Origin of the sequence: Pseudomonas sp. FFUP_PS_473 (assembly GCF_002858665.1) — a bacterium.
GTDB classification, from domain to species: Bacteria; Pseudomonadota; Gammaproteobacteria; order Pseudomonadales; family Pseudomonadaceae; genus Aquipseudomonas; species Aquipseudomonas defluvii.
The window spans coordinates 1-55,875 of sequence record NZ_PJQQ01000021.1 but is presented as its reverse complement, the minus strand read 5'-3'; the positions used below and the strand labels follow the sequence as shown (position 1 = coordinate 55,875).

Below are 55,875 nucleotides of genomic sequence, written 5' to 3'. Positions count from 1 at the left end.
AAACGCACGATCCTGATCGTCGCCCTGGCAATCGTGTCTTATGTCATGGTTCTTAAGTGGAACCAGGACTACGGACAGGCAGCCTTGCCGACCCAGAACGCCGCCACCGCGCCGGCGTTGCCGGACACCGCGCGGGCCGCAAGCAATTCCGCCAGTGCCGATGTTCCGAGCGCCAACCCCGAGTCGAATTCGACCGAACTGGCCCCGGTTGCCATCAGCAAAGACCTGATTCGGGTCAAGACCGATGTTCTTGATCTGGCTATCGATCCCAATGGCGGTGATATCGCGCAGCTGATGCTGCCGAAATACCCGCGCCGTCAGGACCATCCCGATATTCCGTTCCAGCTGTTCGACAACGGCGGCGAGCGTGTTTACCTGGCACAGAGCGGTCTGACCGGTACCAACGGCCCGGATGCTCGTCCATCTGGTCGCCCGCTGTACGCTACCGAACAGAAAAGTTATCAACTGGCCGATGGTCAGGATCAACTGGTCGTCGACCTGAAGTTCAGCGACAACGGCGTCAACTACATCAAGCGCTTTACACTCAAGCGCGGTGAGTACGACCTGACGGTCAGCTACCTGATCGACAACCAGAGCGGTCAGGCCTGGAGCGGCAACCTGTTTGCCCAGCTCAAGCGCGATGCCAGCTCGGATCCGTCATCGAGCACTGCCACCGGTACTGCCACTTACCTGGGTGCAGCCCTGTGGACAAGTGCAGAACCGTACAAAAAAGTGTCGATGAAAGACATTGACAAGGGCAATCTGAAAGAAAATGTGTCTGGTGGTTGGGTAGCCTGGCTGCAGCACTACTTCGTGACGGCCTGGATTCCGAACAAGTCTGACAACAACATCGTTCAGACGCGCAAGGACAGCCAAGGCAACTACATCATCGGTTTCACTGGCCCGACACTGGAAGTCGCTGCAGGTGGTAAAGCCGAAACCAGCACCATGCTGTATGCCGGTCCGAAAATTCAGTCCAAGCTCAAGGAGTTGTCCCCAGGCCTTGAACTGACCGTCGACTACGGCATTCTCTGGTTCATTGCCCAGCCAATTTTCTGGCTGCTGCAACATATCCACAGCCTCCTGGGTAACTGGGGCTGGTCGATCATTGTCCTGACCATGCTGATCAAGGCACTGTTCTTCCCGCTGTCGGCTGCCAGCTATCGTTCGATGGCGCGCATGCGTGCCGTGGCACCCAAGCTTGCTTCGCTGAAAGAACAATTTGGCGATGACCGGCAGAAAATGTCGCAGGCCATGATGGAGCTGTACAAGAAAGAGAAGATCAACCCACTGGGCGGCTGCCTGCCGATCTTGGTGCAGATGCCAGTCTTCCTTTCGCTGTACTGGGTGTTGCTGGAAAGCGTGGAAATGCGCCAGGCACCTTGGATGTTCTGGATTACCGACCTGTCGATCAAGGATCCGTTCTTCATCCTGCCGATCATCATGGGCGCGACCATGTTCATTCAGCAGCGTCTGAACCCAACACCTCCGGATCCGATGCAGGCCAAGGTGATGAAGCTGATGCCAATCATCTTCACCTTCTTCTTCCTGTGGTTCCCTGCAGGTCTGGTGCTGTACTGGGTTGTGAACAACGTGCTGTCCATCACTCAGCAGTGGTACATCACCCGTAGCATCGAAGCGGCTAGCAAGAAAGCTGCTGCATAACGGGTTAGCCAGCTAACCTGTGGATAAACGCCCCCTCGTGGGGCGTTTTGCTATCTGTCGTTTTTGTCGTGAGGCCGTCGATCATGAATACTCCGCGTGAAACCATCGCTGCCATCGCCACCGCCCAAGGGCGCGGAGGGGTAGGGATTGTGCGTATCTCCGGCCCCTTGGCGAGCCAAGCCGGGTTGTTGATCGCTGGCCGGACACTAACCCCACGCTACGCGCATTACGGGCCGTTTCGCGGCGACGATGGCCAGGTCATCGACGAAGGGCTGGCGTTGTACTTCCCTGGACCGAATTCGTTTACCGGTGAAGACGTACTCGAACTCCAGGGGCACGGTGGCCCGGTGGTGCTGGATATGCTCTTGCAGCGTTGCCTGCAGTTGGGCTGCCGACTTGCTCGCCCTGGTGAATTCAGCGAGCGTGCTTTTCTCAACGACAAGCTTGACCTGGCGCAGGCTGAAGCAATTGCCGATCTAATCGAGGCCAGTTCTGCACAAGCGGCACGTAACGCCTTGCGTTCGTTGCAGGGTGAGTTTTCCCGACGTGTGGATAAACTCACCGAGAGGTTGATCAACCTGCGCATCTACGTGGAAGCAGCCATCGACTTCCCTGAAGAGGAAATCGACTTCCTTGCCGATGGCCATGTCTTGAGCATGCTTGATCAGGTACGTGCGGAATTATCCACAGTACTGCGCGAAGCCGGGCAGGGGGCCTTGCTGCGCGATGGCATGAACGTGGTTATTGCCGGGCGCCCCAACGCCGGCAAATCCAGCCTGTTGAACGTGCTCGCCGGTCGCGAGGCAGCCATCGTCACTGATATTGCCGGTACTACCCGGGACATTCTTCGTGAACATATCCACATCGATGGCATGCCGCTGCATGTCATCGATACCGCCGGTTTGCGTGACACCGACGACCATGTGGAAAAGATTGGTGTAGAACGCGCACTGAAAGCCATTGGCGAGGCCGACCGGGTATTGCTGGTGGTGGATAGCACCGCACCTGAAGCCAGCGATCCCTTTGCGCTCTGGCCAGAGTTCCTTGATCTGCGCCCGGATCCCGCCAAGGTCACCCTGATTCGCAACAAAGCAGACCTCAGTGGTGAGCCGATCACCATGACGCACAGCGATGATGGCCATGTCACCATTACCTTGAGTGCCAAGGATACGGACATGGGGCTTGATCTACTGCGCGAACACCTCAAGGCCTGCATGGGTTATGAACAGACCGCCGAGAGCAGCTTCAGCGCTCGCAGGCGCCACCTGGAAGCGCTCCGCCAGGCCAGCGACAACCTTGAACACGGTCGTGCACAGTTGACCCTGGCTGGCGCTGGTGAGCTTTTGGCTGAAGACCTGCGTCAGGCACAACAAGCTCTTGGTGAAATCACCGGTGCATTCAGCTCCGACGACTTGTTGGGCCGAATCTTCTCCAGCTTCTGCATCGGCAAGTAAGCACCTTATCCACAGTCGGCTCAGTTTCGAGCCGACTGCTGCGCGTCATCTCCCGCCTTTCTCTCCCGACACGAATGCATTCACAGGTCACGCCTGAGGGTTTTTCCTGCCCGCGTACTGGCTACCTGTGAATTAAGCCCTGTGGAAAACTCACCTTCAGCTCCGTTGATAACTGGCCTTCAAGGTTGGAGATAACCTGCGCTGTGGGTAACTAGCCATTTGATCCACAGGCTTAAAGCGCTTATCCAGAACGCTCAGACCCACTAGATCACAGGCTTATAAATCGCTGTACATTACGTATTTAAAGGCCTGTAGCACTTTATCCACAGAAAGGTGGCTACATAAGAATAAACATAAAAACAAAGCTTTAATAAATTTCTCTCTTTAATTTCTATTGCCTGCCACTCATCCACAGGCTGGTTAAATTTTGTGCAAAAGGTTCCTTTAGAGGGGGTGAAGTCCCTATACTTGTCGGCTATCCCTTATTTATTCGCGAAACAGGCACGAGGTGCGTGGTGGATTTCCCTTCCCGTTTTGAAGTGATCGTCATCGGCGGCGGCCATGCCGGTACCGAGGCTGCGCTTGCGTCAGCACGCATGGGTGTGAAAACCCTGCTGTTGACCCACAACGTGGAAACCCTCGGTCATATGAGTTGCAACCCGGCCATCGGTGGTATTGGCAAAAGCCACCTGGTCAAGGAAATCGATGCACTCGGTGGCGCAATGGCGCTGGCAACCGACAAGAGTGGTATCCAGTTCCGCGTTCTGAACAACCGCAAAGGTCCGGCAGTACGTGCCACCCGTGCACAGGCAGACCGTGCGATCTACAAGTCGGTAGTGCGCGAGATCCTTGAGAACCAACCCAACCTGTGGATATTCCAGCAGTCGTGCGACGACCTGATCGTCGAGCAGGACCAGGTGCGTGGTGTGGTCACTCAAATGGGCCTGCGTTTCTTCGCCGATGCAGTGGTACTGACCACCGGTACTTTCCTTGGTGGACTTATCCACATCGGTTTGCAGAACTACTCCGGTGGTCGTGCCGGTGATCCACCGTCGATTGCCCTGGCACATCGCCTGCGTGAATTGCCCTTACGGGTTGGTCGTCTGAAAACCGGCACTCCGCCGCGTATCGATGGCCGTTCTGTGGATTTCTCGGTGATGACCGAACAGGCGGGTGACACGCCCACCCCGGTGATGTCGTTCATGGGGTCGCAGCAGATGCACCCGCGCCAGGTCAGTTGCTGGATTACCCACACCAACGCACGCACCCATGAAATCATTGCGTCGAACCTTGATCGTTCGCCAATGTACTCCGGTGTCATCGAGGGTATTGGCCCGCGTTACTGCCCTTCGATCGAAGACAAGATTCACCGCTTTGCGGACAAGGAGAGCCATCAGGTCTTTATCGAACCTGAAGGCCTGACGACACACGAGCTGTATCCGAACGGGATATCCACATCCCTGCCATTCGACGTGCAACTGCAGATCGTTCGCTCGATCCGCGGCATGGAGAATGCGCACATCGTTCGTCCGGGTTATGCCATCGAGTACGATTACTTCGATCCGCGAGATCTCAAGTACAGCCTTGAAACCAAAGTGATTGGCGGCCTGTTCTTTGCTGGCCAGATCAACGGCACCACCGGCTACGAAGAAGCCGGTGCACAAGGATTGCTGGCCGGGACCAACGCCGCGTTGCGTGCACAGGGCCGTGAAAGCTGGTGCCCGCGCCGCGATGAAGCGTACATCGGTGTGTTGGTCGACGACCTGATCACCCTCGGTACTCAAGAGCCGTACCGCATGTTCACTTCTCGGGCCGAGTACCGGTTGATCCTGCGTGAAGACAACGCTGACCTGCGTCTGACCGAAAAAGGTCGCGAACTGGGCCTGGTCGACGACGCCCGTTGGGCGGCCTTTACCGCTAAACGCGAAGGTATCGAGCGCGAAGAACAACGTTTGAAAAGCACCTGGGTACGCCCTGGTACGGCGCAAGGCCAAGCCATTGCAGAGAAATTCGGTACGCCGCTGAGCCATGAGTACAACCTGCTCAACCTGCTCACCCGTCCGGAAATCGATTACGCCGGTTTGATCGAAGTGACCGGTAGCGAAGGCATTGATCCACAAGTTGCCGAGCAGGTCGAAATCAAGACCAAGTACGCCGGCTACATCGATCGCCAGCAGGAAGAAATTGCTCGTCTGCGTGCCAGCGAAGATACCCGTCTGCCCGAGGATATCGACTACACGAACATTTCCGGGCTTTCCAAGGAAATTCAGAGCAAACTCAGCCAGACTCGTCCGGAAACATTGGGTCAGGCTTCCCGTATCCCTGGCGTAACCCCGGCAGCAATTTCACTCTTGCTGATTCACCTGAAAAAACGCGGCGCAGGCCGTGAGTTGGAGCAAAGCGCTTGAGTTCCATGGTCACCCCTCAACATGCCGAAGAGTTGTCCACAGGCGCCCGCGAACTGGGCGTCGAGTTGAGTGCCAGCCAGCAGGAGCAACTGCTGGCGTACCTGGCACTGCTGATCAAGTGGAACAAGGCGTATAACCTGACCGCTGTGCGTAACCCGGACGAGATGGTTTCCCGTCATTTGCTCGACAGCCTGAGTGTAATGCCGTTTATCCACAGCGAGCGTTGGCTTGACGTCGGCAGCGGCGGTGGCATGCCCGGTATTCCATTGGCTATCCTGCATCCGGAAAAGCAGGTCACGGTGCTCGACAGCAATGGCAAGAAAACCCGCTTCCTGACTCAGGTAAAGCTGGAATTGAAACTGGATAACCTGCAAGTTATCCACAATCGGGTTGAGGCGTTCCAGCCGGAGCGCCCTTTCACCGGAATCATTTCGCGTGCTTTCAGCAGCATGGAAAACTTCACTAACTGGACGCGGCACCTGGGGGATACCCAGACGCAGTGGCTGGCAATGAAAGGGCTGCATCCAGCTGATGAGCTGGTAGCATTGCCGGCAGATTTCAAAGTGGATAGCGAGCAGGCCTTGACCGTACCGGGTTGCCAAGGCCAGCGCCATCTGCTGATACTGCGCCGCACGGCATGACTGGGAACACAAGCAAGAATGGCTAAGGTATTCGCAATCGCGAACCAGAAGGGTGGTGTGGGTAAGACCACCACCTGTATCAATCTCGCAGCATCGCTGGTGGCGACCAAGCGCCGCGTGCTGCTGATCGATCTCGATCCACAGGGCAACGCCACCATGGGCAGTGGTGTGGATAAACACGTCCTGGAACATTCGGTCTATGACCTGTTGATCGGTGAATGCGATCTGGCCCAGGCCATGCGCTTCTCCGAGCACGGTGGTTATCAACTGCTGCCGGCCAACCGTGACCTGACCGCCGCCGAGGTGGTGTTGCTGGAAATGCAGATGAAGGAGAGTCGTCTGCGTACCGCGCTGGCGCCGATCCGTGAAAGCTACGACTACATCCTCATCGATTGCCCGCCGTCGCTGTCGATGTTGACCCTCAACGCCTTGGTCGCGTCCGATGGCGTGATCATTCCGATGCAATGTGAATACTTTGCGCTGGAAGGTTTGAGTGACCTTGTGGATAACATCAAGCGGATTGCCGAGCGGCTTAATCCACAGCTGAAGATCGAAGGCTTGCTGCGGACCATGTACGACCCGCGCCTGAGCCTGATCAATGATGTATCGGCGCAGCTCAAGGAGCATTTCGGTGATCAGCTGTACGACACCGTGATCCCGCGCAACATTCGCCTGGCCGAGGCACCAAGCTTCGGCATGCCGGCGCTGGCCTATGACAAGCAATCGCGCGGTGCCTTGGCCTACCTGGCCCTGGCCGGTGAGATGGTGCGTCGCCAGCGTCGTCAATCTCGCACTGCACAAGCAACTTAAGGAATCCGTATGGCCGTTAAGAAACGAGGTCTCGGACGTGGGTTGGATGCACTGCTGAGTGGTCCGACTGTCAGCGCGCTCGAAGAGCAGGCTGTCAAGGTCGATCAGAAAGAACTGCAACACCTGCCGCTCGACCTGATCGAGCGCGGGAAGTACCAACCTCGCCGCGACATGGATCCGCAGGCGTTGGAGGAATTGGCGCACTCGATCCGTAGCCAGGGTGTCATGCAGCCGATCGTGGTTCGTCCGATCGCTGACAATCGCTACGAAATCATTGCGGGTGAGCGCCGCTGGCGCGCCAGTCAGCAGGCCGGCATGGATACTATTCCGGCAATGGTGCGTGATGTGCCCGATGAGGCGGCCATCGCGATGGCGCTGATCGAGAACATCCAGCGCGAGGACCTCAACCCGGTGGAAGAGGCGATTGCCCTGCAACGGCTGCAGCATGAGTTCCAGCTGACCCAGCAGCAGGTTGCCGATGCCGTGGGCAAGTCGCGGGTTACCGTGGCCAACCTGTTGCGCTTGATCACCCTGCCGGAAGTCATCAAGACCATGCTCTCCCATGGCGATCTGGAAATGGGCCATGCACGTGCATTGCTCGGATTGCCGGATGAGCAACAGGTTGATGGGGCGCGACATGTTGTCGCACGTGGATTGACGGTGCGCCAGACTGAAGCACTGGTCCGTCAGTGGCTCAATGGCAAGCCTGAACCGGTCGAACCGGCCAAGCCTGATCCGGACATCGCACGCCTTGAACAGCGGCTCGCAGAGCGGCTGGGCTCGGCTGTCCAGATCCGTCATGGGAACAAGGGCAAAGGCCAGTTGGTGATTCGTTATAACTCGCTGGATGAGTTGCAGGGCGTCCTTGCTCACATCCGCTGAAACAATTCCTGTTGTAGCGCACAGTCGGAAATCACTACCCAGCAGTTGAATAGGGGTTAAACCGCCCCTATACTCTGCGCGCATTTTGTCGGCACAAATTATGCCAAGTCAGAGTTGACGGGTTGGCCGACTTTTGAGGAGCAGTTGTGATGGAAACCCGCACGCCAAACCGCTTGCCTTTCCATCGCTGGGCGGTTTTTCCGGTACTGCTGGCTCAGTGTGTCGTGTTTCTGTTGGCAGCCTTGGCGTTGTGGCAGTGGCGCGGGGCAGTCGACGGATATTCAGGCCTCTGCGGAGGGCTGATTGCCTGGCTACCGAATGTGTACTTTGCTTGGAAGGCTTTTCGGTTTACCGGAGCCAGGGCAGCGCAGGCCATCGTCAAGTCGTTTTACGCTGGCGAGGCAGGCAAATTGATTTTGACGGCAGTGCTGTTCGCGCTGACGTTTGCAGGAGTGAAGCCATTGGCGCCATTAGCAGTATTCGGCGTCTTTCTGCTGACCCAGTTGGTCAGCTGGTTCGCGCCCCTGCTAGTGAAAACAAGACTTTCGAGACCTTAGGGCGTTTGAGGCAAACATGGCAGCAGAAACCGCTTCGGGCTATATCCAGCACCACTTGCAGAACTTGACCTACGGTCAACTACCAGACGGCGGTTGGGGTTTTGCCCATTCCGCAGCAGAAGCCAAAGCAATGGGCTTCTGGGCGTTCCACGTGGACACCCTGGGTTGGTCCTTTGCGCTGGGTCTGATCTTCATTCTCCTGTTCCGCATGGCGGCCCGGAAAGCAACTTCCGGTCAACCTGGCGGCCTGCAGAACTTCGTTGAAGTGCTGGTGGAGTTCGTCAACGGTTCGGTCAAGGACAGTTTCCACGGTCGTAGCCCGGTTATCGCACCGCTGGCGCTGACCATCTTCGTCTGGGTCTTCCTGATGAACGCCATCGACCTGGTACCGGTCGACTGGATTCCTCAACTGGCCATGCTGATTTCCGGCGACAAGCACATTCCTTTCCGTGCAGTCTCCACGACTGACCCGAACGCTACCCTGGCCATGGCCTTCTGCGTGTTCGCGTTGATCATTTTCTACAGCATCAAGGTCAAGGGCATCGGCGGTTTCCTCGGCGAACTGACCCTGCATCCGTTCGGCAGCAAGAACATCTTCGTTCAGATCCTGCTGATTCCGGTGAACTTCCTGCTGGAATTTGTGACCCTGATCGCCAAGCCAATCTCCCTGGCACTGCGTCTTTTCGGCAACATGTACGCCGGCGAGCTGGTGTTCATCCTGATTGCCGTGATGTTCGGTGCTGGTCTGCTCTGGCTCAGCGGCCTGGGCGTGGTGCTGCAGTGGGCGTGGGCGGTGTTCCACATCCTGATCATCACCCTGCAAGCGTTCATCTTCATGATGCTTACCATCGTCTACCTGTCGATGGCTCACGAAGATAACCATTAAGACCGCCTGGCGTGTCTGAAGACCCTTTCGCCGGTACGGGCAAGGGTCGCAAAAGGTCCGCAAGGGCAGCTGTACAAAACGATTTTGCTTTACCGCTTCAAACTAAAAAACCTAACCAATACGACGTAAAAGTCGGGAGGAAAGATGGAAACTGTAGTTGGTCTTACCGCTATTGCTGTTGCTCTGCTGATCGGCCTGGGTGCACTGGGTACCGCCATTGGTTTCGGCCTGCTGGGCGGCAAGTTCCTGGAAGGCGCTGCTCGCCAGCCAGAGATGGTTCCAATGCTGCAAGTTAAAATGTTCATCGTTGCCGGTCTGCTCGACGCCGTAACCATGATCGGTGTTGGTATCGCTCTGTTCTTCACCTTCGCTAATCCCTTCGTTGGTCAAATCGCCGGCTAATCACTCGAATTTTCGAGTGGTTTTGTGTGATGGACAAAGAACGAGCGAGGTGTTGGCGTGAACATTAATGCAACCCTGATTGGCCAGTCCGTTGCGTTCTTCATCTTTGTGCTGTTCTGCATGAAGTTCGTGTGGCCTCCGGTCATCGCGGCATTGCAAGAACGTCAGAAGAAGATCGCGGATGGACTGGACGCTGCCAGCCGAGCAGCTCGCGACCTGGAGCTGGCCCAAGATAAAGTGGGTCAGCAACTGCGCGAAGCGAAAGCTCAGGCAGCCGAAATCATTGAGCAAGCCAAGAAGCGCGGTGCTCAGATCGTCGAGGAAGCCCGTGATCAGGCCCGCGTCGAAGCTGACCGTGTGAAGGCTCAGGCTCAGGCCGAGATCGAACAGGAACTTAACGGTGTCAAAGACGCGCTGCGCGCCCAACTGGGTAGCCTGGCCGTTAACGGCGCTGAGAAGATCCTTGGTGCCACAATCGATCAAAACGCGCATGCGGAGCTGGTTAACAAACTGGCCGCTGAAATTTAAGCGAGGGCGATCATGGCAGAATTGACCACGTTGGCCCGACCTTACGCTAAGGCTGCCTTTGAGCATGCCCAGGCCCATCAGCAACTGGCCAATTGGTCAGCCATGCTCGGCCTGGCTGCTGCGGTGTCGCAAGACGGCACCATGCAGCGCCTGCTCAAGGCCCCGCGACTGACGAGCGCAGAAAAGGCCGCCACTTTTATTGAAGTGTGCGGTGACAAGTTTGATGCCCAGGCACAGAATTTCATTCATGTTGCCGCGGAAAACGACCGTCTCTTGCTGTTGCCGGAGATTTCGTCGCTGTTCGAGCTGTACAAGGCCGAGCAGGAAAAATCCGTGGACGTGGAAGTCACTAGTGCTTTTGCGTTGAACCAAGAACAGCAAGACAAACTCGCCAAGGTTCTCAGTGCACGGCTCAGCCGGGAAGTGCGACTGCACGCTGTGGAGGATACCTCCCTCATAGGTGGTGTCGTGATCCGCGCCGGCGACCTGGTAATCGATGGCTCGATTCGCGGCAAAATCGCGAAACTGGCCGAAGCATTGAAATCTTGAGTTTGAAGGGGCAGCAGAGCAATGCAGCAACTCAATCCTTCCGAAATTAGTGAAATCATTAAGGGTCGCATCGAGAAACTCGATGTCGCCTCTCAAGCCCGCAACGAAGGTACTGTCGTCAGCGTTTCTGACGGTATCGTGCGGATCCACGGTCTGGCCGACGTTATGTACGGCGAAATGATCGAGTTTCCGGGCGGCGTCTACGGTATGGCCCTCAACCTGGAGCAAGACTCCGTTGGTGCGGTAGTACTGGGCGCATATACCTCCCTTGCCGAAGGCATGAGTGCCAAGTGCACCGGCCGCATCCTGGAAGTTCCGGTTGGTAAGGAACTGCTGGGTCGCGTAGTCGACGCACTGGGTAACCCAATCGACGGTAAAGGCCCACTGAACAACACCGAGACCGATGCGGTCGAGAAAGTTGCTCCGGGCGTTATCTGGCGTAAATCGGTAGACCAGCCTGTACAGACTGGCTACAAATCCGTCGACGCCATGATTCCAGTCGGCCGTGGCCAGCGTGAGCTGATCATCGGTGACCGTCAGATCGGTAAAACCGCCATGGCGGTTGACGCGATCATCAACCAGAAAAACAGTGGCATCTTCTGCGTCTACGTCGCCGTTGGTCAGAAACAATCGACCATCGCCAACGTTGTTCGCAAGCTGGAAGAAAACGGCGCTCTGGCTAACACCATCGTTGTTGCCGCCAGTGCTTCGGAATCCGCCGCACTGCAATTCCTGGCGCCATACGCCGGTTGCACCATGGGCGAGTTCTTCCGTGACCGCGGTGAAGACGCGCTGATCGTTTACGATGACCTGTCCAAGCAAGCTGTTGCTTACCGTCAGATCTCCCTGCTGCTGCGTCGTCCACCAGGACGTGAAGCGTACCCAGGTGACGTGTTCTATCTCCACTCCCGTCTGCTGGAGCGTGCATCGCGCGTTTCCGAAGAGTACGTCGAGAAGTTCACCAACGGTGCAGTAACTGGCAAAACCGGTTCCTTGACCGCTCTGCCGATCATCGAAACCCAGGCTGGCGACGTTTCCGCGTTCGTTCCGACCAACGTGATCTCGATCACCGACGGTCAGATCTTCCTGGAATCGGCCATGTTCAACTCGGGCATCCGCCCTGCAGTTAACGCCGGTGTTTCGGTATCCCGTGTAGGTGGTGCCGCTCAGACCAAGATCATCAAGAAGCTGTCCGGTGGTATCCGTACCGCTCTGGCTCAGTACCGTGAACTGGCTGCATTTGCCCAGTTCGCTTCTGACCTGGACGAAGCCACCCGTAAGCAACTCGAGCACGGTCAACGTGTTACCGAGCTGATGAAGCAGAAGCAATACGCGCCAATGTCCATCGCTGACATGTCGCTGTCGCTGTATGCCGCTGAGCGTGGGTTCCTGGTCGACGTTGAAATCGCCAAGATCGGTAGCTTCGAACAAGCGCTGATTGCTTACTTCAACCGTGATCACGCCGAACTGATGGCGAAGATCAACGTGAAGGGTGACTTCAACGACGAAATCGACGCTGGCATCAAAGCCGGTATCGAGAAGTTCAAGGCCACCCAAACCTGGTAAGCCGCAGCGGGGGCTTTGCAGCCCCCGCTTGCTAACCTGATAGGTGTTACATGGCAGGCGCAAAAGAGATTCGCAGTAAGATTGCGAGCATCAAAAGCACGCAAAAAATTACCAGCGCCATGGAAAAAGTGGCGGTCAGCAAGATGCGCAGGGCTCAACTGCGTATGGCTGCTAGCCGTCCTTACGCGGAGCGCATCCGCCAGGTGATTGGTCATCTGGCCAACGCCAACCCGGAATACCGCCACCCGTTCATGATCGATCGCGCCATCAAGCGTGTCGGTTATATCGTGGTGAGCAGTGACCGTGGTCTGTGCGGCGGCTTGAACACCAACCTGTTCAAGGCCCTGGTCAAGGACATGTCGGCAAACCGCGAACAAGGCGTCGAGATCGACCTGTGCGTGATCGGCAGCAAAGGTGCGGCATTCTTCCGTAACTTCGGCGGTAACGTCGTTGCTGCAATCAGCCACTTGGGCGAAGAGCCATCGATCAACGATCTGATTGGTAGCGTCAAAGTCATGCTGGACGCATACCTGGAAGGTCGTATCGATCGCCTGTCCGTGGTGTCGAACAAGTTCATCAATACCATGACGCAAAAACCAACGGTCGAGCAGTTGATTCCGTTGGTCGCAACCCCGGATCAAGAACTCAAGCACCACTGGGACTACCTCTACGAACCCGATGCCAAAGAGCTGCTGGACGGCCTGATGGTGCGTTACGTGGAGTCGCAGGTCTACCAGTCGGTAGTCGAGAACAACGCGGCTGAACAAGCTGCGCGGATGATCGCAATGAAAAACGCCACCGACAACGCCGGCGACCTGATCAGCGATTTGCAGCTGATCTACAACAAGGCACGTCAGGCTGCGATCACCCAAGAGATCTCGGAAATCGTCGGCGGCGCTGCCGCGGTTTAACGGTTCAAATATTCAGAGGATCCAGCTATGAGTAGCGGACGTATCGTTCAAATCATCGGCGCCGTCATTGACGTGGAATTCCCACGTGACAGCGTACCGAGTGTCTATAACGCGCTGAAAGTACAGGGCGCGGAAACTACTCTGGAAGTTCAGCAGCAGCTGGGCGACGGCGTAGTACGTACCATTGCGATGGGCTCGACCGAAGGCTTGAAGCGCGGTCTGGACGTCGTTGACACCAAGGCAGCCATCTCCGTTCCAGTCGGTAAAGCGACTCTGGGCCGTATCATGGACGTCCTGGGCAACCCAATCGACGAAGCCGGTCCGATCGGCGAAGAAGAGCGTTGGGGCATTCACCGTGCCGCGCCTTCCTTCGCAGAACAGGCTGGTGGCAACGACCTGCTCGAAACCGGTATCAAGGTTATCGACCTGGTTTGCCCGTTCGCCAAGGGTGGTAAGGTTGGTCTGTTCGGTGGTGCCGGTGTAGGCAAAACCGTAAACATGATGGAACTGATCCGTAACATCGCCATCGAGCACAGCGGTTTCTCCGTGTTCGCCGGTGTGGGTGAGCGTACTCGTGAGGGTAACGACTTCTACCACGAGATGAAGGATTCCAACGTACTGGACAAGGTTGCTCTGGTATACGGCCAAATGAACGAGCCACCAGGAAACCGTCTGCGCGTAGCGCTGACCGGCCTGACCATGGCTGAGAAGTTCCGTGACGAAGGTAACGACGTTCTGCTGTTCGTCGACAACATCTATCGTTACACCCTGGCCGGTACCGAAGTATCCGCACTGCTGGGCCGTATGCCTTCGGCAGTAGGTTACCAGCCGACCCTGGCTGAAGAGATGGGCGTGCTGCAAGAGCGCATCACTTCGACCAAGCAAGGTTCGATCACCTCGATCCAGGCCGTATACGTACCTGCGGACGACCTGACTGACCCGTCGCCAGCGACCACCTTCGCCCACTTGGACGCCACCGTGGTACTGTCCCGTGACATCGCCTCCCTGGGTATCTACCCAGCGGTCGATCCACTGGACTCGACTTCGCGTCAGCTGGACCCTCTGGTCATCGGCACCGAGCACTACGAAACCGCTCGCGGTGTTCAGTACGTGCTGCAGCGCTACAAAGAGCTGAAGGACATCATTGCCATTCTGGGTATGGACGAACTGTCCGAATCCGACAAGCAACTGGTATCCCGTGCTCGTAAGATCCAGCGCTTCCTGTCCCAGCCGTTCTTCGTGGCTGAAGTCTTCACCGGTGCTTCGGGTAAATACGTTTCCCTGAAAGACACCATTGCTGGCTTCAAAGGCATCCTCAACGGTGACTACGACCACCTGCCAGAACAAGCGTTCTACATGGTCGGCAGCATCGAAGAAGCGATCGAGAAAGCCAAGAAACTGTAATCCCGGCGCCCCGAAAGGGGCGCTAATCAGGTTGAGGCAAGCAGATGGCTATGACAGTCCATTGCGATATCGTCAGCGCGGAAGGAGAAATTTTCTCCGGTCTGGTCGAGATGGTGGTTGCGCACGGCAACCTGGGTGATATCGGTATCGCTCCAGGCCACGCCCCGCTGATCACTGATCTGAAGCCGGGTCCGATCACGCTGACCAAGCAGGGTGGCGACAAGGAGGTGTTCTACATCTCCGGTGGTTTCCTCGAGGTCCAGCCGAACATGGTCAAGGTGCTTGCCGATACTGTGCAACGCGCTAGCGACCTGGATGAAGCCTCCGCTCAGGAAGCCGTCAAGGCTGCTGAAAAGGCCCTGCACGAAAAAGGCGCGGAGTTCGACTACGGTTCCGCCGCTGCACGTCTGGCCGAAGCCGCAGCCCAGCTGCGCACCGTCCAGCAGATCCGCAAGAAGTTCGGCGGTTAAGCCAAGCTTCTGTAGTGCGATTGAGTTAAAGGGTAGCCTCGGCTACCCTTTTTCTTTTTCTGTAACTCCTTCTTTTTGGTCACAGTCGCTGACCACCCAGGATTGGTAGCCAGTCATGTCTCTCGATATCGTTATTCTCGCCGCGGGCCAAGGCACACGCATGCGTTCAGCCTTGCCCAAGGTGCTGCACCCGGTTGCGGGCAACTCCATGCTTGGCCATGTTATCCACAGCGCCCGGCAACTTCAGCCACAGGGTATGCATGTGGTAATCGGGCATGGCGCGGAAGTGGTTCGTGAGCGTTTGGCTGCCGACGATCTGAATTTTGTACTGCAGGACAAACAACTGGGCACAGGCCATGCTGTCGCACAGGCGCTGCCACACCTGACGGCCGATACCGTGCTGATCCTTTACGGTGATGTGCCGCTGATCGAAGTCGACACCCTCAAGCGGTTGCTGGCCAAGGTTACTGCGCAGCAACTGGGCTTGCTGACCGTTACGCTGAACGACCCGACAGGCTATGGCCGTATCGTGCGTGATGCACAGGGCCAGGTGGCGGCAATCGTCGAGCACAAGGATGCCAGCGAAGCACAGCGGGCGATCAAGGAAGGCAACACCGGTATCCTCGCTGTCCCGGGGGCGCGTTTGGCTGAGTGGCTTGGCCGGCTGTCTAACAACAATGTGCAGGGTGAGTACTACCTCACCGACGTGATCGCCATGGCCGTTGCGGATGGCCTGGTGGTTGCCACCGAGCAACCGCACGACCCGATGGAAGTGCAAGGCGCCAACGACCGTCGCCAACTGGCTGAGCTGGAGCGTCATTATCAGTTGCGTGAGGCACGTCGGCTCATGGCGCTGGGCGTCACCCTGCGTGATCCGGCGCGTTTCGATGTACGTGGCGAGGTTACCGTTGGTCGTGATGTGCTGATCGACATCAACGTGGTCCTGGAAGGTCGTGTCGAGATCGAAGACGACGTGGTGATCGGTCCTAATTGTGTGATCAAGGACAGCACCCTGCGCAAAGGCGTGGTGGTCAAGGCCAACAGCCATATCGAAGGTGCCATCATGGGCGAGGGCAGCGACGCCGGCCCATTCGCGCGTCTGCGCCCTGGCAGCGTGCTGGAAGCACGAGCCCATGTGGGTAACTTTGTCGAGTTGAAGAATGCTCACCTGGGCGAGGGTGCCAAAGCCGGTCACCTGACCTACTTGGGCGACGCGGAAGTCGGCGCACGGACCAACATTGGCGCAGGCACCATCACCTGCAACTATGACGGTGCGAACAAGTTCAAGACGGTGTTGGGTGAGGATGTCTTCATCGGTTCCAACAACTCCCTGGTTGCGCCTGTGGATATCCTTTCTGGCGCTACAACGGCAGCCGGTTCGACCATTACGCAGAATGTTGATACGGCTCAGTTAGCCGTTGGTCGGGCACGTCAGCGCAACATCGATGGCTGGAAGCGGCCAGAGAAGATCAAGAAGAACTGACGTTATCCACATGTGAATAAAAGAGCCGACTGGATTGTGTATAAGTCGGCTTTTTTTATGCCAGACGCTCTAAGCCGGGATTTGTGGACAAAAGCGTCAGTCATGTCTAGTTATGCACAGGCAAAAACATGCGCATCGTCCTTGACGAAGTGAAAGCTTTAGGTTTTGATTGGCTTCATTAACTTACGAAACGAAACTTAAAGCCAAAATGTCGAAACGAAACACTCCACAACGACGGCACAACATCCTCGCGCTGCTGAATGAGCTGGGCGAGGTCAGTGTCGATGCGTTGGCCAAACGTTTCGAGACCTCGGAAGTCACTATCCGCAAAGACCTGGCGGCTCTTGAGGCCAATGGTCTGTTGCTGCGTCGTTACGGCGGCGCGGTCACGCTGCCTCAGGAACTGATTGCCGATCAGGCACAGCCGGTGTCTGCCTATAAACAGGCCATTGCCCGCGCTGCAGTGGGCAGGATTCGTGAGCATGCGCGAATCATCATCGACAGTGGCAGTACGACCGCCGCCATGATCCCTGAGCTTGGCCAGCAGCCGGGCCTGGTGGTGATGACCAATTCGTTGAATGTCGCCCGCGCCCTTAGCGAGCTTGAGCATGAACCGGTGCTGTTGATGACCGGCGGTACCTGGGATCCGCATTCCGAATCCTTCCAGGGCCAGGTCGCCGAGCAGGTACTACGCTCTTACGATTTCGACCAGTTGTTCATTGGCGCCGATGGCATCGACCTGGTGCGTGGCACCACCACATTCAATGAGTTGCTGGGGTTGAGCCGGGTCATGGCCGAGGTCGCGCGGGAAGTGATTGTCATGGTCGAGTCGGACAAGGTCGGTCGCAAGATCCCCAATCTCGAGCTGCCCTGGAGCAGCGTCAATACCCTGATTACTGATGAGCGCCTGCCCCAAGCGGCACGTGAACAGATTGAAGCCCGCGGCGTAAACGTTATCTGCGCCGCAATCAGCTAGGAGTAGTTTCTATGTGTGGAATCGTTGGCGCCGTCGCTGAACGTAACATCACCACTATCCTCATCGAAGGCCTCAAGCGCCTGGAGTACCGGGGCTATGACAGCGCCGGCCTGGCCGTCTACAGCGCGCAAGGCGTCCTGGAGCGCCGTCGTCGTATTGGCAAGGTCAGTGAGCTGGAAGCTGCCGTTGCCGCCGAACCGCTGTCGGGCCTGCTGGGTATCGCCCATACCCGTTGGGCAACCCACGGTGCGCCCAGCGAGCGCAATGCACACCCTCATTTCTCTGGCCACGACCTGGCGGTGGTGCATAACGGCATCATTGAGAACCATGAGGAGCTGCGCGAGCAGCTCAAGAGCCTGGGTTATGTGTTCAGCTCGGAAACCGATACCGAGGTGATCGTTCACCTGCTGCATCACACCCTCAAGACCCAGCCGGACCTGACTGAAGCGCTCAAGGTGGCGGTCAAGCAACTGCACGGTGCCTATGGCCTGGCCGTTATCAGTGCCAAACAACCGGATCGCCTCGTCGCTGCGCGTAGCGGCAGCCCGCTGGTGATTGGCCTGGGCCATGGGGAGAACTTCCTGGCGTCCGACCAGTTGGCCCTGCGCCAGGTCACCGACCGTTTCATGTACCTGGAAGAGGGTGATATCGCCGAGATTCGCCGCGACAAGGTCAGTATCTGGAACCAGGCCGGCCAAGCTGTTCAGCGTGAAGCGGTGCAGTACCACGAAGGTGCAGAAGCGGCTGACAAGGGTGAATACCGCCACTTCATGCTCAAGGAAATCCACGAGCAACCTACCGTGGTTCAGCGCACGCTGGAGGGTCGTCTGGGCACTGATCATGTGCTGGTACAGGCCTTTGGCCCGCAAGCCGCCGAGCTGTTTGCCAAGGTTCGCAATGTGCAGATCGTTGCCTGTGGCACCAGTTACCATGCGGGTATGGTTGCGCGCTACTGGTTGGAAGAACTGGCCGGTATTCCGTGCCAGGTCGAAGTGGCCAGCGAGTTCCGCTACCGCAAGGTGGTTGTGCAGCCCGACACCCTGTTCGTTTCGATCTCCCAGTCTGGTGAAACAGCAGACACCCTGGCAGCGCTGCGCAATGCCAAGGAGCTGGGCTTCCTGGCCAGCCTGGCCATTTGCAACGTCGGGATCAGTTCGCTGGTACGTGAATCGGACCTGACCCTGTTGACCCTGGCCGGCCCGGAAATCGGTGTGGCCTCGACCAAGGCGTTCACCACCCAACTGGTTTCGTTGATGCTGCTGACCCTGGCCCTGGGCCAAGTGCGTGGCACCTTGGGAGCGGGCGTTGAGGCCGATCTGGTCGAGCAATTGCGCCGCCTGCCGGTTCGCCTGGGCGAAGCGTTGGCGATGGATGCCACCATCGAGAAAATCTCGGAGCTGTTCGCCGACAAGCACCACACCTTGTTCCTTGGTCGTGGTGCGCAGTTCCCGGTGGCGATGGAGGGGGCGCTCAAGCTCAAGGAGATCTCCTATATCCACGCCGAAGCTTACCCGGCTGGTGAGCTCAAGCACGGCCCGCTGGCGCTGGTGGACAACGACATGCCGGTGGTCACCGTGGCGCCGAACAACGAGCTGCTGGAAAAGCTCAAGTCCAACCTGCAGGAAGTGCGCGCCCGTGGTGGTCAACTGGTCGTCTTTGCTGATGAGCAAGCCAGCATGAGCAATGGTGAAGGGACTCACGTGATCGCGATGCCGCACATCGCAGATGCCCTGGCGCCGATTCTCTACACCATTCCGCTGCAGTTGCTGTCGTACTACGTTGCCGTGCTCAAAGGCACCGACGTTGACCAGCCACGCAACCTCGCCAAGTCGGTGACCGTGGAGTAAGGCTGCTGTTGAGGCGAGCGCGTTGTGTGGGATGCAAATAAAGGTTCATCCGTACAAATAAAGTGTCATCCTTATAAATAAAGTTTCATCCTGAGCCTGCATCCGCTATGTTGATGTCATCGACACAGCGGGGGCAGGCTTTCTCATGTCTGGAACATTCAAGGGGCTGACCCAGGCCCAGATCGATAGAAGGCTCAAGGACGGGCGTGGCCAAGGCCAGGGATCAGACTACAAGCCGTTCATCTACACCAGGGACGTGTCCTCGCTGGGTCGCTCCCACCGCCTGCCTGGCAGCAAGACTCGGCGCCTGCACCATCTTCTATCCGATCTTGAGCTGGCCATCTTCCTGACCTTGGATCGGTCTCCCCATGTCACCGATATTCGTGAACAGTTCCCGATGCGAGTCGAAGATACGGTGCGCATCGCCGAGGAGCTTGGCCTGCCCCACGGGCGTTACAAGGGCACCCCGCAGGTACTGACCAGCGACTTCTTGGTGGACTTCGAAGATCCTCAGCGCCCGAGCATCGCGATTCAGGCCAAGTACAGTACCGACCTGCAGAAGCCTGAAGTTATCGAGAGGCTTGAGCTTGAAAGGCGCTACTGGCAGGAAAAAGGTATTCCCTGGGGTATCGTCACGGAGCGCGAGGTATCCAAGGTGGCATTTGCCAATATCCAATGGCTCTATCCTGCCCATGCTGAAGACGACATCGCTCAGGACGATCTCGCCCATTATCAGCAGCTGTTTCTGCTCGAGTTTCAGCGTCACCCAGACCGGAAGCTGACCGCTATTGCCCAAGGACTGGATACCTCCGGCCAGCTGGAGGCCGGTCAGGCGCTCTATTGGCTACGCCAGTTGCTGGCCCGGCACTGTTTCCTTTTCGATCTTGACACTCCTTACCGGGAGCTGAAGCCGAAAGACCTGGTTGCCAACCCTCATCAAATGCATCAGGAGCTGAGCAGTGTTGCCCGTTAATCAGGTGTTCCGGATGGGGGAACTGCGAAAGCGCCTGCTTTGGTCCGGTACCGAGCAGGCAATCTGGATCGATATCGATTCGGACACGGCGTTGCCCGAACCGATATCGATTGCAGAGCTGGAGCGTCTGCTCATGGAGCGGGAGCTGGAGAGCATTGCCGATCCCTTCGAGGAAACAGTCCTACGGGAGGTGGAGGAAGGTTCTCTTGATCAGCAGAAGCGTGATGAAGCTTGGGCAATGCTGGCGGATTTTGTGCACGATCCCCAGCTTTTCGTGCGGCACCCCAGAGGGCTCATTGTCAGAGGCATCATGGAGCGCCATGGTGTCACCAATCAGACGGTGTATAGGTTACTGAGGCGCTACTGGCAGCGGGGCATGTGTAGGAATGCCCTCTTGCCGGACTATGTCAACTCGGGCGCCCGTGGCAAGCGCAGAAAGCCGAACCAGGCCAAGCTGGGCAGGCCCAGAGTGGTGATGGAGGGGAAAGGAAGCAATGTCACGCCGGACATCGAGCGCATTTTTCGCCGGGTCATCGAGGAACGCTTGCTCAAGGAAAAGCATCCGTCCATTCCTGATGCCTACGCCTCCGGGCTGAACTTGCTCCGTGCTGTTCTGCCGGAGCTGCCGACCTCCGAACTGCCTACATTGGGGCAGTTCCGTTACTTCTATGGGCGCGAATATCACTTCACCGACACCTTGCCACGCAGGGTGTCCGCAGTGGATTTTGCCAAGGACTTCCGACCGCTCAGCAGTACATCGACGACCGAGGCACTGGGGCCCGGATACCGCTACCAGATAGATGCCACCATCGCCGATATCTATCTGGTTTCAGAACATGATCGCAGCCTTATCGTCGGCAGGCCTGTCGTTTACATGGTGATCGACGTGTTCAGCCGCATGGTCGTTGGTATGTACGTCGGATTCGAGGGGCCTTCCTGGGTCAGTGCCATGGTGGCATTGGCCAACACGGTCGCCGACAAGGTTGAGTATTGCCGCCAGTATGGAGTGGAGATCGATGCCAGCGACTGGCCGGTCAAAGGCTTGCCGGATGTGGTGCTGGCCGATAAGGGCGAACTGAATGGCACCAAGGTGGAAGCATTTTCCCAAGCCTTCGGCGTTCGCATCGAGAATGCACCGGCCAGGCGAGGAGATGCCAAGGGGATCGTCGAGCGTTATTTCCGGACGGTGCAGGAGCGTTTCAAGCCCTATGCCAGCGGTGTGGTCGAGCACACCACCAGCCGGAAGCGGGGTGGCCACGACTACAGGCTTGATGCCAGTCTGACCTTGCCCGAGTTCACCCAGATCATCATTGCCGGCATCCTCTACCACAACAACTTTCACACCTTGAGCAAATACGACAGGACCTCTGGTATGCCGGGCGATCTGCCAGCCATCCCGGTCATGCTGTGGAACTGGGGCTTGGCCAACCTGACCGGCCGGTTACGTACTGCGCCCGAGGAGCTGGTGCGGATCAATCTTTTGCCCCATGAGTCGGCCACGGTTTCGGAGCTGGGAATCAGGCTGTTCGGCTGCTTCTACACCTGCCAGGAAGCAATCAGGGAGGGTTGGTTTCACCGAGGCCAGGGGCGCCGGCCGACAGGGGTAACGGTCGCATACGATCCGCGTAGCGCCGACCACATCTACCTGCGGCCGTCCAATAGTCTCAAGGACTACTGGGTTTGCGATCTTGCCGACCGCAGTCGACGCTTCAGGGGGATGACCTTCTGGGATGTCTGGCTGCTGTCCAGAGAGGAACGGCGTAGCGATACCAACGCGGCGGCGGAAGCTTTGGTAGAGAGAGGCAATCTTCTGAAGCAGATCGAGTCTATCGTTGCCCAGGCAGAGGATGCCAGTCCGGTCAAAACGGGTATGACCACGAAGGATCTGGGAACCCAGATCCGCGAGAACAAGCAGCAGGAAAAGCGCCAGGAACGCCAGAAAACAGCATTCAAACCGGAGAAAGCACAGCAGGAAAAGCCAGCCGAGGTGATCCCACTGCGGGGCGAGAAGCAGGAAGATTATGCCTTCCCAGATCTCAGTGACCTGATATTCAAGGAGGAAGAGGATGACTGAAGAATTCCAGCGCGGAGTCATTCCCTTGGCGCGTTACCAGGAGCAGCAGCTTCCCGAGTATCAGGACAATCCGCTCATCAGCGCATTACCTCCGATTCCTGATCTGCAGGAGGTGGTCGGTCTATTGCAGCAGCTTCCCGGTTTCGAGCCGCAGGAGGCGCTTCTGGATGGTCGGCTCAGGGCGCATGCGATTGCCCGCCTGTTGCACGGCTTCTTCCAGCCGTTGAGCCATCACTTGGAGCTGGAGAGCAAAATCAGCCTGATGATCCGTCAAGGGTACATCGGTCGGAATCCGGCCAGCGGTGCCTGGTATGCGCACCTGCAGAATGGCTATCGCCGTGTCGAGGAGGAGGATCTGGATGCGGCGGTGTACCAGAGTGTCTCCTCTACGGCCAACAGCCTGTCGCTGTTCGGCTGCTCCGGTTGCGGCAAGACGCGCACGCTGGAGCGGATTCTGGGGATGTATCCCCAAGCTCTCCATCACCCTGATTACAACATCACTCAACTGGTCTACCTGAAGGTCGACTGTCCCATTGACGGTGACCTGGATGAGCTGTGCCTGAGCTTCTTCACCGAAGTAGACAAGATCCTGGGCACGCACTACAGCCGTAGCCACGGGCGCAAGAAGCTGGGCACCAAACGTCTGCTGGCATCCATGTGCCAGGTGGCCAATCTGCACGCGCTCGGAGTGCTGATCATCGACGAGGTTCAGAACCTCAACGAGGCACGCTCCGGTGGTGCCGAAAAAATGCACAATTTCTTCGTGTCGCTGGTGAACACCATCGGTGTTCCGATCATTCAGGTCGGCACCCACCGGGCCAGCAAGTTCTTCCAGCGCACGTTCCGGGCTGCTCGGCGGGTCTCCGGGTTGGGCAGCATCCGCTGGGATAGGTTGCCTCGGGACGAGCATTGGAAGCGTCTGTTGAAGCGGCTCTGGAAGTACCAGTGGCTGCGAAATGCGGCGCCGCTGGATGACGAACTGGAGGCGACGATGTACGACCTCACCCAAGGGGTCATGGACATCATCATCAAGCTGTTCGCGCTGGCGCAGATCCGGGCGATAGTGACGGGCGTCGAGTGCATCAAGCCGCTGTTGCTGCGCAGGGTTTTCGAGGATGAGTTCAAACCGGTCCATCCGATGCTGGCGGCCTTGCGGAGCGGTAGGCCCGAGCTGATCGCCAAATATGACGACCTGCTGATGCCAGAGATCGAGGGACGGTTGCTGACCCTGACGCGCGCTCTGGATAACGTCGCCCAACCGAAACCGCCGGCCCCTCCGGCGGATGACAAGGCGAAGCGGCTGGCCACCCTGCTCGAAGATATGGAAATCCCGAGGGACATCGCCATTCCCATGGCCGACGAATTGTTGGCGGAGAATCCGGACATCCCGCTAGCGGCCCTGATTCACAAGGCCACGGCCTACCTTGCTCAGGACGCTCCTAAGAGGCCCGGAATTTCCAGGGTTAAGCGAACGGAGTGGGGATGCCTATCCGAGGAGGATCTGCGTCGACGTTATGCCGATGGGCCCGAAAGAGAGGCCTATGACAGATTCAAGCAGGCTGGCCTGATCCTCGATCTGCGGCCTCTGTTAAGAGCGAGCTGACATGTACTTCCCCAGGCTCTACCCGGACGAACTGCTTTACAGCGGTATTGCCCGGTGCCGGGTACATCTGGGGATCGGTAACCACAAAACACTGCTGCACATGCTGTTCGGTGACAGCAAGGTTGCCGCGATCACCGATCTGCCCACACACCTGACTGCGTTGGCGAACAACACGGGCTTGGATGCGGAAGGCATGATCCTGAATCACACGCTGTTCCCGCTCTATGCCCCTTTCATTCCGCCGGAACGTCGTACCGATCTTTTTCAGGCCATGCTCGCTTCCGACCGGCCGACGATTGGTCTTTCTGGGGCATCGACGGCCTTGGTCAAGTGGCCCGATTGGCTGCGTTACTGCCCGATCTGCTTTGAGGATATGGCTGTACGCTACGGTGAACCTTACTGGCGGCGTAGCTGGCAGATTCAAGGGATAGACGCCTGTCCCGAGCATGGCTGTCAGTTCCTGAACTCACCCATCCCGTTCCGTCGAGCGCAGCGGCATGAGTTTCATCCAGCCTCTCCACTGTTTCTGCCCCGTGATCTTCGCGTGAGTCCCGTGGGCGAAGAGTCTATCAGACTCGCCAAGGCTGCCATGCAGCTGCTGGCGCTCGAAGAGGTGCAATCGCCTGGCTACGGACGCTGGACCAACCTGTACCGGTACCTGGCTACAGAGTGCGGCGCCAGGCGCGGCCGGCAGGTCAGGGCTGAAGTCATCTGGGAGAAGATCCTGGCATCCCATCGCAGGGATTGGCTTGCTGCGAACGGTCTGCTGACATCCGGAGAGCCTCCGCCCTGGCTGTTGGCGATGTTCAGGAAGCATCGCAAGGGATTCGGTGCTCTGCAGCATCTGATCGTCTGGACCAGCCTGCGCCCTGGCCAGCATGCTGGCGAGCTGATTGGCGAGGCGAAGACTCGTCAGCTCGACCTTGCCTCCGACCGGTCAGTGCAGCTGCTCCCCGCTGAGTTTGAGCAAAAGCAACAATACCGAGCCGTTTGGCTGCAAGCACTGGCTAATCACGGTGGCGCCAAGGCAGCCAGGCAAAACGGAGGGGAGGCATGTTACGCCTGGCTCTATCGTCATGACCGACACTGGCTGATGGCTGCGAATCAGGCCAGGCAGCACCGACAGGGCAACAACAGCCACATCGACTGGCGAGCGCGTGACAGAAAGCTGGTGCGCCTGCTGATCCGGATTGGCAGAGGTAGTGAAGAAGACCTGGGCCTTCCGCGCAGGAGTCGCAACTGGTTCCTGCAGCAGCTACCCCATCGGGCATCAGTCGAGCACCGTCTCGATCAACTGCCTCTGTGCCGCACCTTCCTGGATCGCTATGCCGAGTCCGTCGGCGAGTATCAGATCCGTCGCCTGACTGCAGCGATGCTGGAGGATGTACAGACAGGCATAACGTCCAGGCGCTGGGAGCTGGAAAAACGTTGTGGATTGGAAAAAAGCAGGGTGGCACCACTGACCACTGCGTTCATTCGATTGATAGGAGGATGGATTGAATAGGACAGTATTTCGTCAGATCCCGAACGGATCCAGGTTGCTGGCCGTTGGAAATTTTTTCAGGGCCAAGACTCCGGCGGCCCAGTGGCAGTTGGCGGCTCTCTTTGAGCGTAACGGTCAGATGCAGCTGCAGCGGTTCGCACAGGAGATGTCGTGTGTCTTGGCCGTTGGTCGCGAGTTTCTTGGCGAAGACGGGGCTCCTTATCGTCCCAGTGGTTTCAAGAAGACGGTGGTGCTTCCTGCAATAGATACCTGGCGGGAAAGGCAGTTGGGTGAGTGCCCACGACTGGCCAGAAGGCTTGCTGCAAATCCTGAGATATCTGGACAGCGATGCTTTGTGTTCGAGATCGATGGTCTGACCGTCTGGCTGCCGAAATTCGAGCTGGCACGAAAAATGTTCTTCCACGCAGCCTTCATCGTTCGTGCAGCCTTCGCACCGAATGGCTTGGACATGGCCTTCACGATCTACAGAGAGGGCGATGTTGTTCATATCCATACGCCCCCGAAGACGGGTGCCCCAAGTCAGCTTCTCAAAATCAAGGGATACAGAGACCATTTCAGTTGGCTGCTGCTGAATCAGGATGTGAAGCGATCCTTCGATTCAATCTGGCAAAGCCTCAATCAAAGGCAAGAGCGGGTACCGCAAGAGTCGGCGTATGCCAGGTGGCAGTTCGACTTTCAGGCACCCCCTTCCCTCGCGGGTACCACCATGGATGTGCGAGGCCCCTTTGATCCGGAACGCAACGAATTGCTGGTCTGGGAGATCGAAAAGCTTCAGGGGCTCCGGTTTAGCCATCGCGGTGATATTTTTTTCCACCACCCTGCTCTCAAGTCACCCGTCAGGGGAGAAAACACAGGCTGTGTATCCGTGCCATCGGGAGCTAAAGAGTTGGAGGTGGATGCTGAAGAAGAGCCGACTGCTGCCAAGGAGCAGAGGTTGATTCATCTGCCCGTTGAGGGAGTCACGTTTGATGCTCAGCTGCGCACCAAGATCGCCTACAACGGGGAGCGTGCCAACGGTCATGGCAAGAAGGTTGACGACGAGCAATGCCCGAGCAGAGAAAGCCAACTCTTCGGCGTGGCTGATCCTGTGAGCGAGGGCAGCATAGCGTCAGGAGAATTCCAACAATTGGGTGAGGGAGAGGGTGATGGGGACGAGCATGAACGGCTTGCAGATCGCTTCTCGCTGCTCCGAGAGATTCTTGAACAAATCACCCAAGAGTCTGGAGTTGCGCTGGTAGCACTGGAGGTGAGGCCTCTGCCGTCCGTTCCACGTTGCAGCTACCACATGATCGATCACGAAAAATCACGCTGTTATCTGCTGGCAAGGTTCAAGCTGCAAAACGGCGATCAACGCTACCTTCTAGAAATAGATACCTCAGACAACCGGAAGACCATGTCAACGCGGATCATGGGCTTCAAAGCAGGTGTTGAGGTAGGAAAATGCATAGACAGGATCTTGAGGGAGACAGTGAAAGGCTCGTTGCGCTGGCCAGGCACCATGGCGAAGTACTGTGAGCCTTTGCACTCTGTGCATCACCCGAAAGAAAGCTCATCTGGGGCCAACCATGCCAGGGTGTTCGACTGGAAGCAGCGGATACGCGCGGCCCTAGGCTGATTGCAGAATGCACCGCAGTTCGGCTGCGACACATCTTGTCGCGCACTGCGTGTAGCCTCCCCGAAACTGCCCGGAGCCGTGCCAAGGCGATATAGGCACGGCTGGCCACTGGCTCCCGCCCGAGTCAGCTGGAGTGCTTATTCCTCGAGCAGGCTGCGCAGCATCCAAGCAGTCTTCTCATGAACTTCGAGGCGCTGGGTGAGCAAGTCGGCAGTTGGCTGGTCATCGGCGGCATTAACCAGCGGGAACAGCTTGCGGGCGGTGCGTGCGGTCGCTTCCTGGGCTGCGACCAGATGGCGGATCATGTCGGTCGCTTTCGGTACGCCTTCCACTTCCTTGATCGAGGCCAGCTTGACGAACTCCTTGTAGGTGCCCGGCGCCGGGTAGCCAAGGGCACGAATGCGCTCGGCGATCATGTCGAGCGCATTCCACTGCTCGGTGTATTGGGTCATGAACATCGAGTGCAGGCTATTGAACTGTGGGCCGGTCACGTTCCAGTGGAAGTTGTGGGTCATCAGATAGAGCGTGTAGCTGTCGGCCAGCAGGCCGGACAGGCCCTTGACGATCTTTTCGCGATCATCGGCGTTGATGCCGATATCGATGGTTTGGGTTTTTGCTTTCTTGGTGGCCATGGGGGTCTTTCCTCATCGATTGGTGGGTTCTAGCCCAGGGTGGTGTCCAGCACCATCATCAGGGCAAAGCCGGCCATCAGGCCGAGGGTTGCCGAGGTTTGATGGCCGTTGCGGTGGGTTTCCGGGATGACTTCGTGGGAGACGACGAACAGCATCGAGCCGGCCGCCAGGCCCAGTCCGATCGGGTAGGCCGCAGCCAGCCCACTCGACAGGCCGACGCCCAGCAGCGAGCCGACCGGCTCCAGCAATCCGCTGAACGCCGCTACCAGGACGGCGAGTGCCGGGGTGAATCCAGCGCTCCTCAGGGCCAGGGCGACCGCCAGACCTTCCGGGATATCCTGCAGGGCGATGGCCGTGGTCAGCGGCAGCCCGACGCTCATGTCACCCTGCGAGAAGCTGACCCCTATCGCCATGCCTTCCGGCAGGTTGTGCAGGGCGATGGCAAAGACGAATAGCCAGATACGCCCGCAGCGCTCGTGACCTGGGCCACAGGGGCCTGTCTTGTCGTGTTCGTGGGGAATGAAGGCGTCCAGTCCCAGCATCAGCAGCACACCCATCCCCATGCCGAGCACCACGATCCCGGCGCCGAGGGCCGCGTTGCCGACAACGGCCGTGCCGGCTTCCAGGCCAGGCAGCAGCAGCGAGAAGGCGCTGGCCGCCAGCATCATGCCGGCGGCTAAGCCCAGCAAGCTGTCTTCAATACGCTGGGGTAGGCTGCGTAGGATCAGTGCCGGCAGCGCTCCCATTGCCGTGGTAGCGAAGCCTGCCACCCCACCGAGCAAGGCCGGCAGCAGGCCGGGCGGCGGCGTGCCAGCGACGATCTGAGTGATGCTCTGGGCCAGCAGAAACAGCACCACCAGCAGGGCGAGGCCAAGCCCCACTGCGATCAACATGTGCTCGCGCACGTGATTGCGCAACAGATCCAGCCAGCCCGATTGGGTGGCGGCGAGCGCAGCTACCCCGTTGCGCGGAGTCGCTCTGACGGTCATGACAGCTCCAGCAGCGTGGCGGCACCGCCACCTTCGTTCTGATATTCGACGAGCAGAGAACCCGTGGCCAGTTTCCTTTCGCTCATGCCGGTTTTCCTTTCACGACAACTTGTGGATCTGAGGACGATACCGGTAGCCGGTGTCGCGATGGTTTCTGGTTCGCATGAAGGGGGGCACCCTTGCAAGCGTAGTACCGCAAAGCTCAATCGAACGGCTTGGGTTGCGGGGTGTCGTTCGTCGACGGCGGCAGGATCGGCAGGGTGAAGCTCGGTTGCTCGCCGGTCAGGGTCTTGAGGAAGGCGGTGATCTTGCCAACCTCCTCGTTGCCCAGCTTGCGTCCCAGTTGCAGGCGCGCCATGACGTCGACAGCCTCCTCCAACTTCCAGTAGGCACCGTCGTGGAAGTAGGGGTAGGTCAGCTCGACGTTGCGCAGGGTCGGCACCTTGAACTTGAAGCGGTCGGCATCCTTGCCGGTCAGCGCAGCGACGCCTTCGGCCGGGTTGTCGGTCTTGTAGGGTTCGACCAGGCCCATCTTCTGGAAGGAGTTGCCGCCGACGGCCGGGCCGTTGTGGCAGGCGACGCAGCCGGTGTCCTTGAACAGCTTGTAGCCTTCCAACTCGGTCTGGGTCATCGCTTCCTTGTCGCCCAGCAGCCAGCGGTCGAAGCGCGACAGCGGGGTGACCAGGGTCTTCTCGAACTCGGCGATGGCGTCGGTCACCTCGTTGATGGTGATCTGGTCGACTTCGTAGACCCGCTTGAAGGATTCGCGGTACTGCGGGATGGAGCGCAGGGTGTCCACCGCCAGGCTGTGGGTGAAGGCCATCTCGCCGGGGTTGGCGATCGGGCCGGCGGCCTGTTCCTTGAGGTCGGCGGCGCGGCCGTCCCAGAACTGGGCGACGTTCATGCTCGAGTTGAGCACGGTGGGCGAGTTGATCGGGCCCTTCTGCCAGTTGTGGCCGATGGAGGTCTGCAGGTTGTCGCTGCCGCCCATGCTCAGGTTGTGGCAGGAGTTGCAGGAGATGAATCCCGAGCGCGACAGGCGCGGATCGAAGAACAGCTGCTTGCCCAGTTCGACCTTGGCCGGATCGGTGACCTTGGCCGGCAGGATCGGCTGGATCGGTTCGTTGCTCGGGGGCATGGCCCAGGCGTTGATGGCGCAGAGCAGGCTGGCGGTCAGTGTCAGGGGCTTTTTCATGAGGCTTCCTTGATCGTCTTCCTGAGTGTTCTTTGATTATCCATACCTGCCAGGGCGGAACCGTTGCTCCTGATCAGGGGGGGGCTGGCCCCTGCTCTGGAGCACACCTCGCGGTTCGAGAAGCCACTTTTTCATTTAACCAGAAATACTGGGGAGGGTATATTGCGGATCATTCCTATTTAAACTGCGCCAATTCATCAGCATCCCCCAACTAGGCTTTGTACGAAAAGTATTGCCGCATGCAACGTAGGCTGCAGGCCAAGGTGACCATGGCTGCAAAGCTCTTGGCCAGCTTGTCATAGCGAGTGCCGATCCTGCGATTTTCTTTCAGCCAGCCAAACATCCGCTCAATGATGTTCCGTTGCCGGTATTTGGGCCGGTCAAACAGTCGGGGCAAGCCAGGTCGAGGTTTGCGCGGCATAGCGCGCAATGGGATTACCGGCTGCATTCGGTAACGGTCGCAGTACTGGCGCAGGTGCTCGGCATCGTATCCCTTGTCAGCCAGCAACCACCGGCTACGTTTACGCGGTCGTCCTGGCTTGCCAGCAATTCTTACAGCATCCAGCAGCGGCTGAGCGTGGGAGACATCACTGGCTTGTCCTGGTGAAAGCCTGAAATGCAATGGCACGCCATTGGCATCGCACACCATGTGAATCTTGGTGGTCAGACCGCCTCGACTGCGCCCCAAGGCATGGTCTAACGGTTCTTCAGGCCCCCCTTTTTCCCGGCGCCTGAAGAGGCTCGGGTTGCTCGTACTGCGGTGGAGTCGATCATCCAGGTGTCCAAGTCGATCAGTCCTTCCCGGTTCAGCCGAATATGCAGACGCTCCAGTACTCGCTCGAATGTGCCGTCGTCGCGCCAGTCACGAAAACGCTGATACACCGTTGACCAAGGCCCAAAGCGTTCAGGCAGGTCGCGCCAGGGAGCGCCCGAGCACAGGATCCACAGAATTCCGTGGAGAACCTGACGATCATCGTTGCGAGGACGGCCCATTTTCTGTTCTGGAGAAACCAAATCCTTGATCAGCTCCCATGACGCATCAGAAAGTTCGTAACGCCTTGCCATACGGGCCTCCAACCGGTCATGGCGGCAATTTTAGCCACAACGACTTTTCGTACAAAACCTAAGGAGAGCGACGACTCATGCATGTACCAATCGAGCACTGGAACGAGCGCTACCAAGGCGATGACTACCTGTTCGGCACGGAGCCCAATGTCTTTCTTGTCAGCCAGCAACAACGCTTCGTGCCGGGCATGCAGGTACTGTCGGTGGCAGATGGCGAGGGGCGCAACGGTGTCTGGCTGGCGCAGCAGGGAGTCGATGTGCTGGCCGTGGAAGGTTCGCCGCGTGCCATCGACAAGGCCCGGCGTCTGGCAGCCGAGCGTGGTGTGAGCCTGCGTCATGAGCAGGCCGATCTGCTGGCCTGGGAGTGGGGCGTCGAGCGTTTCGATGCAGTCGTGGCGATCTTCATCCAGTTCGTCGGTCCCGAGCAGCGTGCGCGGATGTTCGCCAGCATGCAGCAGGCATTGAAGCCTGGTGGCCTGTTGCTGCTCGAGGGCTATCGGGTCGAGCAGTTGGCGTACGGCACCGGGGGCCCAAGGGATCCGGCCAATCTCTACACGACCGAGCTGCTGCGCGAGGCCTTTGCCGGGCTGGAAATCCTCCATCTGACCGAGTACGACGCGCCCATCGAGGAAGGCAGCGGCCATTGCGGCATGTCGGCGCTGATCGACCTGGTGGCGCGCAAGCCGCTGACGACGTAAGGCCCGAAAACGGAGGAGAAAGCCTCACGTTGTGTCCCATGTGCCATGCTGGTTCTGATGTTCTCGCCAGCCTCCGTACGGAGGAGTGGCAAACAGGCAAAGTCAGAGAGGAGAGCATGAGCGACAAGACGGAAAGCGGCCTGCATGCCCTGGCTGACCGGTCGGCGCCTTTCGAGTTCAACCTGCGCCGGCTGCGCGGCGAAATGCCGATCTGGGCCGATGTGCAGCGCCACCCGCAGATCCGCCGGGAGGCGTATATCTGGCTGATCGGCTATCTGGGAGCGCTGGGCGACCATGAGTTTCTGCCGGAAGGCGAGTGTCGTCGGCTCGAGATCGAGCTGCTCCACCTGCTGGGGAAGCCGGAGTACGACTTGCAACCGATCGCACAAGACTTGCGCACCATCGCCGGTTGGTTGGAGCAGGGCGAGGTTTGCACGGCCCTGGAGGCGCTCAAGGCCACCCTGTGGGCGTTGGAGTTCGATCCCGAAAATCCGCTCGATCTGGGCCGGCCAGACGGCGAGGCATGAGCGTCGCTCCGGATGGGGCGTTGCCCCTTGCAGCTAGGTATCGATCGGCTATGGTCAATCCGTGGTCACCGGCTGCAGTCTCGCGCCCCGTGCGCTCCTGGCGGCACTGACGGAGGACATTCCCCATGGGTGGCATTGCCGAGAAAGGTGGAGGCAGCTTCGCGGGCGTCAAGCTGCTGTTGTGTGAGAACCCGCTGCCGCCGATCGACGAGGCGATTGCTGCGGCCCGGGACGAGGCGGCGCACGGCAACTTCTACACCGAGCCCCATTCGGCGCCGCTGCGTACCCTCATCGCCCAACACCTCGGCGTACCTGAGCGGCTGGTGCACATCAATGCTGGCTCCGAACTGATCCTGCGCCAGTTGTTCGATCGCTTCGGCCAGAAGGTGCACCTGCTGACCCCGACCTATACGCTGTTCACCGAGATCGCCGAGCGCTATACCGAAACTTGCCTGTCGCCCCTGGATGGCTTCGCCTTCGATCTACAGCAGCTGGCGATTCCCGACGGCACCACGCTGGTGGTCATCGTCAACCCCAACAATCCCAACGGCGGCGTTTTCGACATGGCGCCATTGCCCGGCCTGCTGCGCCGGCATCCGCAGACGTACTTTCTGGTCGACGAGGCTTTCATCGGCATGGCCGGAGAGTCGGTAGCGCATCTGGTTCCGGGGCATCGCAATCTTCTGGTGACCCGCACGCTGTCCAAGGCCCACAGCCTGGCCGGGTTCCGGGTCGGCTACGCCATCCTGCCCAAAGCGATCGCCGACGATCTCAACAGTCACAACGATGCCTACCCGCTTGCCCGGCCCAGCCAGGCCGCGGCGCTGGCGACCCTGCTCCATGAGGAGCGGATTCGCCAACGCGCCCAGCAGTTGCGCGCCTGGACGGAGGAGCTCGCCGAGCAGGTGCGCGCACTGGGCGTGCGCACCTATCCGACCGCGACCTATTTCTTTCTCGCCGATTTCGCGCCGCACGATGCGGCGGTAATCGCCGAGCGGCTGCAGGCGCGCGGTTTTCTGGTCAAGCCGCTGAACGACGAGCGCCTCGGCCTGGGCTACATGCGCATCACCACCGCCTTGCCCGAGGACAACCGGCGCTTCGTCGCCGCGCTGGAGGAGGTTCTGCTCAACGGTAGCGGTGCGACGGCGCAGGTCGAGTGATGGAAAACACCTTCTGGACCGCACTGGCCACCAGTGCCCTGGCGGGGCTGGTGACATCACTGGGGATCTACACGATCCGCAGGTTCTCGGACTGGGGGCACCGCAACAGCACCTATTTCATGTGCTTCGCCGCTGGGGTGCTGATCTCGGCGTCCTTTCTGCACATCATCCCCAAAGCGTTCTCCATGAGCCCGCAGGCGCCGATCTGGCTGCTGCTCGGCTTCATGGGGCTGCACCTGTTCAACCGCTTTCTCACGGCGTTCGTCTGCGAGCGGGATCCAGACAAGAAGGAGTACGCCATCGGTATCGTGCCTATGGTCGGCATCGGCTTTCACTCCTTCATCGACGGCTTCATCTACTCGATCGCCTTCACGGTCAGCCTGCTCACCGGCTATCTGGCGACCGTCGGTATGGTCCTGCACGAATTTCCCGAAGGCATCATCACCTACCTGCTGCTGGTCCGCGGCGGACTTGGCGAGCGCCAGGCCATGCTGCTGGCCTTCGTCGCCGCTGCCGCGACCACGCCGCTGGGCATGCTGGTTTCCTGGCCGCTGATCAGCGCCATAGACCGTGAGACCCTGGGCGCCTTGCTTGCGCTTTCCGCGGGCGCCCTGGTCTACGTCGGTGCCACCCACCTGTTGCCTAGGGCGGAGCAGGAGCAGAAGCGGTTCAGCCTGGTGGCCCTGGCGGGAGGCGTGATGGTGGCGGTGATCATCGTGGCATCGCATGCCTGAGGCACGGCTCTGCGTTCAACCGACATTGGAGGCAATCGACATGGATGGATTGAGCGAAGCGGAAATCCGGGTGCTCCACGAGGCGCTCGACGACGAGTACAAGGCCTGGGCTATCTACGACCAGGTGATTGCCGACTTCGGCGAGGTTCGCCCGTTCAGCAACATCCGCGAGGCCGAGGCACGGCATATCCAGGCGCTGCTGGGTCTGTTCGCGCGATACGGACTTGCCGTGCCAGACAATCCCTGGCCGGGAAAGGTCGAGCGCTATGCGAGCCTGCAAGCGGCTTGCGAAGCCGGGGTCGCTGCCGAGGTCGCCAACGCCGAACTGTACGACCGACTACTGGGAGCGACCCGCCGCCCGGATATTCTGGTGGTGCTGCGCAACCTGCAGGCGGCTTCGCAGCAGCGTCACCTGCCGGCTTTCCAGCGCTGCGCAAACGGCGGTGCGGGTGGATGCGGTCGGGGTGGCGGACGCGGCAGGGGTCGACAGCACTCCTGAACCTTAACCGAGAGGTAACTTTTCATGGCCAGGGCAGCACCCTTCGAAGAGCACCATGAGCGTTATGAGGCCTGGTTCGGCAAGCATGAGCCTGCCTATCTGTCTGAACTGCTGGCCTTGCGGCCTTTCGTACCCTGGGAGGGGCGCGGCATCGAGATCGGTGTGGGCAGCGGCCGCTTCGCGGCGCCGCTAGGTGTGCAGGTTGGCCTGGACCCTTCACCCGCCATGCTGGCCTATGCAGCGGCGCGTGGCATAGAAACGGTGGAAGGCGTTGCCGAGCACCTGCCATTTCCAGATGACAGCTTCGATCACGCCTTGGTGGTCACCACGATCTGCTTTGTCGACTCGCCCACGGCCATGCTGCTTGAAACCAGGAGGGTGCTCAGGCCCGGCGGACGCCTGGTGATCGGCTTCATCGATCGCGACAGCACACTGGGGCAGGCCTACGTGCAGCGCCAGGCTCAGAGCGTGTTCTATCGCGAAGCCACCTTCTACTCTGCCGATGAGGTGGAGCGGCTGTTGCTGGACAACGGCTTCAGCATCGATGCCTGGGCGCAGACCCTGGCGCCGCCGCTGGAGGTAATCCGCGAGATTGATCCACTGCGCCCAGGGCGCGGCCAATGTCCCTTCGTGGTGGTGGCGGCCAGCAGCCAGCGCAGTAGCTAGTGGCGCTCCTCCCAGCCGCTGATCATCGCCCGGATGTGCGCCAGCGGCGTGTGCCCGGTGGTGGTCAGGTACACGTGCACGATCAGAAACAGCAGCATCAGGAAGGCCGCGAAGGTGTGCACCAGGGCCACCTGCTCGAGGCCCAGCCAGGCCGGAACATGGCTCTCCACGCGGCCCCAGAACAGGTAGAGCAGGCCGCTCACCCAGATCAGCGGGTTGATCAGCACCAGCACACCCAGATAGGCGATGCGCTGCAGCGGGTTGTGCTTGCGCTCACGGGTGACCTTGTAGGGGTGCGGGGCGCCGGTGAAGATGCCGTGTGCGTAGTACAGTGCCACCCGCTGGATGTTGACCAGGGTCGGGATGTACTGCTTCCACTGGCCGGTGGTGAAGTGCCAGAAGATGGCGAACACCCACAGCGCGATCAGCAGCCAGGCCACCGTTTCGTGGACCTCCACCGCGCTACGGAAGTCGAGCAGGGCATGACTGCCGTGGATGGCGAAGCCGCTGAATAGCAGGGTGATGATCAGCGCCGCCTGCGACCAGTGCCAGAAGCGCTCGAAGCGGGTGAACAGGTAGAGACGTTCGTAGAGACGCTCGCTCATCTCAGTACCTCCTTCTGCGTTGGTGCGCGACGATGCGCAGCAGGCCGTGGATCAGCACGCCAAGCAGGGCGAGCCCGGCCAGGCTGAAGCCGAGGGTGTCGAGCAGCGGATAGCGGTCTTTGCCCGGCAGCCATATGCCGGGTACGGCGGCCAGGCGGCTCTGGCTGGAGTGACACTGCGCGCAGTCCAGCGCCTGCTCCTTGGGGGCGACCATGTGGGTGATCGGCCAGAGCATCGAGGTGTCGACGAAGCCGAACTGGCCGCTGTAGGGCGTGCCGCTGGCCTCGGCGCCGGCCTTCAGCGCCTTGCCCCAGTCGAAGTTGTACCAGAGGGCAGTGTCATCGGGGGTGGCCGTGTGCGGGACCAGCAGGGTCATGTGCTGGGTGTCGTAGGGCTGGCGGCTGTGGAAGGTCTTCACCGGCCAGATGCGCGCATCCGCGGCGCCCGGCGTGCCGTGGAAGGTGTTGATCGGCACGCGCTTGCTCGGGTCGATGCGGGTGTCCGGCTGCACGTAGGTGACAGTGCCGTCGAACCACACATAGTCGGGCACCACGTCCTCGCCGAGCACGAAATCGCCCTTGCGGCTGTCGTAGACCACGTGGCCCTTGGCGTCCTTGGTCAGGAACGGCTTGCCCTCGGCGTCCATCTTTCCGGCGGCGGACCAGTCCCAGGCCATCTTGGTCGGCACGCCGCCGCGGGCGAAGGTCGGGATGTGGCAGCTCTGGCAGGCCAGGGTGCGCGTGTGATCGTTGAGCCGGCCGGCGTGCAGCAGGTCGCCCTGGTGCGGGCGCTCGCCATGGCAGGACTGGCAGGTGGACGGATTACGCGCGCGGCGCTCGCCGCGAATGATCGGTGCGTGCGGATCGGCGGCGGTGACGCTGATGCGGCTGCCAGCGATCTTGTGCCGGTCGGCGACGTGGCAGGTGGAGCAGCTGAAGTCGAGGCCGTCGCTGGCCATGTGCACGTCCAGTTCGCGGCTAGGTGCGTTCAGCGACGAGTCGAGGTCGCCGTGCTTCACGCCGTCGCCACCGCCGCCGTAGTAGTGGCAGGCGCCGCAGGTGCGCCGCGAGGTGGCGCCGACGCTGCGCGCCACCTCGGCCAGGTCCACCGGGTCGACGAACTGGCCGGAGCCGGGCGCGGTCTCGGTACGCACCAGCGGCGGGTGGCCGGCCAGGCCGGCAAGCTTCAGGTAGTTGCCGGTGTTGTGGCAGGCCAGGCAGTCGACCTTGCTCTCGTCGCTGAAGTCGAAGCTGGCGTCCTTCCAGCCGTAGCCGACGTGGCAGGACTGGCAGAACGCCTCGTTGGAGCGGTCGCCGATGCAGAAGCCGTTGAGCATGGTCTTCTTGCCCAGGCGCTGGCCGGTGTCCGGGTTGGTGTAGTCCCAGGTCCAGTGGCGGGTATCCATCACCTGCTTGGCCGCTTCGGTGTGGCAGCCGAGGCAGGCACGGGTGACCTCCTCGCCGCTGGCGAAGGGGCCCTGCAGCTCCTTGAAGCGGCTGTGGTCGGCGGTGGCAGCCAGCGCCAGGGCAGGCACCAGCAGGATCAGCCAGAGGAGCCTGGCGGTTGCCTGCCGTAAATCTGTCATGAGCACCTCTCGCCATTGGGCCGCGTGCGGGCTGCCACTGCAACCATAGTTCATCGGTGCCGGCCTCATCCCTGCAGCAGCCACTGCGGGCGCAGCAGCATGACGGCGCCGAGCGCCAGCATGACCGCGCCGCTCAGCGTCTTCAGGCCACGTCCGGCCGACTCCGACAGCTTGCGGCTGCTCAGGGCGGCCACTGCCGTGGTGACCATCAGCGCGTCGTCGGCGATGTAGCTGAGGATGTACAGGCCGAGGTAGGCATAGTGGGCCAGCGGCGTCAGTCCCTGCTGGGTCAGCACTGCGGTGTAGATCGCCGGCAGGCCGGCGGTGCACAGCAACTCGATGAAGTTGACTACCACGGCCAGGGTCGCCACGCCGGCGAGTGCGGGCAGCAGGCTGTCGGCCTGCAGGATGGCGCGCATGCGCGCGTACAGACCGGGCTTGGCGCTGGTAGGAATCGACAGAGTGAAGTCGTTGCCTGGACGCAGGCCGTCGCGCAGGTTGACCAGGCCGATGGCGATGGCCACGGCGCTCAGCGCCCAGACCAGCAGCGTCGACAGGCCGACCAGCAGGAACAGGTTGAGCCAGGCGGCCATGAAGGCGTAGTAGACCGCGCCGCTGACCAGCACGAAGGTGCCGGCGACCAGCGCCATGCGCGCGCGGTCGTGCAGATGCACCAGCAGCGAGAGCAGGAACAGCAGCACCCACATGGCGCAGGGGTTGAAGCCGTCGAGCAGGCCGAGGGCGTGGGTGAACGTCGGCAGACCGAGACGCTCGACGCTGAGGGTGCCGAACAGCCCGCTTTGGACACTGGTGAGTGCAGGCTGACCGTCAGCGAGCAAGGCGAGCAGTTGTGCGCCGCTGTGTACGGCGTCGTCGAAGCCCACCAGCACGCGGTCGCCGACCACGAAGGTCGGCACGCCGGGCGGCCAGTATCCGGCCTGGCGGGAGATGCGCAGCAGGTCGTCGCGGGCCCCGGCGTCGCGGTCGACCTGTCGCAGTACGATGCGCAGCCCGGGGCGCTCACTGGCCAGTCCTGCGAGCCAGGTCTTGGCGGCGGCGCAGTGCGGGCAACCGTCGCGCACGTACACTTCCAGCACCGGCGTTTCCGCGCGTGCCTGGGCACAGGCCAGGGCCGGCAACAGGACCAGCAGCGCCAGCAGCCAGCGCAGTACTGCACTCACATCCTTCATGCACTTTCGCTCCTTGTGCTGGCGTCAGCCATCGACGCCGGCGATGCGTACGTTCCGGTGCAACAGCAGATTCCAGGTCAGGCGCAGCAGCGCCGCCAGGGTCGCCAGCTGGATTGCGGCGAGGAGCGCGATGCCCGCCCAGTAGGCCGCACCGAACGGGCGGATCAGTCCGCCGCCGACCCAGACCAGATGCCACCAGAACATGCCCATGACGAACAGGGCCACCCCCGGGCAGATCAGCCCGAAGCTGACCGGGCTGCGCTCGCGGCCGCTCAGGTGGCTGCGCAGATAGCCGTTGAGTTGCATAACCCGATAGCCGAGCAGCAGGACGCCGAGTTGCAGCATGAAGATCCCGGTGAGGGTGACGAAGATCGTGCCGCTGCTCGCCCCGCCGGAGAAGTGATGGCTGAGGCCATGTTGCAGGCGCAGCCATTCGATGCCCAGCAGGGTCAGGATCGGTACCAGCATCCAGATGCTGGGGGTCGCCTGGGGCTGCAGGCCGTGGCTCATCATCGCGCTGATGCCGGTCACCAGCACCACCAAGGCGACCACCAGCGACAGCACCAGGAACAGGATCGACAGGGTGGCAGCGAGCACCGAGACCAGCTTGACGTGGGACATGGCGGCGGGCGCGGCGAAGCCCACCGAGAGCATGGCGAAGGCGAACACCGCCATCAGCGGCGACAGGTGATTGTGCTCCTCGCTGCGGTAGCCGCCCTGCACCAGTATCCGTCCCAGGTAGCGGCCGTAGATGCGCAGCGCGCTACAGGCGATGGCCAGGAAGGCGAGCAGGGCGAGCGGGAACAGGTACTCGACCAGCGACCACAGACCGGGCACGAACAGCGCGCCGAGAGCGAAGCAGACGTTCACCGTCATCGCCAGGGTCAGCGGGATCGCCATCAGCTGCACCTCGGCCGGCGAGCCGCGCAGCGTGGCCAGCGCCTGCTGCGCGGCGCTCGAGCGGTACTCACGGATGTTCCAGGCCAGCAGCAGGAAGTGCAGCAGGGCCAGCAGCGCCACGCCGGGGACGGCGACCAGCAGCAGCGCGCGCAGCGGTGCGGCGCCGGCGCTGCTGGCCTGCCAGGCAGCCAGCAGGTGCTCCCAGGTCGGCATCGGGCTGCCGGCGTGGGGCACCAGCCACATCAGGTACATGAAGAACGAGATCGACAGGCCACCGGCGCCGAGGGCAGCCAGTAGCTCGGTTGATAGGGTATGTCGCCCGCTCGCTGGAACATCTCGCGCTCCTCTGCCGTCACTCCGGCACGCAGATCCTGCCGGCCAGCGCCGCCAGCACGGTCTTCACCGCCAGTATGGACACCACGGCGCTGAGCAGCGCCAGCAGCGCCCAGCCCAGCCAGGCGTAGAAGGCCAGGCCGCCGCGCGCGGCCATCTCGAAGGTCGCCAGGGTCAGCGCCGCCAGCGGGAAGGAGTAGGCCCAGGCGGAGATGAAGAACGGCACGCGGAAGAAGCGCGCGGCGTTGCTGGCCAGCAGCAGGCCGAGGAACAGCGCGGTGAAGTAGAGGATGCGGGCGAAGGCATCCAGGCTGTCGGTCAGCGCCAGCCAGGCGAGGAAGCCCACCGAGGGTGGCGCCAGCAGGATGAACAGGGTCGGCGTCAGGCGCAGCGGCAGCGGCTCGTGGAAGAACAGCCGGTACAGCACGATGGTCATCAGCACCAGCCAGAACACCAGGCCGATGCTGAAGAAGAACCAGCTGATGTCGGCCGGCGCGAAGCCGACTCCGGCCACCGGGATCAGGATGTTGCCGACCACCGGGATGAACCAGGCCGGGTTGGCGTGGTTGATCTGGAAGTGCGGGTGGTGGATCCAGCCGCTCATCGCCAGCAGGGTAAAGGCGAGGTGCAGCGCGGCACCGATCCCCCACAGCCAGCTGGCCGCTTGCGGGGCGTCGTGCCGCCAGGCGGTGGCGAGAAGGATCAGGCCGATGGAGATGGCCGGGAAGAAGTTCTGCTTGAGCGGATGGGCGCGCTCGGCCAGCACCGCGGCCGGATGGCGCAGCAGCTTGGCGGTGTAGGTCAGCAGCAGGAAGGCGAACAGGGCGCTGGCCAGCCAGCGTAGGCCGCCGCCCACCGCCTCCGGTGCCACGCCAGTCTGGGCGGCCTTGAGCCAGGCGATGGTCAGTCCGGCCACGCCCATCACGCTGGCGAACAGCGCGACCGGGAAGTGGGCGAGGCGCACGTGGGGTTCGCTCGGTGTGTTCATCGCCTCACTCCTCGGCGATCAGACCCAGCGGCAGGTCGTCTGCAGCTGGCAAGCGTTTGGCGATGTCCTGCAGGGCGGTGGCCAGCAGCTCCTCGACCACCGGGTGATAGAAGGGCAGCTGCAGTAGGCCCTGCGCGGTTTCGCCGCGCTGGATCGCCCAGGCCAGCAAGTGGGCCAGGTGCTCGCCGCCCGTGCACAGCAGCGCGGCGCCGCGCAGGCGGCCGCTGTCGGCGTCGGCGTAGACGCTCACCAGATCGTCCTCGCCGCCGAGGATGCGCAGGCGGCCGTTGCTCTCACCGGAGGCGCGGCCGATCAGGATCCGCTGCGGGTCCAGCTCGCCCAGGCGTGCGCCGACCGAGACCACATCCGGGCCGGAGAACACGATGCCCAGCGGCACCTTGCGCTTCCAGCGGCTGCGCAGGTTGCGGGCGGCGTTATAGCCGGCGATGGCGCCCTCGTCGGCAGCCTCGTGGAGCAGGGCGCGTTGGCCGTTGGCGTCGCCGGCGATGAACACCGGCCAGTCGCCGAGCTGCAAGTTGGCCGGGTCGTACAGCGGTTCGCCGCGCGGGTCGACGGCGAACCCGGCCTCGGCCAGGTTCAGGCTGTCGGTATTTGGCCGGCGGCCGACGGCCACCAGCAGCAGGTCGACCTCGGCAGCGCGATCGCCGGAGCGCAGCAGCACGCCCTGTTCGGTCGGTTCTACGCTGGCCGGTGGTCCCAGCCACAGGGTCATTTCCTTCGAGAATCGCGCCTGGGCACGTTCGGCCACCTGCGGGTCATCGATGCCGACCAAGGTACTGCCGCCGACTGCGGTGACCTGGACGCCGAGACGGGCTAGGGCCAGGCCCATCTCCAGGCCGATGGCACCGAGGCCGAGCACGCCGATGCGCGACGGCAACTGTTCCAGCTCGAATAGCTGGTCGGTGGTGACTAGGCGCTCGCGCACCGGCTCCAGCCAGGCCGGCAGGTGCGGTCGCGAGCCGGTGGCGATCACGACGGACCCGGCGTGCACGCGCTGCAGGCCGGCGACGGTGCTCACCTCAAGCAGGGTCGGCTCGATGAAGCGCGCGCGGCCCTCGATCAGCTGCTCGCCTGCCGCCGAGCGTGCCTTGGCGGTGGCGTTGGCAGTGAAGCGGTCGCGCTGGCCGCGCAGCGCCGACCAGGTCTGCGCCAGGTCCAGATGCAGGGCATCACTACCGGTCACCCCGAATTCCGCCATTTCCTCACGTGCCTGCCACAGCGCGGCGGCATGCAGCGCCACCTTGGATGGCATGCAGCCAACCCGTGCACAGGCGGTGCCCAGCGGGCCATGGTCGATCAGCACGAAGCTGCGGCCAGCGCGGCGCACCTCGCGCAGGGCGTAGAGGCCGGCGGTGCCGGCACCGATGATGGCGACGTCGATGCGGATCTCGGGGAGCATGGCAAAGGATTCCTTTCGTGACAGAAACAGGTCACCCCCGGCGCCTGACCTGGAACAGGCGCCGGGGGTGAGGGCTCGCTGGTCAGCGAGCGTTACAGGGTCTTGGTGGAGTAGTACCAGTCGACCGTGTCGTAGCCTTCGCTGGCGCGCTTGTCGGCATCCGCAGCGGTCTTCGGCGGCGGCACGATCACCGGCTTGCCGGGGCACCAGTTCTCCGGGGTGGCCACGCCGTGGGTGTCGGAGGCCTGCAGGGCTTCGAGCAGTCGGACGAACTCGTCGATGCTGCGGCCGTTGCTCATCGGGTAGTAGACCATGGCGCGCAGGATGCCATTGGGGTCGATGAAGAAGGTGGCGCGCACGGCCTGTGTGTCGGCGGCGCCCGGGTGGACCATGCCGTAGGAGCTGGCTACCTTCATCGAAATGTCCTCGATGATCGGGAAGGGGATCTCGACGTCGAACTTCTCCTTGATGTTGCGCATCCAGGCCAGGTGCGAGAACAGGCTGTCGATCGACAGGCCGAGCAGTTCGCAGTTCATCGCGGCGAACTTCGGCGCGGCCTGGGCGAAACCGATGAACTCGGTGGTGCACACCGGGGTGAAGTCGGCCGGGTGGGAGAACAGGATCAGCCACTTGCCACGGTAGTCCTCCAGCGAGCGATCGCCCGAGGTGGTGCGGGCGGTGAAGGCCGGAGCCGGCTCGTTGAGACGCGGGAAGTTCATTTGCGGTGCGTTTTCCATGGGGCTTTCCTCTTCGTCGTCTTGCGGTTTGGTATTTCGGTAGAGCATTCGCCGGGCGTGGCCTCAGAGCACGTCGAGCGGAATCTTCAGGTAACGGGTGCCGTTGTTCTCGGACGGTGGCAGTTCGCCGGCGCGCATGTTGACCTGCACTGAAGGCAGGATCAGGGTCGGCATGCCGAGGGTGGCGTCGCGGCTCTGGCGCATGGCGACGAACTGCTCCTCGCCGATGTCGGCGTTGATGTGCACGTTGCCGGTGCGCTCGGCGCCGATGGTGGTCTGGTACTGGTACTCCTCGCGCCCCGGTGCCTTGTAGTCGTGGCACAGGAACACGCGGGTCTCGTCCGGCAGGGCGAACAGCTTGTCGTGGATCGAGCGGTACATGGCATGCGCGTCGCCGCCGGGGAAGTCGCAGCGAGCGGTGCCGTAGTCGGGCATGAACAGGGTGTCGCCGACGAAGGCGGCGTCGCCGATCAGGTAGGTCATGCAGGCCGGGGTGTGGCCCGGAGTGTGGATGGCGCGGGCCTTGATGCTGCCGACCTGGAACTCCTCGCCATCGCGGAACAGGCGGTCGAACTGGTGGCCGTCGGTGGCGAAGTCGGGGCCAGCGTTGAACAGCTTGCCGAAGGTGTCCTGCACCACGGTGATTTGCTCGCCGATGCCCAGCTGGCCGCCGAGCTGCTGGCGCAGGTAGGGCGCCGCGCTCATGTGGTCGGCGTGGACGTGGGTCTCGAGGATCCACTGCACGCTCAGGCCCTGTTCGCGCACATGGGCGATCAGGCGGTCGGCGCTCCTGTATGAGGTGCGCCCGGCGGCGGGATCGTAGTCCAGCACCGAATCGATCAGTGCGCACTGGCCGGTTGCCGGATCGCTCACCACGTAGCTGTAGGTGTAGGTGGCGGGATCGAAGAAGGCTTCGACGTGGGCGTTCATGGCACTACTCCTGCTGATCTCTTTTATACCCATGGGGGTATGTGTTGAGGGTCAGCCTAACAGTTCCTTGTGCAGGTACAACCGGGAATTCCCTATCGCCGGGATAGGCCGAGCCGATCATGCGAGCGGCTCGGCAGACAGGTCACTTCTTCATCGGGCAGGTCTTGATGCCCAGCAGGGTGTAGGCCGGGCACCAGCCGAGCAGGCCGGTGGCCAGCGGCAGGACGCCGATCCACGCCCAGACCGGACCACCGGCGATGGCCCAGACGATCAGGGCGATGCCGACCAGGATGCGGGCGATCTTGTCGATGCCGCCAACGTTTTTTTGCATGGTGTACTGCCTCTTCGCTTGATGTTGTATGTACCGGTGTTACGGCCGGTACATCTTTTGCGGGTTCATCTTCAGGCTCCACGGCAGCCCGGAGTTTTGCCAGCCGTTCTGCAGGCGGAAACCAGCCTGCGGCCCTTCCTTGATCGCCGAGCCCTGGAAACCGTCGATCACGTAGCGCGCGTTGGGGAAACCGTTGGCGCGCAGGAAGTCGGCGCTGGGTTTGCCCCGCTCGCTGCCTGAACGGCACATGGTGACGATCTCGGCGTTGTCATCGAGGCCGCGCTTTTTCAGCTCGGCACGGATTTCGGCAACGAAGTTCGGGTTCTGCGCGATCTTGTAGGTGCCGCGCTGGTCGTCCCAAGCGCTGCGATCCACCAGCAGGTAGGGCACGTTGACGTGCACGGCGTCGGTGAAGCCGACGAACATGATCTCCACCGGATCGCGCACGTCGACGAACAGCAGGCCCGGATCCTGGCGCTGGACGCGCTCGTGGACCTCCTGGGCGGTCACGCCGATCTCGACGGCCAAGGAGCATAGGCTGACAAGGCTCAGGGCGGCGGCAAGCAACAGACGTTTCATGCAGGTTCTCCTCTCACTCGAAGGTCGGCAGGCTTGGTGTCACCACCGCCTTGCCGGCCACGCTCCAGGCGTCGAAGCCGCCGGCGATCGATTGCACGTTCAGGTAGCCCATGTCGTGCAAGGCGCAGGCAGCCAGCGCTGCTCGGCCGCTCGTCTTGCAGTACAGCACGATATTCAGATCGCGGGATGACAGTTCCGGGGTGTTACTGAGCCTGAACTCCAGCAGGCCGCGGGGGATGTTCACCGCGCCGGGGATGTGCCCAGCGTGGAATTCGTCGGCTTCGCGCACGTCGAGCAGCACGTCGGCGTCGCGGATTGCGGCGTCGGCGGAGTCGAGGTCGATTTCATGGATGCGGGCCTTGGCTTCGGCCACCAGATCATGGGCGCTTTTCACTGTCGACTTCCTGCTTGGTGGATTGAATAGGTAGAGGGCCGTTGGGGGACGAGCTGCGTCGCAGATGAGGTATTCACGGGCAGTCAACCCAAGGGTGAATGGCCGATGAGCCCACGTGACATGCGAGCTAGTCTTCGTACGCTGCGACCAAGTGTCTCTTACCCCTATCCAGATATACCCCACGGGGTATTATGGGGGCAAGCCGAATAGACGATTTTTACCTATGCATATATTTATTTTGCATATGTGCTAGAATCTGAAGCGTATCTGCTCTGCCGAGGCTTGATGAAGCCAGGGGCGCTGTACCCAACGGTAGAGAGCAGGTCAGGAGCTTTCGCTATGCCGCAAGCCAATCCGCCATCCCCTTGGCGCATCCCTCTGGTCCGCGAGATCGGCATCATCCTGCTGATCAAGCTGGCCACCCTGCTGACCATCAAGGCGGTGTGGTTCACCGAGCCGATCGTGCCGGTCAACGGCAGCGAGCGGGTCAGCGAGCGCCTACTCGGCCCTGCGCAACCGCAACCTTTGTCCCTTAACGAGGAGAAGCCGAGATGATCTCGGAAGCCGTCGTCGACCTGTCGCGTCTGCAATTTGCCATGACCGCGATGTACCACTTTCTGTTCGTGCCATTGACGCTCGGGCTGGCCTTCCTGCTGGCGATCATGGAGTCGGTCTACGTGATGACCGGCAAACAGGTCTACAAGGACATGGTCAAGTTCTGGGGCAAGCTGTTCGGCATCAACTTCGCCCTCGGTGTCACCACCGGCCTGACCATGGAGTTCCAGTTCGGCACCAACTGGGCCTACTACAGCCACTACGTCGGCGACATCTTCGGCGCGCCGCTGGCCATCGAGGGGTTGATGGCATTCTTCCTCGAATCGACCTTCATCGGCCTGTTCTTCTTCGGCTGGGATCGGTTGAGCAAGGTGCAGCACCTGGCGGTGACCTGGCTGGTAGCGCTGGGCTCCAACCTGTCGGCGCTGTGGATCCTGATCGCCAACGGCTGGATGCAGAACCCGGTGGGCGCCGAGTTCAACTACCAGACCATGCGCATGGAGCTGGTCGATTTCGGCGCGCTGATCTTCAACCCGGTGGCGCAGGTCAAGTTCGTGCACACCGTGGCCGCCGGCTACGTCACCGGGGCGATCTTCGTGCTGGCCATCTCCAGCTACTACCTGCTGAAGAAGCGCGATCTGGGCTTCGCCCGCCGCTCGTTCGCCATCGCCTCGGCCTTCGGCCTAGCCTCGATTCTCTCGGTGATCGTCCTCGGTGACGAGTCGGGCTACGAGATCGGCGACGTGCAGAAGACCAAGCTGGCGGCCATCGAGGCCGAGTGGGAAACCCACCCCGCGCCGGCCGGCTTCACCCTGTTCGGTCTGCCCAACCAGGAGGAGATGCGTACGGACTACGAGGTGAAGATCCCCTGGGCGTTGGGCCTGATCGCCACCCGTTCTCTGGACGAGGAGGTCAAGGGCATCAAGGACCTGATCGCCGAGCACGAGCTACGCATCCGCAACGGCATGGGCGCCTACGCCCTGCTCGAGCAACTGCGTGGCGGCGACAAGAGCGCGGAAACCATCGCCGCCTTCGATGCGGTCAAGAGTGATCTCGGCTACGGCCTGCTGCTGAAGAAGTACACCGCCAACGTAGTGGACGCGACCGAGGAGCAGATCAAGCTGGCCGCCAGGGACACCATCCCCAATGTGTTCAGCCTGTTCTGGAGCTTCCGCGCCATGGTCGCCTCGGGTTTCCTGATGCTGGCGCTGTTCGCCTGCGCCTTCTGGGCCTCGGCGAAAAAGAACGAGGAGAGCAAGCCCTGGCTGCTCAAGTGGGCGCTGCTCAGTCTGCCGCTGCCGTGGATCGCCGCGCAGACCGGCTGGTACGTGGCCGAGCACGGCCGCCAGCCGTGGTCGATCGGCGAGGTGCTGCCGACCCATCTGTCGGCCTCCAGCCTGAGTACCGGTGACGTCTGGGGCTCGCTGATCGCCCTAGTGGCCTTCTACAGCCTGCTGCTGGTGATCGAGATGTACCTGATGATCAAGTTCGCCCGTCTCGGCCCGTCCAGCCTGCACACCGGCCGCTACCACTTCGAGCGCCTTGCTGCAGAACAACCGGCCAAGGCCTGAGGAGGCAACATCATGTTCGATTACGAAACCCTGAAACTGGTCTGGTGGGTGCTGATCGGCGTGCTGCTGATCGGCTTCGCCCTCACCGACGGCTTCGACATGGGCGCCATGGCGCTGATGCCCTTCGTCGGCAGGACCGACAACGAGCGGCGGGTGGCGATCAACACCATCGCCCCGCACTGGGACGGCAACCAGGTGTGGTTCATCACCGCCGGTGGCGCGCTGTTCGCCGCCTGGCCGATGGTCTACGCGGTGGCCTTCTCCGGCCTGTACTGGGCGATGCTGCTGGTGCTGTTCGCGCTGTTCTGCCGCCCGGTGGGCTTCGACTACCGCAGCAAGCTGGAGAACCAGCAGTGGCGCAGCGCCTGGGACTGGGCGCTGTTCGTCGGTGGCGCGGCGCCGGCGCTGCTGTTCGGCGTGGCCTTCGGCAACCTGTTCCTCGGCCTGCCGTTCCGTCTCGACGAGCTGATGCGCTCGACCTACGAAGGCTCGTTCTTCGCCCTGCTGCACCCGTTCGCCCTGCTCGCCGGGGTAGTCAGCCTGAGCATGCTGTGCACCCACGGCGGCGCCTGGCTGATGATGCGCACCGACGCCGACCTGCATGCGCGCTCGCGCCAGGCCACCCGTCTGTGCGCGCTGGCGTTCCTGGCGACCTTCGCCGGCGCCGGCGCCTGGCTGGCGCTGGGCATCCAGGGCTTCAGCCTGCTCGGCGGCTTCAGCGACCTGGGCACGGCACTCAACCCGCTGCACAAGCAGGTCAGCCTGGACAACAGCGGCTGGCTGGCCAACTACAGCCGCTATCCGCTGACCCAGATCGCCCCGCTGGCCGGTCTGGCCGGCGGCCTGCTGGCGCTGCTCGGCGCGCAGCTCAACCGCGGTGGCGTCGCCTTCCTCGGCAGCAGCCTGGCCATCGTCGGCACCATCTGCACTGCCGGTTTTGCGCTGTTCCCGTTCGTGTTCCCGTCGAGCATCGATCCGGCGTCGAGCCTGACTATGTGGGACGCGGTGTCCAGCCACAAGACCCTGGGCATCATGCTGGTGGTGGCCGGCATCTTCGTGCCGCTGATCCTGCTCTACACCCTGTGGTGCTACACCCGCATGTGGGGCCGGCTGACCGACAAGACCATCGAGAGCAACCCGCACGGGTTGTACTGAGCCCGTGACCACAGGAGCCCCGATGGGGCCAAGGAGATCGACAGATGTGGTACTTCACCTGGATTCTCGGCGTACTGCTGGCCTGCAGCTTCGGCATCGTCAACGCGCTGTGGCTGGAAACCACCCAGAACCTCGACGAGGGCGATGCGGGTGACCGCTGAGCCCCGTCCCTGGCCGCAGCGCGGCATCAGCCGCGCTGTCTCCCTGCTGCTCGCCGCGCCGCTGGCGCTGGTGCTGCTGATCCACCCCGCCGCCATGCTCGACGCCGAGGGCCGCTACAGCCACGGCCTGCTGATGCTGGTGATGTGGGGCATTTCCAGCGGCTTCATCCACGGTGTCGGCTTCGATCCGTACAGCCGGCTGTGGCGCAGCGTCTTCCATCCACTGGGTGGCTGGTTGCTGATGGGGCTGGGCTACCTGATCCTGTGGCAGGCGCAGGGTTGACCCCCGCGCCGGCACCTTCCACTGCACGAGGCCCTCATGGCAATCGCATCTGAATTCATCCCCTACCAGCAACTGGGCGGCGACCAGCCGCTGCGCCAGCTGGTTGATCGCTTCTACGACCTGATGTTCAGCGAGCCGGGCGTTGAGATCGTGCGCGACATGCACAATCCCGACACCCGCGAGATTCGCGACAGGTTCTTCGACTTTCTCAGCGGCTGGCTCGGCGGTCCCCAGCGCTACATCGAGAAGCACGGCCATCCGCGCCTGCGCGCCCGACATTTGCCGTTCTCCATTGGTAGGAGCGAGCGCGACCAGTGGCTGCACTGCATGAATCTGGCGCTGGACGACACGCCGATGGATGCCGAGCTGCGTGCCTACCTGAAAGATGCCTTCGCCAAGACCGGAGATTTCCTGCGCAACCGGGGTGAAGCATGAACGGGCAGCCGAAAGTACCCGCTGTCCCACCAGCGCTGGAGCCGAAGAAGCAGTTCATCGTTGGCGCTAGTTGTCCCGCGTGCGAGCGCATGGACAGCGTACGCATGTGGTTCGTGGAAGGTGTGCCGCACCGCGAATGTGTCGCCTGCGGCTACAGCGACAAACTGGACGAAAGCGGCGGCGCCATTACGCTGGTCGCCGTCGACGAGGAGGATGACGGGCAATGAGCTGTGACTGGGGTCGCAAGTGCGCCTGATCTTGCCCAGCCCCAGTGGATGCCACTGCATGAAGTGAATCATGGCAGCACAATGTTGACTGAGAAATGCCTCCCCGTAGGCACTGCAGGAGCGATGCGATGACGATGGTTCATGAGCGCACCAATAGCTTGGTGCAAACGAGGGAGTTTCTGGAGGAGCTATCCCGAGACTCTCGCTTTCCTGAAGCCATTCGAGAGCAGGCGGTGCGTCTGCTACGGCATTACCCGACGGCAGATGCTATTTATTTGGCAGGGCGGGTAGAGGAGCGATCCAGGCAGGAGCTTGCTCTGGTGGCGGACAAGCATGGGCCTCTACACCCCGTGCTGGTCAGTTGGCTGGTGAGTGATCCGATGTTTTGTGATCAGGGTGCGGAGCTATAGCTCTTCATGACGTGGCAAGAGTGACGCCGGATCGCAGGTCAGCACGCTAGCGATCCGGTATAGCTTCTCGACGGTGATATTCACCTCTCCACGCTCGATGCGCCCCATGTAGCTGCGGTCGATGCTGCAGGCCAGCGCCAGTGCATCCTGAGAAAGCCGACAGGCCTTTCTCTGCGTCCGGATGCGTACCCCCAACGCTTTCGCCAACTGATCCATGACCGCCTCAACTCCACTTGAGGCGGCACTATCCTGCGTTTGCGGACGCATAGGCCACGGACTATAATCCGCATTTCTCCGCTACGACCCCTTGGGGGCCTGTATGAAACCCGCCACGTTCATCCTCGACAGGCGCCTGTATGAGCTGCTTCAAGAGGAAGGGCGCTCACAGTTCACGACCCGTGAGCTGCGGGATGCCTATGCCCAGCGCCTGGGAGGCCTGACCTTCCGTCTTGGCGATGTGCGCCGCTATGTATACGAGCAGATCCGTCGCCTGCTCCGCGCAGGCTGGCTCTTGCCTGATGAAGAGCGCCGCTCGCGGGGACAGGTCTACCACTTGCAACCGTTCCCGGAGAACCTGCAGCTGGAGCTGGTCGACGGTGGGTTCGAGAACAGCCTCAAGGCCGTGTGCGAGCCGGAGCCGTCAGTCCCTGAGCACAGAAGCGTGCCACCCAACCCTTCATCCGATGCGGAGCAGCATCTGGAAGTTCTTCTCAAGGAAATCCGGCTGGACTTCCTGTCGGCGATGGGCGAGGCGGAGCGCTACAAGCAGCTCCTCGATGACATGCCGCATCTGCGCGACAAGGTTGAAGGCGAGTACTTGGAGGCCAGAGATCGCAGCTCGCGGCTGCTGGGACACCTTCGCGCTGTCGAGAAGACGCTCAAGACGCTTGCCTCTACGCGATGACATCATCACTGCGAGACTGGCAGCGCCGCTGCATCGATACGGCGCTGGAGCACTTCCTTTCCTCGCCACACTTTTTCTGCCAAGCAACGCCGGGCGCCGGCAAGACGCGCATGGCGGCAGGACTGGCCCGCTGCCTGCTGGAACAAGGGAAGATCGATCTGGTGCTGTGCTTTGCACCGTCGTGCCAGGTCGTCGACGGCTTCCGCTCGACCTTCGCGGCGGTGCTCGGCAAGCGCCTAGATGGACTGCTCGGTGCTGTGGGGGCTGCGTATACCTATCAGGCCATGGATTACCGTGACGAGGCGTTCTGGCGGCTCCTCGACGACTACCGCGTATTCGCTGTCTTCGACGAGATTCATCATTGCGCCGGGCATGATCCGCTGCTGAGCAACGCCTGGGGACAGCAGATCCTGCAATGGATACAGGATCGCGCCGCTTTCACCTTGGCGTTGTCCGGCACGCCATGGCGCTCGGACGACCGAGCCATTGCCTTGGCCCGCTACTCGTCCCCCGAGGGACACCTGATCTGCGACTACCGCTATGGCCTGAGGGAGGCCATTGCTGACGGGGTGTGCCGCGTGCCCCGCATCGTCCTTCTCGACAACCAGAAGGTGAAGCTCACGGAGGAGCTGGAGACCGAGCGCACCGTCAGGCTGTTCCCCAGCATCGCCAAGCTGTTGGGGGAATCCACCGTCACCTACGAAGACCTCCTACGCCATGACGAAGTGATCGATCAACTGCTTGGTCTGGGATGCGCCAAGCTAGATGAGCTTCGTCAGATCAAGCCGGATGCGGCTGGTCTGGTGGTCGCTACCGATATCGAGCATGCCCAGCAGGTTGCTCAGGCACTGGATGCCAAGGGGGAAAGCTGCAGGGTCGTGACCAACCGGACCCCGGATGCCCAGCAGGTGATCAATGCGTTCAGGCACAGTGATTGCCGCTGGATCGTCGCCGTAGGGATGATCAGCGAGGGTACCGACATCCCCCGCCTGCAGGTGTGTTGCTACCTCAGCCGCATCCGTACTGAGCTGCACTACCGGCAGGTGCTGGGACGAGTTCTGAGGCGCATGGGCGAGCCCGATGACCAGGCGTGGCTGTTCATGCTGGCGGAGCCAACGCTCCGGCGATTCGCTGAGCGCATTGCGGATGATCTGCCGGATGATTTGGCGGTGCTGAGCCGGGTGCAGATGCCCGTTGCCCCTGCTGGCTCGATGGCTGGTGGGATGGGGGCTGGCAGCGAGGCAGATGGTCGCAGTGGTGGCGAAGCTGGGCGGCCTCCAAGGGCTGGTGCGGCGGGCGGCTACTCTCTGGGGGATTTTTCTGCCGAGCCGAGCTATCAGGTCAGTTTTTCTCAGCACTACCGGCAGCTGTTGTTGGCTTGCTTTTGAGGAGCGAGCGCCATCCATTGTTCAGGTTGGCGCCGGAGTAGATCCATCGATGAAACCACGGGCCAACAAGTCCTCTAGGTAGTAGCCAATGCGCTCAAGGTAATCGAGCGCCCTAGCCTGGTCGGTGACGTCCATACCCCGTCCGATCAACTGGTCGAGTTGAGCGGCATAGCTTTTCTATGGGTTGGGGTAGCTGACTCAGCCAGCCATTCCGTTTGCGTGCAAATCAAGTTTCACTTTTGCGTCACCTTGCGGAATTTGGCGATGGAATATCCCTCGGGTACCGGCTTGTATGGGTCATCCTCACGCGGCCAGCGCTTTTCGCGACTTTGGAAGGCCCGGAGGTTGGCAATGTCCAGCTCCACGACCACCACATGCTCGTTTTGCCCACCGCGCAGTCGGCAGGCATCGCGCATGAAGTCCTTCTTGGCGGGGCTTCTGACTCGACTGTCGCCATAGCGCCTATTGTTCACAAGGGCGATGTGTGCATGAACATCCAGGCTCGCCGACTCGACCAGAGCTGCAAATGTCTCCAGATCCTGATTCCAGGAAAGCACCATCATGCAATCTACATAGCCCTGGAACTGCTGGCGGTGCGCAATGTTCTGCAGCTCGGAGCAGACCAGTACACCAAAGCAAAAACCGCCGTGGTTGTACACGGGCTTGCGTTCGCCGGCCAAATGCGCCGGCCATTGCAGTCCAAACAAACGTAACAATGTTTCCTCCTCACCCGCTGCGGGCAGGGACTTCGCTTGTCGGATCTGCACAGAAGACAGAAATCCAAGGCGATCATCAGCAAGCACCAGCACTGCCTCGCTGTGGACATTTGGAGGAGCGCCCCGGTGATAATCGAGCCCGGCGATCAGGCTGATTCCGGCGTCCTGAAGCAACCGGGATACGGTATCGATCCAGCGCTCAGGCAAGGCCAATTCAGGCAACAACAGGTGTGTTGGTCGCGGATTAGCATCAATGGCTTGATTGACCAGTCGTTCGATGCGCTTGTAACGGTCACGAGACAGGTCGGGCCGGCCACTCGCGCCTGCGCTGAAGCTATCGTCCGTGGTCAGCAGGCTACTGATGCCCAATCTCACTTTTGGTGTTGCTTTTCCCACCCCAATTCGTGCGAGGCGGGGTGATCCTGGGGCTCCTTCATCCGTACCCCCACCTTGAGCATTGGGTTCGTGGTCGGACTGAACCAACGAGCCCCACACCCATACCCCCCGCATCGCGCGTACATATCTTGCCCACCCTCGTGCCGGCGCGTTGCTCAGCCCGTCGAAGACGCACTCTTCTGGCAAGAACAACGACACTTCCTGTGTGGTGTAGGGCCGGGTGGGCAGCAGATATGGCAACAGCGATGGCGCCAAAGCATCGCCTGCCGTATCAGTACAACGCGAAGAAACACGCGAGGCGCCTGTGCCGTTGCCCGCATGGATAGATTTGTCCAGAAATTCGCGCAGGTCAGCTTCGTGTGGATAGAGGCCGTGCAGAAGCTGCTCCTGTTGAATAGCGGGGCGCTGGCGTTTCGAGTGGCGGCGCAAATGATCTTTGTAGGCGGTTTTTGCCCAGTCGGTTTCACGCAGCATGAGTGCCTGCATGGCAATGGCCTCAACACCTTTTCCAAGGCCGACCAGCTCGCAGACAGCAAGTGCGGTGTCGCCGAGCGGCCCAGAGTGTGTAAAAACACTTTTGTATCTTGGATACCTCAGCCCAGCGCAGTTGGGCGAGTCGATTGCCCAGGCATTTGCCACGATCAGCACCGGTAACGCCCCAGGGCGCTTATGAAGCGCTTTAGCGCCACCTAGAGCAGCAAAAGCCGGGGCTTTTATGCCGCCAGCGCCTTCAGCAAGCTTTCCGTACCGATGATTTTCATGACTCGTTTCATGTTGTAGGCGAGCACATTGAGGCTCATCTCCGCGCTGACGCCGACCAGCCTACGTGTAAGAAAATGCGTGGATCCCATCCATTGCTTGAGCGTCCCGAAGGGATGCTCAACAGTGCGTTTTCGGATTCGCATCATGTCCGGCGCGTGGTTCAGCCGGATCTGCATTTCATCTAGCACTGCTTCATGCTCCCAACGCCGCACTCGTCGCTGCTTGCTCGGCGTGCACTGAGTTTTCAGGGCGCAGCTCTGGCAGTTCGAACTCCAGTAGCAGTGCATGTTCAGGCCTTTCTCGACGCTAGAGAAACGCCAAATCAATGCCTCACCAGCTGGGCAAACGTATTCATTTTTGGCTGCGTTAAAAACGAAGGCATCTTTGTTGAAACGCCCGTCCGCTTTAGCTCCTGAAGTCATCGGCTTGGGTAAATAAGCGGTAATTTTTGCATTATGGCAGGCCAGGATTTCCTCGCTTTTGAAGTAGCCCCGATCAGCCACTACCGACAGCGTTTCTGAACCAATGGCTTCCCGAGCCTGCTTCGCCATCGAGCTGAGTTGGTCGCGGTCAGAGCCAACGTTCGTGACCTCGTGAGCAACGATCAAATGGTGCTGGGTATCGACCGCCGTCTGTACGTTGTAGCCGACAATGCCATTGCCACGCGTCATCATCGAGCGGGCATCGGGGTCGGTCAGTGAAATCTGTTTGTCTGGAGAGTCGTTGAGTTGAGATTCGATCACCTGAAGCGCTTTCATCTGAGCTTTGAGCTTGGCGATTTTCTCTTCCAGGCGCGTAGCATCTGGCTCAGCGGCGCTTGGCAATTGCCGATCAGCTGCATCAAGGGAGGTCAGGTAACGGTTGATGCTCGACTCGATTTCCTCCATTCGCCGCTTTAGTTTGGCGCTGGTGAAATTGCGGTCGCGGTTGTTCACTGCCTTGAATTTGCTCCCGTCGATGGCCACCAGGTTTTCGCTAAACAGCCCCAACTGCTGGCACAGCACAACGAACTGGCGGCACGCGCCGCGAATAGCTTTGCTGTTGTCTTTTCGGAAGTTGGCGATGGTTTTGAAGTCGGGCATCAAGCGCCCGGTTAACCACATCAGCTCGACATTGCGCTGAGCTTCTCGCTCAAGGCGTCGGCTCGATTGGATGCGGTTCAGATAGCCGTAGATATAGATCTTCAGGAGGATCGCAGGGTGGTATGCCGGTCTGCCGGTTTCGGCTGGAATGACGCCATCAAAACCCAGCGTGGCCAAGTTGAGTTCATCGACGAAGACATCAACCACCCGTACCGGGTTGGTATCGCTGACGTAGTCGTCGAGGCTCTCGGGAAGTAAGGTGCTTTGCCCTCGGTGCTCACCCTGGATAAACCGTTTCATGGGCTTCCCTTGCGATGAAGTTCTCAGAAATCATAGCAAGGGTAGGCGGCCTCAAGGAGCAAGTGCAACACCTGATGTAAGGTGTTGCCATGTCTACCCAATACAGTCACCTGAGTACCGAGGAGCGCGTCACCATCATGGTGATGCTATTTCAACGGCAGACGC

57 protein-coding genes (1 of these 57 only partly in view) are annotated in these 55,875 nt (G+C 60.8%); 39 read left to right on the top strand and 18 right to left on the bottom strand.

The features are described 5' to 3' along the window. From yidC to CYD26_RS15635, 23 genes are all read left to right on the top strand, one after another. Window positions 1-1,665, top strand: the 3' portion of a protein-coding gene (gene yidC, locus CYD26_RS15745; RefSeq protein ID WP_065759564.1) for a membrane protein insertase YidC. 9 nt of this gene lie to the left of the window's left edge; the window shows 1,665 of its 1,674 coding nt (coding positions 10-1,674); its start codon lies off the left edge, out of view; the stop codon is at window positions 1,663-1,665. Between the two features lie 83 nt (window positions 1,666-1,748). Then, a complete protein-coding gene (mnmE, locus tag CYD26_RS15740) occupies window positions 1,749-3,119 on the top strand; it encodes a tRNA uridine-5-carboxymethylaminomethyl(34) synthesis GTPase MnmE (protein ID WP_065759565.1) in 1,371 nt (456 codons plus the stop codon). Between the two features lie 515 nt (window positions 3,120-3,634). Beyond that, complete coding sequence (gene mnmG / locus CYD26_RS15735) at window positions 3,635-5,527, top strand: tRNA uridine-5-carboxymethylaminomethyl(34) synthesis enzyme MnmG (RefSeq protein WP_099776491.1); 1,893 nt, start codon at window positions 3,635-3,637, stop codon at window positions 5,525-5,527. A gap of 5 nt (window positions 5,528-5,532) precedes the next feature. Beyond that, window positions 5,533-6,168, top strand: a complete 636-nt coding sequence (rsmG, locus tag CYD26_RS15730) for a 16S rRNA (guanine(527)-N(7))-methyltransferase RsmG (protein ID WP_176717420.1) — start codon at window positions 5,533-5,535, stop codon at window positions 6,166-6,168. Window positions 6,169-6,186: 18 nt separating this feature from the next. Next, entirely contained in the window at window positions 6,187-6,978 is a 792-nt protein-coding gene (locus CYD26_RS15725) for a ParA family protein (protein ID WP_065759568.1), read from the top strand. A 9-nt stretch (window positions 6,979-6,987) separates the two neighbouring features. Next, window positions 6,988-7,860, top strand: coding sequence for a ParB/RepB/Spo0J family partition protein (locus CYD26_RS15720; protein ID WP_065759569.1), 873 nt, complete (start codon window positions 6,988-6,990; stop codon window positions 7,858-7,860). Window positions 7,861-8,009: 149 nt separating this feature from the next. Beyond that, a complete protein-coding gene (locus CYD26_RS15715) occupies window positions 8,010-8,417 on the top strand; it encodes a F0F1 ATP synthase subunit I (protein ID WP_065759570.1) in 408 nt (135 codons plus the stop codon). 16 nt (window positions 8,418-8,433) lie between these two features. After that, the gene (gene atpB / locus CYD26_RS15710; protein ID WP_065759571.1) at window positions 8,434-9,303 is read left to right on the top strand and encodes a F0F1 ATP synthase subunit A; all 870 of its coding nucleotides are present in this window, start codon (window positions 8,434-8,436) and stop codon (window positions 9,301-9,303) included. Window positions 9,304-9,447: 144 nt separating this feature from the next. After that, window positions 9,448-9,705, top strand: a complete 258-nt coding sequence (gene atpE, locus CYD26_RS15705) for a F0F1 ATP synthase subunit C (RefSeq protein WP_003097235.1) — start codon at window positions 9,448-9,450, stop codon at window positions 9,703-9,705. Window positions 9,706-9,762: 57 nt separating this feature from the next. Beyond that, window positions 9,763-10,233, top strand: a complete 471-nt coding sequence (locus tag CYD26_RS15700; RefSeq protein ID WP_065759572.1) for a F0F1 ATP synthase subunit B — start codon at window positions 9,763-9,765, stop codon at window positions 10,231-10,233. A gap of 12 nt (window positions 10,234-10,245) precedes the next feature. Beyond that, window positions 10,246-10,782 carry a F0F1 ATP synthase subunit delta gene (locus tag CYD26_RS15695; RefSeq protein ID WP_065759573.1) on the top strand — a complete coding sequence of 179 codons (537 nt, stop codon included), beginning with the start codon at window positions 10,246-10,248 and terminating at the stop codon, window positions 10,780-10,782. Between the two features lie 21 nt (window positions 10,783-10,803). Then, window positions 10,804-12,348, top strand: coding sequence for a F0F1 ATP synthase subunit alpha (atpA, locus tag CYD26_RS15690; protein WP_065759574.1), 1,545 nt, complete (start codon window positions 10,804-10,806; stop codon window positions 12,346-12,348). A 50-nt stretch (window positions 12,349-12,398) separates the two neighbouring features. Continuing rightward, a complete protein-coding gene (gene atpG, locus CYD26_RS15685; RefSeq protein ID WP_065759575.1) occupies window positions 12,399-13,259 on the top strand; it encodes a F0F1 ATP synthase subunit gamma in 861 nt (286 codons plus the stop codon). 27 nt (window positions 13,260-13,286) lie between these two features. Further along, the gene (gene atpD / locus CYD26_RS15680; protein ID WP_102053044.1) at window positions 13,287-14,663 is read left to right on the top strand and encodes a F0F1 ATP synthase subunit beta; all 1,377 of its coding nucleotides are present in this window, start codon (window positions 13,287-13,289) and stop codon (window positions 14,661-14,663) included. 44 nt (window positions 14,664-14,707) lie between these two features. Continuing rightward, complete coding sequence (locus CYD26_RS15675) at window positions 14,708-15,133, top strand: F0F1 ATP synthase subunit epsilon (protein ID WP_065759577.1); 426 nt, start codon at window positions 14,708-14,710, stop codon at window positions 15,131-15,133. Between the two features lie 115 nt (window positions 15,134-15,248). Beyond that, entirely contained in the window at window positions 15,249-16,616 is a 1,368-nt protein-coding gene (gene glmU / locus CYD26_RS15670) for a bifunctional UDP-N-acetylglucosamine diphosphorylase/glucosamine-1-phosphate N-acetyltransferase GlmU (RefSeq protein WP_102053043.1), read from the top strand. Between the two features lie 208 nt (window positions 16,617-16,824). Continuing rightward, window positions 16,825-17,592, top strand: a complete 768-nt coding sequence (locus CYD26_RS15665; RefSeq protein WP_065759579.1) for a DeoR/GlpR family DNA-binding transcription regulator — start codon at window positions 16,825-16,827, stop codon at window positions 17,590-17,592. 11 nt (window positions 17,593-17,603) lie between these two features. After that, window positions 17,604-19,439 (top strand): glutamine--fructose-6-phosphate transaminase (isomerizing), encoded by a 1,836-nt coding sequence (gene glmS, locus CYD26_RS15660; protein WP_065759580.1) that lies wholly within the window; start codon window positions 17,604-17,606, stop codon window positions 19,437-19,439. A 145-nt stretch (window positions 19,440-19,584) separates the two neighbouring features. Beyond that, window positions 19,585-20,412 (top strand): TnsA endonuclease N-terminal domain-containing protein, encoded by an 828-nt coding sequence (locus CYD26_RS15655; protein WP_102053042.1) that lies wholly within the window; start codon window positions 19,585-19,587, stop codon window positions 20,410-20,412. 13 nt (window positions 20,413-20,425) lie between these two features. Continuing rightward, window positions 20,426-22,486, top strand: coding sequence for a Mu transposase C-terminal domain-containing protein (locus CYD26_RS15650; protein WP_041110472.1), 2,061 nt, complete (start codon window positions 20,426-20,428; stop codon window positions 22,484-22,486). Continuing rightward, window positions 22,479-24,089 carry an ATP-binding protein gene (locus CYD26_RS15645; protein WP_102053041.1) on the top strand — a complete coding sequence of 537 codons (1,611 nt, stop codon included), beginning with the start codon at window positions 22,479-22,481 and terminating at the stop codon, window positions 24,087-24,089. The genes CYD26_RS15650 and CYD26_RS15645 overlap by 8 nt, the downstream gene beginning before the upstream one ends. A 1-nt stretch (window position 24,090) precedes the next feature. Continuing rightward, window positions 24,091-25,593, top strand: a complete 1,503-nt coding sequence (locus tag CYD26_RS15640) for a TnsD family Tn7-like transposition protein (RefSeq protein WP_102053040.1) — start codon at window positions 24,091-24,093, stop codon at window positions 25,591-25,593. After that, window positions 25,586-27,208 carry a Tn7-like element transposition protein TnsE gene (locus CYD26_RS15635; protein WP_102053039.1) on the top strand — a complete coding sequence of 541 codons (1,623 nt, stop codon included), beginning with the start codon at window positions 25,586-25,588 and terminating at the stop codon, window positions 27,206-27,208. Before CYD26_RS15640 ends, CYD26_RS15635 begins: the two co-directional genes overlap by 8 nt. Window positions 27,209-27,345: 137 nt before the next feature. Here CYD26_RS15635 and CYD26_RS15630 read toward each other — a convergent pair whose 3' ends face one another. The 4 genes from CYD26_RS15630 to CYD26_RS15615 all read right to left on the bottom strand — a co-directional run bounded on the left by CYD26_RS15630 (window position 27,346) and on the right by CYD26_RS15615 (window position 31,089). Continuing rightward, complete coding sequence (locus CYD26_RS15630; protein WP_041110333.1) at window positions 27,346-27,840, bottom strand: Dps family protein; 495 nt, start codon at window positions 27,838-27,840, stop codon at window positions 27,346-27,348. A gap of 29 nt (window positions 27,841-27,869) precedes the next feature. Continuing rightward, a complete protein-coding gene (locus CYD26_RS15625) occupies window positions 27,870-28,829 on the bottom strand; it encodes a ZIP family metal transporter (RefSeq protein WP_178081715.1) in 960 nt (319 codons plus the stop codon). Window positions 28,830-29,031: 202 nt separating this feature from the next. After that, entirely contained in the window at window positions 29,032-29,967 is a 936-nt protein-coding gene (locus CYD26_RS15620; protein WP_371917233.1) for a cytochrome-c peroxidase, read from the bottom strand. Between the two features lie 268 nt (window positions 29,968-30,235). After that, a protein-coding gene (locus CYD26_RS15615; RefSeq protein ID WP_102053037.1) for an IS5 family transposase occupies window positions 30,236-31,089 on the bottom strand; the annotation gives its coding sequence in 2 pieces (ribosomal slippage) (window positions 30,236-30,733 and window positions 30,736-31,089; 852 coding nt in all). Between the two features lie 77 nt (window positions 31,090-31,166). Between CYD26_RS15615 and CYD26_RS15610 the strand changes: the two genes are divergently transcribed. The 6 genes from CYD26_RS15610 (at window position 31,167) to CYD26_RS15585 (ending at window position 35,373) form a co-directional block, all read left to right on the top strand. Next, the gene (locus CYD26_RS15610) at window positions 31,167-31,787 is read left to right on the top strand and encodes a cyclopropane-fatty-acyl-phospholipid synthase family protein (RefSeq protein WP_102053036.1); all 621 of its coding nucleotides are present in this window, start codon (window positions 31,167-31,169) and stop codon (window positions 31,785-31,787) included. Between the two features lie 116 nt (window positions 31,788-31,903). Next, window positions 31,904-32,314, top strand: a complete 411-nt coding sequence (locus CYD26_RS15605; RefSeq protein ID WP_102053035.1) for a hypothetical protein — start codon at window positions 31,904-31,906, stop codon at window positions 32,312-32,314. A gap of 125 nt (window positions 32,315-32,439) precedes the next feature. Continuing rightward, the gene (locus CYD26_RS15600) at window positions 32,440-33,474 is read left to right on the top strand and encodes a histidinol-phosphate transaminase (protein ID WP_102053034.1); all 1,035 of its coding nucleotides are present in this window, start codon (window positions 32,440-32,442) and stop codon (window positions 33,472-33,474) included. Beyond that, a complete protein-coding gene (locus CYD26_RS15595) occupies window positions 33,474-34,208 on the top strand; it encodes a ZIP family metal transporter (protein WP_102053033.1) in 735 nt (244 codons plus the stop codon). Before CYD26_RS15600 ends, CYD26_RS15595 begins: the two co-directional genes overlap by 1 nt. A gap of 40 nt (window positions 34,209-34,248) precedes the next feature. After that, window positions 34,249-34,707: a DUF2202 domain-containing protein gene (locus CYD26_RS15590; RefSeq protein WP_102053032.1), complete on the top strand. Its 459-nt coding sequence runs from the start codon at window positions 34,249-34,251 to the stop codon at window positions 34,705-34,707. 24 nt (window positions 34,708-34,731) lie between these two features. Next, window positions 34,732-35,373, top strand: coding sequence for a class I SAM-dependent methyltransferase (locus CYD26_RS15585; protein WP_041110326.1), 642 nt, complete (start codon window positions 34,732-34,734; stop codon window positions 35,371-35,373). Here the strand turns inward: CYD26_RS15585 and CYD26_RS15580 are convergent. The 11 genes from CYD26_RS15580 to CYD26_RS15530 form a co-directional block, all read right to left on the bottom strand. Further along, window positions 35,370-35,978, bottom strand: a complete 609-nt coding sequence (locus CYD26_RS15580; RefSeq protein WP_041110325.1) for a cytochrome b/b6 domain-containing protein — start codon at window positions 35,976-35,978, stop codon at window positions 35,370-35,372. The two genes, CYD26_RS15585 and CYD26_RS15580, sit on opposite strands and share 4 nt — an antisense overlap. 1 nt (window position 35,979) lies before the next feature. Next, entirely contained in the window at window positions 35,980-37,563 is a 1,584-nt protein-coding gene (locus CYD26_RS15575) for a tetrathionate reductase family octaheme c-type cytochrome (RefSeq protein WP_041110468.1), read from the bottom strand. Between the two features lie 65 nt (window positions 37,564-37,628). After that, window positions 37,629-38,753: a glutaredoxin family protein gene (locus CYD26_RS15570; RefSeq protein ID WP_102053031.1), complete on the bottom strand. Its 1,125-nt coding sequence runs from the start codon at window positions 38,751-38,753 to the stop codon at window positions 37,629-37,631. Window positions 38,754-38,777: 24 nt separating this feature from the next. After that, window positions 38,778-39,905 carry a hypothetical protein gene (locus tag CYD26_RS15565; RefSeq protein ID WP_218197058.1) on the bottom strand — a complete coding sequence of 376 codons (1,128 nt, stop codon included), beginning with the start codon at window positions 39,903-39,905 and terminating at the stop codon, window positions 38,778-38,780. A gap of 100 nt (window positions 39,906-40,005) precedes the next feature. Beyond that, on the bottom strand, window positions 40,006-40,974 hold the full coding sequence (locus CYD26_RS15560) for an SLAC1 anion channel family protein (RefSeq protein ID WP_102053030.1): 969 nt from the start codon (window positions 40,972-40,974) through the stop codon (window positions 40,006-40,008). Between the two features lie 4 nt (window positions 40,975-40,978). After that, entirely contained in the window at window positions 40,979-42,394 is a 1,416-nt protein-coding gene (locus CYD26_RS15555; protein WP_041110321.1) for a dihydrolipoyl dehydrogenase, read from the bottom strand. A 92-nt stretch (window positions 42,395-42,486) separates the two neighbouring features. Then, the gene (locus CYD26_RS15550; RefSeq protein ID WP_256588033.1) at window positions 42,487-43,179 is read right to left on the bottom strand and encodes a peroxiredoxin; all 693 of its coding nucleotides are present in this window, start codon (window positions 43,177-43,179) and stop codon (window positions 42,487-42,489) included. A gap of 15 nt (window positions 43,180-43,194) precedes the next feature. Then, on the bottom strand, window positions 43,195-44,061 hold the full coding sequence (locus CYD26_RS15545; RefSeq protein ID WP_041110319.1) for an MBL fold metallo-hydrolase: 867 nt from the start codon (window positions 44,059-44,061) through the stop codon (window positions 43,195-43,197). Between the two features lie 142 nt (window positions 44,062-44,203). Further along, the gene (locus tag CYD26_RS15540) at window positions 44,204-44,392 is read right to left on the bottom strand and encodes a DUF2892 domain-containing protein (RefSeq protein ID WP_041110318.1); all 189 of its coding nucleotides are present in this window, start codon (window positions 44,390-44,392) and stop codon (window positions 44,204-44,206) included. Between the two features lie 39 nt (window positions 44,393-44,431). After that, the gene (locus tag CYD26_RS15535; protein ID WP_041110317.1) at window positions 44,432-44,971 is read right to left on the bottom strand and encodes a rhodanese-like domain-containing protein; all 540 of its coding nucleotides are present in this window, start codon (window positions 44,969-44,971) and stop codon (window positions 44,432-44,434) included. A gap of 13 nt (window positions 44,972-44,984) precedes the next feature. Beyond that, window positions 44,985-45,365, bottom strand: a complete 381-nt coding sequence (locus CYD26_RS15530) for a rhodanese-like domain-containing protein (RefSeq protein ID WP_041110316.1) — start codon at window positions 45,363-45,365, stop codon at window positions 44,985-44,987. 339 nt (window positions 45,366-45,704) lie between these two features. On the opposite strand from CYD26_RS15530, the gene cydP reads away from it, so the two are divergent. The 8 genes from cydP (at window position 45,705) to CYD26_RS25715 (ending at window position 50,162) form a co-directional block, all read left to right on the top strand. Further along, the gene (gene cydP / locus CYD26_RS15525) at window positions 45,705-45,920 is read left to right on the top strand and encodes a cytochrome oxidase putative small subunit CydP (protein ID WP_102053028.1); all 216 of its coding nucleotides are present in this window, start codon (window positions 45,705-45,707) and stop codon (window positions 45,918-45,920) included. After that, a complete protein-coding gene (locus CYD26_RS15520; RefSeq protein WP_102053027.1) occupies window positions 45,917-47,491 on the top strand; it encodes a cytochrome ubiquinol oxidase subunit I in 1,575 nt (524 codons plus the stop codon). Before cydP ends, CYD26_RS15520 begins: the two co-directional genes overlap by 4 nt. 12 nt (window positions 47,492-47,503) lie before the next feature. Then, window positions 47,504-48,646 (top strand): cytochrome d ubiquinol oxidase subunit II, encoded by a 1,143-nt coding sequence (gene cydB / locus CYD26_RS15515; protein ID WP_102053026.1) that lies wholly within the window; start codon window positions 47,504-47,506, stop codon window positions 48,644-48,646. Between the two features lie 44 nt (window positions 48,647-48,690). Then, complete coding sequence (gene cydX, locus CYD26_RS15510; RefSeq protein ID WP_041110312.1) at window positions 48,691-48,807, top strand: cytochrome bd-I oxidase subunit CydX; 117 nt, start codon at window positions 48,691-48,693, stop codon at window positions 48,805-48,807. After that, window positions 48,791-49,090 (top strand): cyd operon YbgE family protein, encoded by a 300-nt coding sequence (locus tag CYD26_RS15505; protein WP_102053025.1) that lies wholly within the window; start codon window positions 48,791-48,793, stop codon window positions 49,088-49,090. Before cydX ends, CYD26_RS15505 begins: the two co-directional genes overlap by 17 nt. 36 nt (window positions 49,091-49,126) lie before the next feature. After that, entirely contained in the window at window positions 49,127-49,525 is a 399-nt protein-coding gene (locus CYD26_RS15500; RefSeq protein ID WP_041110310.1) for a group II truncated hemoglobin, read from the top strand. Continuing rightward, complete coding sequence (locus CYD26_RS15495; RefSeq protein WP_052813563.1) at window positions 49,522-49,752, top strand: YheV family putative zinc ribbon protein; 231 nt, start codon at window positions 49,522-49,524, stop codon at window positions 49,750-49,752. Before CYD26_RS15500 ends, CYD26_RS15495 begins: the two co-directional genes overlap by 4 nt. 95 nt (window positions 49,753-49,847) lie before the next feature. Then, complete coding sequence (locus tag CYD26_RS25715) at window positions 49,848-50,162, top strand: BPSL0761 family protein (RefSeq protein ID WP_371917232.1); 315 nt, start codon at window positions 49,848-49,850, stop codon at window positions 50,160-50,162. Here CYD26_RS25715 and CYD26_RS15485 read toward each other — a convergent pair. Further along, window positions 50,157-50,378, bottom strand: coding sequence for a helix-turn-helix domain-containing protein (locus CYD26_RS15485; protein ID WP_102053024.1), 222 nt, complete (start codon window positions 50,376-50,378; stop codon window positions 50,157-50,159). The genes CYD26_RS25715 and CYD26_RS15485 overlap by 6 nt on opposite strands. Before the next feature lie 103 nt (window positions 50,379-50,481). Between CYD26_RS15485 and CYD26_RS15480 the strand changes: the two genes are divergently transcribed. Together CYD26_RS15480 and CYD26_RS15475 are read left to right on the top strand one after the other, a co-directional pair. After that, complete coding sequence (locus CYD26_RS15480; RefSeq protein ID WP_041110307.1) at window positions 50,482-51,066, top strand: hypothetical protein; 585 nt, start codon at window positions 50,482-50,484, stop codon at window positions 51,064-51,066. Further along, window positions 51,063-52,454: a DEAD/DEAH box helicase gene (locus tag CYD26_RS15475; protein ID WP_102053023.1), complete on the top strand. Its 1,392-nt coding sequence runs from the start codon at window positions 51,063-51,065 to the stop codon at window positions 52,452-52,454. The genes CYD26_RS15480 and CYD26_RS15475 overlap by 4 nt, the downstream gene beginning before the upstream one ends. A gap of 233 nt (window positions 52,455-52,687) precedes the next feature. On the opposite strand, the gene CYD26_RS15470 is transcribed toward CYD26_RS15475, so the two are convergent. Further along, window positions 52,688-54,214, bottom strand: coding sequence for a hypothetical protein (locus CYD26_RS15470; RefSeq protein WP_178081714.1), 1,527 nt, complete (start codon window positions 54,212-54,214; stop codon window positions 52,688-52,690). A gap of 65 nt (window positions 54,215-54,279) precedes the next feature. Then, window positions 54,280-55,710, bottom strand: a complete 1,431-nt coding sequence (locus tag CYD26_RS15465; protein WP_099773594.1) for an IS1182 family transposase — start codon at window positions 55,708-55,710, stop codon at window positions 54,280-54,282. Between the last annotated feature and the right edge of the window lie 165 nt (window positions 55,711-55,875).

Coding starts and splice junctions, on each gene's coding strand:
- atpD (WP_102053044.1), top strand. CDS start 13,287: ATGAGTAGCGGACGTATCGTTCAAATCATCGGCGCCGTCATTGACGTG.
- CYD26_RS15550 (WP_256588033.1), bottom strand. CDS start 43,179: ATGCTCTACCGAAATACCAAACCGCAAGACGACGAAGAGGAAAGCCCC.
- CYD26_RS15720 (WP_065759569.1), top strand. CDS start 6,988: ATGGCCGTTAAGAAACGAGGTCTCGGACGTGGGTTGGATGCACTGCTG.
- glmS (WP_065759580.1), top strand. CDS start 17,604: ATGTGTGGAATCGTTGGCGCCGTCGCTGAACGTAACATCACCACTATC.
- CYD26_RS15590 (WP_102053032.1), top strand. CDS start 34,249: ATGGATGGATTGAGCGAAGCGGAAATCCGGGTGCTCCACGAGGCGCTC.
- CYD26_RS15620 (WP_371917233.1), bottom strand. CDS start 29,967: ATGCCCCCGAGCAACGAACCGATCCAGCCGATCCTGCCGGCCAAGGTC.
- atpA (WP_065759574.1), top strand. CDS start 10,804: ATGCAGCAACTCAATCCTTCCGAAATTAGTGAAATCATTAAGGGTCGC.
- CYD26_RS15540 (WP_041110318.1), bottom strand. CDS start 44,392: ATGCAAAAAAACGTTGGCGGCATCGACAAGATCGCCCGCATCCTGGTC.
- CYD26_RS15715 (WP_065759570.1), top strand. CDS start 8,010: ATGGAAACCCGCACGCCAAACCGCTTGCCTTTCCATCGCTGGGCGGTT.
- atpE (WP_003097235.1), top strand. CDS start 9,448: ATGGAAACTGTAGTTGGTCTTACCGCTATTGCTGTTGCTCTGCTGATC.
- CYD26_RS25715 (WP_371917232.1), top strand. CDS start 49,848: ATGCCTCCCCGTAGGCACTGCAGGAGCGATGCGATGACGATGGTTCAT.
- CYD26_RS15475 (WP_102053023.1), top strand. CDS start 51,063: ATGACATCATCACTGCGAGACTGGCAGCGCCGCTGCATCGATACGGCG.
- CYD26_RS15645 (WP_102053041.1), top strand. CDS start 22,479: ATGACTGAAGAATTCCAGCGCGGAGTCATTCCCTTGGCGCGTTACCAG.
- CYD26_RS15500 (WP_041110310.1), top strand. CDS start 49,127: ATGGCAATCGCATCTGAATTCATCCCCTACCAGCAACTGGGCGGCGAC.
- CYD26_RS15600 (WP_102053034.1), top strand. CDS start 32,440: ATGGGTGGCATTGCCGAGAAAGGTGGAGGCAGCTTCGCGGGCGTCAAG.
- CYD26_RS15465 (WP_099773594.1), bottom strand. CDS start 55,710: ATGAAACGGTTTATCCAGGGTGAGCACCGAGGGCAAAGCACCTTACTT.
- CYD26_RS15485 (WP_102053024.1), bottom strand. CDS start 50,378: ATGGATCAGTTGGCGAAAGCGTTGGGGGTACGCATCCGGACGCAGAGA.
- cydB (WP_102053026.1), top strand. CDS start 47,504: ATGTTCGATTACGAAACCCTGAAACTGGTCTGGTGGGTGCTGATCGGC.
- CYD26_RS15695 (WP_065759573.1), top strand. CDS start 10,246: ATGGCAGAATTGACCACGTTGGCCCGACCTTACGCTAAGGCTGCCTTT.
- CYD26_RS15595 (WP_102053033.1), top strand. CDS start 33,474: ATGGAAAACACCTTCTGGACCGCACTGGCCACCAGTGCCCTGGCGGGG.
- CYD26_RS15565 (WP_218197058.1), bottom strand. CDS start 39,905: ATGTACCTGATGTGGCTGGTGCCCCACGCCGGCAGCCCGATGCCGACC.
- CYD26_RS15560 (WP_102053030.1), bottom strand. CDS start 40,974: ATGAACACACCGAGCGAACCCCACGTGCGCCTCGCCCACTTCCCGGTC.
- CYD26_RS15610 (WP_102053036.1), top strand. CDS start 31,167: ATGCATGTACCAATCGAGCACTGGAACGAGCGCTACCAAGGCGATGAC.
- mnmE (WP_065759565.1), top strand. CDS start 1,749: ATGAATACTCCGCGTGAAACCATCGCTGCCATCGCCACCGCCCAAGGG.
- CYD26_RS15570 (WP_102053031.1), bottom strand. CDS start 38,753: ATGAAGGATGTGAGTGCAGTACTGCGCTGGCTGCTGGCGCTGCTGGTC.
- glmU (WP_102053043.1), top strand. CDS start 15,249: ATGTCTCTCGATATCGTTATTCTCGCCGCGGGCCAAGGCACACGCATG.
- atpB (WP_065759571.1), top strand. CDS start 8,434: ATGGCAGCAGAAACCGCTTCGGGCTATATCCAGCACCACTTGCAGAAC.
- CYD26_RS15480 (WP_041110307.1), top strand. CDS start 50,482: ATGAAACCCGCCACGTTCATCCTCGACAGGCGCCTGTATGAGCTGCTT.
- CYD26_RS15630 (WP_041110333.1), bottom strand. CDS start 27,840: ATGGCCACCAAGAAAGCAAAAACCCAAACCATCGATATCGGCATCAAC.
- CYD26_RS15665 (WP_065759579.1), top strand. CDS start 16,825: ATGTCGAAACGAAACACTCCACAACGACGGCACAACATCCTCGCGCTG.
- CYD26_RS15650 (WP_041110472.1), top strand. CDS start 20,426: ATGGGGGAACTGCGAAAGCGCCTGCTTTGGTCCGGTACCGAGCAGGCA.
- rsmG (WP_176717420.1), top strand. CDS start 5,533: ATGGTCACCCCTCAACATGCCGAAGAGTTGTCCACAGGCGCCCGCGAA.
- CYD26_RS15575 (WP_041110468.1), bottom strand. CDS start 37,563: ATGACAGATTTACGGCAGGCAACCGCCAGGCTCCTCTGGCTGATCCTG.
- CYD26_RS15605 (WP_102053035.1), top strand. CDS start 31,904: ATGAGCGACAAGACGGAAAGCGGCCTGCATGCCCTGGCTGACCGGTCG.
- CYD26_RS15585 (WP_041110326.1), top strand. CDS start 34,732: ATGGCCAGGGCAGCACCCTTCGAAGAGCACCATGAGCGTTATGAGGCC.
- CYD26_RS15505 (WP_102053025.1), top strand. CDS start 48,791: ATGCGGGTGACCGCTGAGCCCCGTCCCTGGCCGCAGCGCGGCATCAGC.
- CYD26_RS15545 (WP_041110319.1), bottom strand. CDS start 44,061: ATGAACGCCCACGTCGAAGCCTTCTTCGATCCCGCCACCTACACCTAC.
- cydX (WP_041110312.1), top strand. CDS start 48,691: ATGTGGTACTTCACCTGGATTCTCGGCGTACTGCTGGCCTGCAGCTTC.
- CYD26_RS15555 (WP_041110321.1), bottom strand. CDS start 42,394: ATGCTCCCCGAGATCCGCATCGACGTCGCCATCATCGGTGCCGGCACC.
- CYD26_RS15520 (WP_102053027.1), top strand. CDS start 45,917: ATGATCTCGGAAGCCGTCGTCGACCTGTCGCGTCTGCAATTTGCCATG.
- CYD26_RS15725 (WP_065759568.1), top strand. CDS start 6,187: ATGGCTAAGGTATTCGCAATCGCGAACCAGAAGGGTGGTGTGGGTAAG.
- atpG (WP_065759575.1), top strand. CDS start 12,399: ATGGCAGGCGCAAAAGAGATTCGCAGTAAGATTGCGAGCATCAAAAGC.
- CYD26_RS15675 (WP_065759577.1), top strand. CDS start 14,708: ATGGCTATGACAGTCCATTGCGATATCGTCAGCGCGGAAGGAGAAATT.
- CYD26_RS15625 (WP_178081715.1), bottom strand. CDS start 28,829: ATGACCGTCAGAGCGACTCCGCGCAACGGGGTAGCTGCGCTCGCCGCC.
- cydP (WP_102053028.1), top strand. CDS start 45,705: ATGCCGCAAGCCAATCCGCCATCCCCTTGGCGCATCCCTCTGGTCCGC.
- CYD26_RS15580 (WP_041110325.1), bottom strand. CDS start 35,978: ATGAGCGAGCGTCTCTACGAACGTCTCTACCTGTTCACCCGCTTCGAG.
- CYD26_RS15535 (WP_041110317.1), bottom strand. CDS start 44,971: ATGAAACGTCTGTTGCTTGCCGCCGCCCTGAGCCTTGTCAGCCTATGC.
- CYD26_RS15640 (WP_102053040.1), top strand. CDS start 24,091: ATGTACTTCCCCAGGCTCTACCCGGACGAACTGCTTTACAGCGGTATT.
- CYD26_RS15655 (WP_102053042.1), top strand. CDS start 19,585: ATGTCTGGAACATTCAAGGGGCTGACCCAGGCCCAGATCGATAGAAGG.
- CYD26_RS15495 (WP_052813563.1), top strand. CDS start 49,522: ATGAACGGGCAGCCGAAAGTACCCGCTGTCCCACCAGCGCTGGAGCCG.